This window comes from Natronoarchaeum rubrum, from assembly GCF_024494695.1.
Genome location: NZ_JANHDP010000006.1, coordinates 165963 through 219137 on the forward strand (window position 1 = coordinate 165963; position 53175 = coordinate 219137).

Annotated in this window: 60 protein-coding genes and 1 pseudogene (2 of these 61 running past the window's edge); 34 read left to right on the forward strand and 27 right to left on the reverse strand. The window is 68.2% G+C overall.

What is annotated here, in order from left to right:
- Positions 1 to 547 carry the 5' portion of a DUF6149 family protein gene (locus tag NO931_RS16080; protein WP_256393374.1) on the reverse strand. The gene continues 47 nt to the left of window position 1, outside the view, so 547 of the gene's 594 nt are visible here — the first part of the coding sequence; it begins with the start codon at positions 545 to 547; its stop codon lies off the left edge, out of view.
- 299 nt (positions 548 to 846) lie between these two features.
- Between NO931_RS16080 and NO931_RS16085 the strand changes: the two genes are divergently transcribed.
- The 3 genes from NO931_RS16085 to NO931_RS16095 all read left to right on the forward strand — a co-directional run bounded on the left by NO931_RS16085 (position 847) and on the right by NO931_RS16095 (position 4406).
- Positions 847 to 2091, forward strand: a complete 1245-nt coding sequence (locus tag NO931_RS16085) for an NAD(P)/FAD-dependent oxidoreductase (protein ID WP_256393375.1) — start codon at positions 847 to 849, stop codon at positions 2089 to 2091.
- A gap of 96 nt (positions 2092 to 2187) precedes the next feature.
- Positions 2188 to 3099 (forward strand): universal stress protein, encoded by a 912-nt coding sequence (locus NO931_RS16090; protein WP_256393376.1) that lies wholly within the window; start codon positions 2188 to 2190, stop codon positions 3097 to 3099.
- Complete coding sequence (locus NO931_RS16095; protein ID WP_256393377.1) at positions 3096 to 4406, forward strand: inorganic phosphate transporter; 1311 nt, start codon at positions 3096 to 3098, stop codon at positions 4404 to 4406. The genes NO931_RS16090 and NO931_RS16095 overlap by 4 nt, the downstream gene beginning before the upstream one ends.
- Here the strand turns inward: NO931_RS16095 and NO931_RS16100 are convergent.
- Positions 4370 to 4840 carry a universal stress protein gene (locus NO931_RS16100; protein WP_256393378.1) on the reverse strand — a complete coding sequence of 157 codons (471 nt, stop codon included), beginning with the start codon at positions 4838 to 4840 and terminating at the stop codon, positions 4370 to 4372. The genes NO931_RS16095 and NO931_RS16100 overlap by 37 nt on opposite strands.
- A gap of 95 nt (positions 4841 to 4935) precedes the next feature.
- On the opposite strand from NO931_RS16100, the gene NO931_RS16105 reads away from it, so the two are divergent.
- Positions 4936 to 5352, forward strand: a complete 417-nt coding sequence (locus NO931_RS16105) for a DUF7124 domain-containing protein (protein WP_256393379.1) — start codon at positions 4936 to 4938, stop codon at positions 5350 to 5352.
- A 106-nt stretch (positions 5353 to 5458) separates the two neighbouring features.
- Here NO931_RS16105 and NO931_RS16110 read toward each other — a convergent pair whose 3' ends face one another.
- On the reverse strand, positions 5459 to 7246 hold the full coding sequence (locus tag NO931_RS16110; RefSeq protein WP_256393380.1) for a site-2 protease family protein: 1788 nt from the start codon (positions 7244 to 7246) through the stop codon (positions 5459 to 5461).
- Positions 7247 to 7368: 122 nt separating this feature from the next.
- Positions 7369 to 8313 (reverse strand): ArsA family ATPase, encoded by a 945-nt coding sequence (locus tag NO931_RS16115; protein WP_256393381.1) that lies wholly within the window; start codon positions 8311 to 8313, stop codon positions 7369 to 7371.
- Between the two features lie 70 nt (positions 8314 to 8383).
- On the opposite strand from NO931_RS16115, the gene NO931_RS16120 reads away from it, so the two are divergent.
- Positions 8384 to 9223, forward strand: coding sequence for an MBL fold metallo-hydrolase (locus tag NO931_RS16120; protein ID WP_256393382.1), 840 nt, complete (start codon positions 8384 to 8386; stop codon positions 9221 to 9223).
- A 21-nt stretch (positions 9224 to 9244) separates the two neighbouring features.
- On the opposite strand, the gene NO931_RS16125 is transcribed toward NO931_RS16120, so the two are convergent.
- The 6 genes from NO931_RS16125 to NO931_RS16150 form a co-directional block, all read right to left on the reverse strand.
- The gene (locus NO931_RS16125) at positions 9245 to 10609 is read right to left on the reverse strand and encodes a sulfatase family protein (RefSeq protein WP_375142079.1); all 1365 of its coding nucleotides are present in this window, start codon (positions 10607 to 10609) and stop codon (positions 9245 to 9247) included.
- 26 nt (positions 10610 to 10635) lie between these two features.
- Complete coding sequence (locus NO931_RS16130) at positions 10636 to 11658, reverse strand: rhamnosyltransferase WsaF family glycosyltransferase (protein WP_256393384.1); 1023 nt, start codon at positions 11656 to 11658, stop codon at positions 10636 to 10638.
- Positions 11655 to 12575, reverse strand: coding sequence for a glucosyl-dolichyl phosphate glucuronosyltransferase (gene aglG, locus NO931_RS16135; RefSeq protein WP_256393502.1), 921 nt, complete (start codon positions 12573 to 12575; stop codon positions 11655 to 11657). Before aglG ends, NO931_RS16130 begins: the two co-directional genes overlap by 4 nt.
- A gap of 65 nt (positions 12576 to 12640) precedes the next feature.
- Positions 12641 to 13681: an NAD-dependent epimerase/dehydratase family protein gene (locus tag NO931_RS16140; RefSeq protein ID WP_256393385.1), complete on the reverse strand. Its 1041-nt coding sequence runs from the start codon at positions 13679 to 13681 to the stop codon at positions 12641 to 12643.
- Complete coding sequence (locus tag NO931_RS16145) at positions 13678 to 14637, reverse strand: NAD-dependent epimerase/dehydratase family protein (RefSeq protein ID WP_256393386.1); 960 nt, start codon at positions 14635 to 14637, stop codon at positions 13678 to 13680. Before NO931_RS16145 ends, NO931_RS16140 begins: the two co-directional genes overlap by 4 nt.
- Before the next feature lie 4 nt (positions 14638 to 14641).
- Positions 14642 to 15820 carry an NAD-dependent epimerase/dehydratase family protein gene (locus tag NO931_RS16150; RefSeq protein WP_256393387.1) on the reverse strand — a complete coding sequence of 393 codons (1179 nt, stop codon included), beginning with the start codon at positions 15818 to 15820 and terminating at the stop codon, positions 14642 to 14644.
- 117 nt (positions 15821 to 15937) lie between these two features.
- Between NO931_RS16150 and NO931_RS16155 the strand changes: the two genes are divergently transcribed.
- The 5 genes from NO931_RS16155 (at position 15938) to NO931_RS16175 (ending at position 21360) form a co-directional block, all read left to right on the forward strand.
- Positions 15938 to 16954: an alkaline phosphatase family protein gene (locus tag NO931_RS16155; RefSeq protein WP_256393388.1), complete on the forward strand. Its 1017-nt coding sequence runs from the start codon at positions 15938 to 15940 to the stop codon at positions 16952 to 16954.
- Positions 16955 to 17232: 278 nt separating this feature from the next.
- Entirely contained in the window at positions 17233 to 18141 is a 909-nt protein-coding gene (locus NO931_RS16160; RefSeq protein WP_256393389.1) for a hypothetical protein, read from the forward strand.
- A 25-nt stretch (positions 18142 to 18166) separates the two neighbouring features.
- The gene (locus NO931_RS16165; RefSeq protein ID WP_256393390.1) at positions 18167 to 19210 is read left to right on the forward strand and encodes a glycosyltransferase family 4 protein; all 1044 of its coding nucleotides are present in this window, start codon (positions 18167 to 18169) and stop codon (positions 19208 to 19210) included.
- The gene (locus NO931_RS16170) at positions 19207 to 19818 is read left to right on the forward strand and encodes a class I SAM-dependent methyltransferase (RefSeq protein ID WP_256393391.1); all 612 of its coding nucleotides are present in this window, start codon (positions 19207 to 19209) and stop codon (positions 19816 to 19818) included. The genes NO931_RS16165 and NO931_RS16170 overlap by 4 nt, the downstream gene beginning before the upstream one ends.
- 3 nt (positions 19819 to 19821) lie before the next feature.
- Positions 19822 to 21360 (forward strand): flippase, encoded by a 1539-nt coding sequence (locus NO931_RS16175; protein ID WP_256393392.1) that lies wholly within the window; start codon positions 19822 to 19824, stop codon positions 21358 to 21360.
- Positions 21361 to 21400: 40 nt separating this feature from the next.
- Here NO931_RS16175 and lysS read toward each other — a convergent pair whose 3' ends face one another.
- The gene (gene lysS / locus NO931_RS16180; protein ID WP_256393393.1) at positions 21401 to 23146 is read right to left on the reverse strand and encodes a lysine--tRNA ligase; all 1746 of its coding nucleotides are present in this window, start codon (positions 23144 to 23146) and stop codon (positions 21401 to 21403) included.
- Entirely contained in the window at positions 23143 to 23868 is a 726-nt protein-coding gene (gene pyrH, locus NO931_RS16185) for a UMP kinase (protein WP_256393394.1), read from the reverse strand. The genes lysS and pyrH overlap by 4 nt, the downstream gene beginning before the upstream one ends.
- Positions 23869 to 24358: 490 nt before the next feature.
- Between pyrH and NO931_RS16190 the strand changes: the two genes are divergently transcribed.
- From NO931_RS16190 to NO931_RS16200, 3 genes are all read left to right on the forward strand, one after another.
- On the forward strand, positions 24359 to 24619 hold the full coding sequence (locus NO931_RS16190) for a DUF7123 family protein (protein ID WP_256393395.1): 261 nt from the start codon (positions 24359 to 24361) through the stop codon (positions 24617 to 24619).
- A gap of 202 nt (positions 24620 to 24821) precedes the next feature.
- Positions 24822 to 25928, forward strand: coding sequence for a site-2 protease family protein (locus NO931_RS16195; protein WP_256393396.1), 1107 nt, complete (start codon positions 24822 to 24824; stop codon positions 25926 to 25928).
- Between the two features lie 70 nt (positions 25929 to 25998).
- Positions 25999 to 26421 (forward strand): hypothetical protein, encoded by a 423-nt coding sequence (locus NO931_RS16200; RefSeq protein WP_256393397.1) that lies wholly within the window; start codon positions 25999 to 26001, stop codon positions 26419 to 26421.
- 44 nt (positions 26422 to 26465) lie between these two features.
- Here the strand turns inward: NO931_RS16200 and thiL are convergent, their stop codons facing one another.
- Positions 26466 to 27344: a thiamine-phosphate kinase gene (gene thiL, locus NO931_RS16205; RefSeq protein WP_256393398.1), complete on the reverse strand. Its 879-nt coding sequence runs from the start codon at positions 27342 to 27344 to the stop codon at positions 26466 to 26468.
- Positions 27345 to 27459: 115 nt separating this feature from the next.
- On the opposite strand from thiL, the gene NO931_RS16210 reads away from it, so the two are divergent.
- The 4 genes from NO931_RS16210 (at position 27460) to NO931_RS16225 (ending at position 30103) form a co-directional block, all read left to right on the forward strand.
- Entirely contained in the window at positions 27460 to 28437 is a 978-nt protein-coding gene (locus NO931_RS16210) for an oxidoreductase (RefSeq protein WP_256393399.1), read from the forward strand.
- A gap of 81 nt (positions 28438 to 28518) precedes the next feature.
- The gene (locus NO931_RS16215) at positions 28519 to 28974 is read left to right on the forward strand and encodes a 30S ribosomal protein S19e (protein ID WP_256393400.1); all 456 of its coding nucleotides are present in this window, start codon (positions 28519 to 28521) and stop codon (positions 28972 to 28974) included.
- Between the two features lie 171 nt (positions 28975 to 29145).
- A complete protein-coding gene (locus NO931_RS16220) occupies positions 29146 to 29496 on the forward strand; it encodes a DNA-binding protein (RefSeq protein ID WP_256393401.1) in 351 nt (116 codons plus the stop codon).
- 1 nt (position 29497) lies between these two features.
- Complete coding sequence (locus tag NO931_RS16225) at positions 29498 to 30103, forward strand: DUF7411 family protein (protein WP_256393402.1); 606 nt, start codon at positions 29498 to 29500, stop codon at positions 30101 to 30103.
- A 123-nt stretch (positions 30104 to 30226) separates the two neighbouring features.
- Here the strand turns inward: NO931_RS16225 and NO931_RS16230 are convergent, their stop codons facing one another.
- Entirely contained in the window at positions 30227 to 31222 is a 996-nt protein-coding gene (locus NO931_RS16230; protein WP_256393403.1) for a radical SAM protein, read from the reverse strand.
- Between the two features lie 234 nt (positions 31223 to 31456).
- Between NO931_RS16230 and NO931_RS16235 the strand changes: the two genes are divergently transcribed.
- Complete coding sequence (locus tag NO931_RS16235; protein WP_256393404.1) at positions 31457 to 32119, forward strand: DUF6517 family protein; 663 nt, start codon at positions 31457 to 31459, stop codon at positions 32117 to 32119.
- 27 nt (positions 32120 to 32146) lie between these two features.
- Here NO931_RS16235 and thpR read toward each other — a convergent pair whose 3' ends face one another.
- Positions 32147 to 32707, reverse strand: coding sequence for an RNA 2',3'-cyclic phosphodiesterase (gene thpR / locus NO931_RS16240; RefSeq protein ID WP_256393405.1), 561 nt, complete (start codon positions 32705 to 32707; stop codon positions 32147 to 32149).
- Between the two features lie 343 nt (positions 32708 to 33050).
- On the opposite strand from thpR, the gene NO931_RS16245 reads away from it, so the two are divergent.
- Positions 33051 to 33791, forward strand: a complete 741-nt coding sequence (locus NO931_RS16245; RefSeq protein WP_256393406.1) for a tetratricopeptide repeat protein — start codon at positions 33051 to 33053, stop codon at positions 33789 to 33791.
- On the forward strand, positions 33788 to 34081 hold the full coding sequence (locus NO931_RS16250; protein ID WP_256393407.1) for a DUF424 domain-containing protein: 294 nt from the start codon (positions 33788 to 33790) through the stop codon (positions 34079 to 34081). The genes NO931_RS16245 and NO931_RS16250 overlap by 4 nt, the downstream gene beginning before the upstream one ends.
- A 7-nt stretch (positions 34082 to 34088) precedes the next feature.
- Here the strand turns inward: NO931_RS16250 and NO931_RS16255 are convergent, their stop codons facing one another.
- The 3 genes from NO931_RS16255 to NO931_RS16265 are packed head-to-tail and all read right to left on the reverse strand — an operon-like array spanning position 34089 to position 36272.
- Positions 34089 to 34358, reverse strand: a complete 270-nt coding sequence (locus tag NO931_RS16255) for a hypothetical protein (protein ID WP_256393408.1) — start codon at positions 34356 to 34358, stop codon at positions 34089 to 34091.
- 55 nt (positions 34359 to 34413) lie between these two features.
- The gene (locus tag NO931_RS16260) at positions 34414 to 35310 is read right to left on the reverse strand and encodes an ABC transporter permease subunit (protein WP_256393409.1); all 897 of its coding nucleotides are present in this window, start codon (positions 35308 to 35310) and stop codon (positions 34414 to 34416) included.
- Positions 35307 to 36272 carry an ABC transporter ATP-binding protein gene (locus NO931_RS16265; protein ID WP_256393503.1) on the reverse strand — a complete coding sequence of 322 codons (966 nt, stop codon included), beginning with the start codon at positions 36270 to 36272 and terminating at the stop codon, positions 35307 to 35309. The genes NO931_RS16260 and NO931_RS16265 overlap by 4 nt, the downstream gene beginning before the upstream one ends.
- A 102-nt stretch (positions 36273 to 36374) precedes the next feature.
- Between NO931_RS16265 and NO931_RS16270 the strand changes: the two genes are divergently transcribed.
- From NO931_RS16270 to NO931_RS16290, 5 genes are all read left to right on the forward strand, one after another.
- Positions 36375 to 36716 (forward strand): winged helix-turn-helix domain-containing protein, encoded by a 342-nt coding sequence (locus NO931_RS16270; protein ID WP_256393410.1) that lies wholly within the window; start codon positions 36375 to 36377, stop codon positions 36714 to 36716.
- A 5-nt stretch (positions 36717 to 36721) separates the two neighbouring features.
- Positions 36722 to 37039 carry a hypothetical protein gene (locus NO931_RS16275; protein WP_256393411.1) on the forward strand — a complete coding sequence of 106 codons (318 nt, stop codon included), beginning with the start codon at positions 36722 to 36724 and terminating at the stop codon, positions 37037 to 37039.
- Between the two features lie 43 nt (positions 37040 to 37082).
- Positions 37083 to 37412 carry a DUF7521 family protein gene (locus tag NO931_RS16280; protein ID WP_256393412.1) on the forward strand — a complete coding sequence of 110 codons (330 nt, stop codon included), beginning with the start codon at positions 37083 to 37085 and terminating at the stop codon, positions 37410 to 37412.
- A 175-nt stretch (positions 37413 to 37587) separates the two neighbouring features.
- The gene (locus NO931_RS16285; protein WP_256393413.1) at positions 37588 to 38391 is read left to right on the forward strand and encodes a sensor domain-containing protein; all 804 of its coding nucleotides are present in this window, start codon (positions 37588 to 37590) and stop codon (positions 38389 to 38391) included.
- 86 nt (positions 38392 to 38477) lie between these two features.
- On the forward strand, positions 38478 to 39728 hold the full coding sequence (locus NO931_RS16290) for a cysteine desulfurase (RefSeq protein ID WP_256393414.1): 1251 nt from the start codon (positions 38478 to 38480) through the stop codon (positions 39726 to 39728).
- A 172-nt stretch (positions 39729 to 39900) separates the two neighbouring features.
- Here the strand turns inward: NO931_RS16290 and NO931_RS16295 are convergent, their stop codons facing one another.
- Positions 39901 to 40167, reverse strand: coding sequence for a YgaP family membrane protein (locus tag NO931_RS16295; RefSeq protein WP_256393415.1), 267 nt, complete (start codon positions 40165 to 40167; stop codon positions 39901 to 39903).
- Positions 40168 to 40372: 205 nt separating this feature from the next.
- On the opposite strand from NO931_RS16295, the gene NO931_RS16300 reads away from it, so the two are divergent.
- Together NO931_RS16300 and NO931_RS16305 are read left to right on the forward strand one after the other, a co-directional pair.
- Complete coding sequence (locus NO931_RS16300; RefSeq protein ID WP_256393416.1) at positions 40373 to 40738, forward strand: hypothetical protein; 366 nt, start codon at positions 40373 to 40375, stop codon at positions 40736 to 40738.
- A 70-nt stretch (positions 40739 to 40808) separates the two neighbouring features.
- Complete coding sequence (locus NO931_RS16305) at positions 40809 to 41228, forward strand: hypothetical protein (RefSeq protein ID WP_256393417.1); 420 nt, start codon at positions 40809 to 40811, stop codon at positions 41226 to 41228.
- Here NO931_RS16305 and NO931_RS16310 read toward each other — a convergent pair.
- A complete protein-coding gene (locus NO931_RS16310) occupies positions 41225 to 42892 on the reverse strand; it encodes a long-chain fatty acid--CoA ligase (protein WP_256393418.1) in 1668 nt (555 codons plus the stop codon). The two genes, NO931_RS16305 and NO931_RS16310, sit on opposite strands and share 4 nt — an antisense overlap.
- Positions 42893 to 43127: 235 nt before the next feature.
- On the opposite strand from NO931_RS16310, the gene NO931_RS16315 reads away from it, so the two are divergent.
- Entirely contained in the window at positions 43128 to 44108 is a 981-nt protein-coding gene (locus tag NO931_RS16315) for a PrsW family intramembrane metalloprotease (RefSeq protein WP_256393419.1), read from the forward strand.
- Positions 44109 to 44546: 438 nt separating this feature from the next.
- Positions 44547 to 44966: a Fe-S cluster assembly sulfur transfer protein SufU gene (gene sufU, locus NO931_RS16320; RefSeq protein WP_256393420.1), complete on the forward strand. Its 420-nt coding sequence runs from the start codon at positions 44547 to 44549 to the stop codon at positions 44964 to 44966.
- 40 nt (positions 44967 to 45006) lie between these two features.
- On the opposite strand, the gene NO931_RS16325 is transcribed toward sufU, so the two are convergent.
- The 4 genes from NO931_RS16325 to NO931_RS16340 form a co-directional block, all read right to left on the reverse strand.
- Positions 45007 to 45822: an HVO_2248 family motility-related protein gene (locus NO931_RS16325; RefSeq protein ID WP_256393421.1), complete on the reverse strand. Its 816-nt coding sequence runs from the start codon at positions 45820 to 45822 to the stop codon at positions 45007 to 45009.
- A 107-nt stretch (positions 45823 to 45929) separates the two neighbouring features.
- Entirely contained in the window at positions 45930 to 46154 is a 225-nt protein-coding gene (locus NO931_RS16330) for a TrmB family transcriptional regulator (RefSeq protein ID WP_256393422.1), read from the reverse strand.
- 94 nt (positions 46155 to 46248) lie between these two features.
- Entirely contained in the window at positions 46249 to 47370 is a 1122-nt protein-coding gene (locus tag NO931_RS16335) for a CPBP family intramembrane glutamic endopeptidase (protein ID WP_256393423.1), read from the reverse strand.
- A gap of 120 nt (positions 47371 to 47490) precedes the next feature.
- Complete coding sequence (locus tag NO931_RS16340; RefSeq protein ID WP_256393424.1) at positions 47491 to 48786, reverse strand: phosphoglucose isomerase-related protein; 1296 nt, start codon at positions 48784 to 48786, stop codon at positions 47491 to 47493.
- Positions 48787 to 48962: 176 nt separating this feature from the next.
- Here NO931_RS16340 and NO931_RS16345 point away from each other — a divergent pair, with 176 nt between their 5' ends.
- Together NO931_RS16345 and NO931_RS16350 are read left to right on the forward strand one after the other, a co-directional pair.
- Positions 48963 to 49592: a DUF8056 family protein gene (locus tag NO931_RS16345; RefSeq protein WP_256393425.1), complete on the forward strand. Its 630-nt coding sequence runs from the start codon at positions 48963 to 48965 to the stop codon at positions 49590 to 49592.
- Positions 49593 to 49678: 86 nt separating this feature from the next.
- Complete coding sequence (locus NO931_RS16350) at positions 49679 to 50152, forward strand: DUF5812 family protein (protein WP_256393426.1); 474 nt, start codon at positions 49679 to 49681, stop codon at positions 50150 to 50152.
- On the opposite strand, the gene NO931_RS16355 is transcribed toward NO931_RS16350, so the two are convergent.
- Positions 50137 to 50511 carry a DUF7968 family protein gene (locus tag NO931_RS16355; RefSeq protein WP_256393427.1) on the reverse strand — a complete coding sequence of 125 codons (375 nt, stop codon included), beginning with the start codon at positions 50509 to 50511 and terminating at the stop codon, positions 50137 to 50139. The two genes, NO931_RS16350 and NO931_RS16355, sit on opposite strands and share 16 nt — an antisense overlap.
- Positions 50512 to 50585: 74 nt before the next feature.
- Between NO931_RS16355 and NO931_RS16360 the strand changes: the two genes are divergently transcribed.
- The 3 genes from NO931_RS16360 to NO931_RS16370 all read left to right on the forward strand — a co-directional run bounded on the left by NO931_RS16360 (position 50586) and on the right by NO931_RS16370 (position 52744).
- Entirely contained in the window at positions 50586 to 51614 is a 1029-nt protein-coding gene (locus NO931_RS16360) for a diacylglycerol/lipid kinase family protein (RefSeq protein ID WP_256393428.1), read from the forward strand.
- A gap of 63 nt (positions 51615 to 51677) precedes the next feature.
- Positions 51678 to 52241: an NUDIX hydrolase gene (locus NO931_RS16365; RefSeq protein ID WP_256393429.1), complete on the forward strand. Its 564-nt coding sequence runs from the start codon at positions 51678 to 51680 to the stop codon at positions 52239 to 52241.
- 194 nt (positions 52242 to 52435) lie between these two features.
- Positions 52436 to 52744 (forward strand): DUF7853 family protein, encoded by a 309-nt coding sequence (locus NO931_RS16370; protein WP_256393430.1) that lies wholly within the window; start codon positions 52436 to 52438, stop codon positions 52742 to 52744.
- Between the two features lie 20 nt (positions 52745 to 52764).
- Here the strand turns inward: NO931_RS16370 and NO931_RS16375 are convergent, their stop codons facing one another.
- Positions 52765 to 53088: a DUF7977 family protein gene (locus NO931_RS16375; protein WP_256393431.1), complete on the reverse strand. Its 324-nt coding sequence runs from the start codon at positions 53086 to 53088 to the stop codon at positions 52765 to 52767.
- Positions 53078 to 53175, reverse strand: a pseudogene (locus NO931_RS16380) (zinc-binding dehydrogenase) (its annotated part continues 415 nt past the right edge of the window); the annotation flags it as partial. The gene NO931_RS16375 and the pseudogene NO931_RS16380, both read right to left, overlap by 11 nt.

Consider the following 53175-nt stretch of genomic DNA (forward strand, 5'->3'; position numbering starts at 1 on the left):
CATCCACGTCCTCGGGTTCCTCGCCGCCGCCGACGCGAAGGTTCCCCTCCTCGTCCTCGACGTACACGTCGTCGGCGAATCCGCCTTCTGCGTGGGGGTGTTCGGGGTCCTCCAACATCTCCGGCGTCGAGGGCGCCTCGGGAACCTCTCCGCTTCGGAACGCGCCGAGCGGGTCGTCGATCGAGACGTCGTAACGCTCGAAGAAGTCCTCGTAGCGCTCGTAGTGGGCGTCGAGTTCGTCGCTCGGGAACTCCATCATCTCCGTCCAGCCGTGGTTGTAGAAGTCGAAGTTGGCCTGGATGTGGGTGATCTCGCGGGCCTCGGCCTCCGAGAACCCCTCGTCGAGCGCAGCGACGTAGGTGTCCATCGTGGCGTCGAAAAAGCCGTCGAGGTGATCGCGGCGCTCCTCGGCGCGGGCCTCGTCGGCCTTCCCGAGGAAAATCCGCGTGTGGAGCTTGACCAGTCCGTAGTTGACGACCGAGCCCAGCCCGGGCGTCGTCATGGCCTTCTTGGTCGCCCAGTGGCGCGGATTCTGGTGGATTTTCATGCTGCGTTCGTAGGGCCCCAGCGCCCTTGAACGTGTCCACGTCGGTCGCAGACGCCACAGCCGGGCGCACGACGACGGCGAGCGCAGCCGAGGGGCCGAGTGCGCGGCGCCCCAGTCGACTGACATTGTCCGAGAAAACGCGAAGGAATCCCTCTTCATCAATTTTGGACGGGTGTTTTGCGACCTGTTCCTTACAAACGTACGGGAGAGTCGCAAACGACTTGCAAATGCTGCGAACGACGGCAAAAAGACGCCAGAGATAGCAACCCACTTTAACCCGGACTTCGAAGCGCCGGTATATGACCGAGTCGTACGTAATCATCGGTGACGGGATCGCCGGCAGTTCCGCGGCGGAGACGCTCCGGGAGGAGTCGCCGGACGCGAAGATCACGGTCGTCACCGATGAAGGTGAGGCGCTCTACAACCGCATTCTCATCAAGGAGTTCGCCAAAGGCAAGCTCCCCGAGGCGCCGATCTCGATCCACGAGGAGAACTGGTACGCCGAGCGCGACATCGACCTCTCGCTGAACACCTACGTCACGGACGTCGACGTCGACGCCCACGAGGTCCACACCCACGAGGGCGACACCCTGGCGTACGACAAGCTGCTCGTCGCGACCGGCGGGACGCCCGCACAGCTCCCCGTCGACAACAGCGACGCCGACGGCGTCCACCACTTCTGGACGTTCCAGGACGCCCGCGCGATTCAGGAACACGCCAGCGAGGCCGACACCGGCGTCGTCATCGGCGCCGGCCTGCTGGGGATCGACCTCGCGGCGATCTGTGGCGCCCAGGATGTCGACGCCAAGTACCTGATGCGCGGCGACAGTTGGTGGCGCTACGCGCTCAACGAGGAGGGTGCCGAGATCATCCACGAGGGGCTGCGCAACAAGGGCGTCGAGCCAGTGTTCCAGAGCGGCGCCTCGGAGTTCGTCACCGACGACGACGGCCGCGTCGAGGCGACGATCGACTCCAACGGCGAGCGCTACGAGAGCGACTTCGTCGGCGCGGCGATCGGCCTGAACTTCAACGTCGAGTTCATGCAGGGCACCGGCCTCGAAACCGACGACGGCGTCGTCGTCGACGAGTACATGCAGACGAACCTCGAGGACGTGTACGCCGCGGGCGATCTCACCCAGTTCTACGACACCATCCTCGGCGAGCAGGCCCAGAACGGCTCCTGGGGCTCCGCGAAGGAGCAGGGCCAGGTCGCCGCGAAGAACATGGCGGCCGACGACGAGGTCGAGTCGTTCCGCTGGGTCTCCTCGTACTCGATCACGCACTTCGAGTTCCCCTTCCTCTCCTTTGGCCACCCGACGATCGGCGACGACTCCGTCGAGCGCAAGTACAGCGACACGGAGTGGCGCCGCGTCGTGTTCAAGGACGGCAAGGTGATCGGCGGCGTCCTGATCGGCGATCTCGCGCCCCAGAGCACGCTCAAGCAGCTCATCCGGGAGGAGCGCGACGTCTCCGGCCAGAAGGAACTGCTGCTCGAGGAAGACATCGACCTCGAGAAGCTGGACGCCCCCGCCCAGGAGCAGTAACGCGTCAGTTCGACGATCGCACGTCGGTCCGCGATCTCCGGACCCTGCCGCACGTACCCTACGTTTTTCGCCGCCGCCATCGAAGTAGTACGTAGGATGGCCTCGACAGTGGCCGGCGAGCGCCTGCGACCGACCGACGAGTACACCGTGCTCGTCGCGGTCGGCAACCCGGGCACCGCCGAACAGTTGACGCGAACGGCGGTCGACCTCGCTCGGGCCAACGACGGTCGCGTTCACGTCGTGAGCGTGATCCACAAGCACCACACGTCGCCGTTCCTGCTGTTTTCCGACGATCGCATCAAACAGGAGTTCGCCGGCGGGCGCGACGAAATCGTCGAGCGAGCCGCGCGAGTCGCCGACGACGCCGGCGTTCCGGTCGACGACAGCCTGCTGGTCGGCAGCGACGTCGCGCGAGCGATCACGACCGCGATCGGCCGGCTCGACGCCGATCTCGCGATCCTGGGCTGGCGAAGCGAACGCCGGGCGTCCGACGTGGTGCTGGGGACCACGATCGATCCGGTGGTCCGCAAAGCGCCCTGCGACGTGCTCGTCGAGAAGGTCGGGACGACAGCAGACCGCGTCGAGTCGGTGCTGGTTCCGACGGTGGGCGGCGCGCACGCCGAGCTGGCCGCCGAGGTCGCGGGGACGATCGCGGCCGCCAACGACGCCAGTGTCACCGCGCTGTCGCTGGTCGATCCCGGCGCCACCGAGCGCGAGCGCACCGACGCCGCGACGTTCGTCGACGAGACGGCCGACGCACTCGCCGGAACGGCGCCGGTGACGACGACCGTCCGCGAGGCTGCTGCCCCCTCGGCGGGGATCCTCGAAGCGGCCGCCGATCACGACCTGGTCGTTCTCGGGGCGACCCGGAAGGGGCTGTTGACCCGGCAGATCGTCGGGACGACGCCGCGCGCCGTCGGGACGCGCGCTGACTGCCCGGTGATCGTCGCGAGCCGACGCTCCCAGCTGTCGCGCGTGAGACGACTGGTCGCTCGCATCCGACGATGAGCGGCGCGGGGATCGTCGCTTCGCTCTCGCCGGCGCGGATCGCCCCTTTGCTCTCGCCGGCACGGGTCGACGTCCCACTCTCGCCGGCACAGGCCGGGCTCGAACTCTCCTTCGTCGTTCTCGTCGTGATCGCGGTCGTCGCGTCGCTCGTGACCGCGTGGACGCTCGGCGCCAACAGCAACTCGCCGCCGTTCGCGCCCGCGATCGGCGCCAACGCGATCCCGACGATGCGGGCGGCGTTCATGATCGGCGTGCTGGCGGCGCTGGGCGCGATCACCCAGGGCGGGAGCATCTCCGAAACCGTGGGCGCCGGACTGATCATCGGCGTCGATTTTACGGCGCTGGCGGCCGCCGCCGGGCTGCTCACGGCCGCGACGTTCATGGGGATCGGCATCTACTCGGGCTACCCGATCCCCGCGGCCTTCGCCACCACGGGCGCGATGATCGGCGTCGGGCTGGCGCTGGGCGGGGATCCGGCGTACGCGACCTACCGGCGGATCGGGACGTTCTGGCTGCTGGTCCCGTTCATGTCGGGCAGCGTCGCCTACGGCACCGCGACGCTGCTGCGCCGCGACGACGTGCCCGACCGCGTCGGCGTCCCGCTGCTGGCGGCGATCGTCGGCGCGATCCTCGCGAACGTCCGGATCGGCGTGATTCCCGATCCGACGGCCGCGCAGGGCACGCTCGCGCGACTGGCGGCGCGGTGGACCTGGAGCGGTCCGGAGGTCGCCGCGGGCTACGATCTGGGGATGGTGATCGCCACGCTCGGGATCGGCGTCGCGGCGTTCGTGGCGCTCCGGCGCCGGATGGAGCGGTCGGTCGAGCAGGGGATCCGCTCGTTCCTCCTGGTACTCGGCAGCGTCGTCGCCTACTCCAGCGGGGGCAGCCAGGTCGGGCTGGCGACCGGCCCGCTGGAGTTCCTGTTCAGCGAGCAGCTTGGCCTTCCGGGGATCGTTCTGCTGGTGATGGGCGGGGCGGGGATCCTCGCCGGCGCCTGGATGGGCGCGCCGCGGCTCCTGCAGGCGACCGCCCGCGAGTACGCCCAGCTCGGCGTGCGCCGGTCGATCGCCGCGCTGGTGCCGGGGTTCGTCATCGCGCAGCTGGCGATCGCGCTGGGCGTCCCGATCTCTTTTAATAACATCATCCTCTCGGGCGTCATCGGCGGCGGGCTCTCGGCCGGGTCGGCGGGCGTCTCCCGGCGGAAGATCGGCGTCACCGTGCTGTTCTGGGTGTTGACGCTCGTCAGCTCCGTCCTTCTGGGCTTCGCGCTCTACAGGATACTGTCGGCGGGTCTCGGCGTCTCCTGATCGACCTCGACGACGGTGACGGGGACCGAGGCGCGGTCGGCGATCGCGGCGCCGACGCCGTCGCCCAGCAGGTAGTCCGCCAGCCGCGAGCGGTCGCGCGCGCCGACGACGATCCGGTCGGCGTCGAGGCGATCGGCGCGGGCGGCGACGACCGGCGCGGGGCGTCCCTGCGCGACGACGATCCGGATGTCGTTCGAGGCGCCCGCCGAGGTCCCCCGAGCGCGCTCGACGAGGCCCTCGGCGCGCTGCCGCGCCTGCACGAATCGGTCGTCGGTCGGCGAGAGCAGTTGCCCCTCGCTGAACGGAGCGTCCAGCGGCGTCACGACCGCCAGCACCACGAGGTCGGCGGCGGGGAACCGCTCGGTCGCGTGGGCGAGCGCGTCGGCGTCGAACGGGCGCCCGACCAGCGCTACGAGCACCGTGTCGGCGGCCATACGGGCGATACCACGGCGCGACACAAACGCCTGTGGGGCGGCGGCGAAAACCCCAGATCGAAGCGGTTTTCCACGCCCCGAGCGGAGAGTAGGGTATGAACGGCGGCGGAGACGGCGAGATGACGCTCGCCTTCGACCTTTCGGCGCTGCAGGAGCTGGCCGACCCCGAGCACGTGTTCGACGACGCGCGCCGGTGGAGCAAGTACGTCGGCGTCGTCTCGGAGAAACCGACCTACGTCGTGACGAACTTCACCCGGAAGAACCGCATCCGGCAGGACTTCTTCTCGGGGCCGCGCGGCAAGGCCGAGAGCCTAGAGAGCGTCGGCGAGCAGTTCGACACGCCCCGGCACGTCTACGTCGGTACGACCGACGAGGACCGCGAACTCGCCGAGACGGCCGGCTGGGAGTATCTGCCGATCGAGGACGCCGCCGAGGCCGCCGAGTGGACGTTGGCCGAGGACGCCGAACCGGAGCCGGCCGAACAGGAAGAGCAGCGCGACGACTGGCCCTGAGCGCGCGACGAGACTGATTTTTCGGCGGCGTCGACCCCAATCGAAAGCGGCGGCACGGTCGAAGCCAACGCGAAACGAGGACGCCAACCGCACCCGGACGTCGGCGTCAGGCCAGCAGTTGCGGCCCGAACAGGACGACGAAGAAGCTCAACAGCATGGTGAGCCCGACGGTCGTCGTGACGGTCTTGGTGAGCTGGTAGGACCCCTCGACCGGCAGCCGGGAGACGACCGCCTCGGTGCTGGTCCGGAGGATGTGTCCGCCGTCCAGCGGGAACGCCGGGACGCAGTTGAAGAACCCGACCTGGACGTTGATCCAGCCGATCCAGAACAACGCGTTCGCGACGGCGAAGCCGAGTCCGTCGACCGCGCCCAGCGGCCCGCCGATCTCGTAGAAGTTCGCGATCGGGCCCTTGAACCCCGCGAAGTTGAAGGGGAACAGCGCGCCCAGCGAGATCGTCGCGAACGGCAGGAACAGCGTCAGGAACGTCTTCCCGAGGAACGTGTCGGTCAGCGAGTCCAGCCCGCCGGGCATCGCGCCGCCGTCGCCGCCGAGCGCGGTCAGGTACTGGCCGGCGGGGTAGAACTGGATCCCGAAGTCGCTGACCGTCACGCCCGAGATGCCAGGCGCGATCCCGACGCCGACGACCGGCGATCCGTCCGATCCCTCGGCGAGTTCGACGTCGTAGGACGTCCGCTGGCCGTCCTCGTAGAGCACGACGGACACCGTGTCACCGACGGAGTGACTGTCGACGGCAGTAGCGAGTTCGTCGCTGGAGACGACGCGCTCTCCCCCGACCGCGACAATCACCACGTTATCGCCGGGATCGGCGCCCTCCGCGGCCAGCGGCCCGTTCTCACTGATCCGGGCGAGCGAGCCGGCGGGGGCGGTCGTCTCGTACGTTTCGTCGTCGCCCTCGACGGTGAACGTCGCGACCTCACGGTCCTGTAGCGCCGACTCCAGCGCGGACTGGGTGTAGACGGCGGTGCCGTTGACTTCCGTGATCGTGTCGCCGGTCGAGACGTTCACGGGGCCGGTCTCGGTGACGCCGCTGACCAGCAGCGAGCGGTTCACCGTCCGCTCGGTCTCGCCGTCGATCGTGACCGAGACCTCGCGGTCCGAGACGTTCGCCAGCCGGTCGCGCAGGTCCTCGTTGTCCGCGATCGGCTGGCCGCCGAGCGCGGTGATCCGGTCGCCCTGACCGATGTCGGCGGCCTCGGCGCCCGAACCGGGGAGCGCCGCGCCGACCGCGGCGCCGGGCGCGACGCTGATCGCGCCGGTGACCGGGCCGAAGAGAAGCGCGAACGCGACGAGCGTGATCGCGAAGTTGTTCGTGACGCCCGCGGCGAACATCCGCGTCTTGCCGCCGCGGCTCGCTCCGCGCTGGCTCTCCTCGTCGGGTTCGACGAACGCGCCGATCGGGATGACCGAGAACGTCGCCAGCCCCATCGAGGAGATCTCGATGTCCTCGACGCGACAGAGCAGGCCGTGGCCGCCTTCGTGGACGACCAGCGCGACCAGCAGCCCGAAGAGGATCTCGGGCGCCATCGAGAGGGGCAGGAAGTCGTTGACGCCGGGGATCACCAGCACGTTCCGGGGCTGGTTGACCGCCGTCGGCTGTGGCGACATGACGGCGGTGATCCCCACGAGAATCAGCATCACGAACGAGCCGACCATCACGACGAGCGCGACGCCGACGCCGATATTCGACCAGGCGCGCCAGAAGCGCTTGTACCGGGCGAGCCGGTTCAACAGGATCTTCCCGCGCTGGGTGTGCAGCGTCGTGATCGGTCCCTGGAGCCCGACGTAGTCGGGCAGCCAGCCGCGGTCGGCGAGCAGATGGAGGAGGACCCAGTAGCCGAGGATCCCGGCGGCGATCCAGACCAGCGAAACCATTGGTGTAGGATCGGGGAGGCGCTCTGAAATGCGTTTGGTTTACCCCACCCTTCGGCCGCCGCGCCTTCAGTGACGTTTCGAGAGGGTCGGATGGCCTCAGCGACCGTCCGGACAGCGGCGTCCTACGACTCGTCGACGAGCCGGCCCGACAACGCTCTCAGCGCGGGGCGCCCGCGGGCCTCGTCGTCGAGTTCGGGGAGCTCCCGAACGTCCATCTCCTCGAAGCGAGCCCGGATCTCCGCGACCCGCTCGCGCTGGCGCTCTCTGCGGGATCGGCACCGAGAACAGTCCTCGTCGATCTCCACCAGAACCCGGTTGACCACGACCGACCGGACGGGGACGCCGATCTCGTCGAGGCGCTCGACCAGCCGGCGCGTCTCGTGAATCGCCATCGTCTCGGGGATCGTCACGACCCGGAATGCCGTCCGGTCGGGGTCGCGGACGACCTCGCCGGCACGGGCCATCCGCGCGGCGATGTCGTCGAACGTCTCGTCGCCGTCCCCACCGCTGCGACCGTAGTAGTATCCGGGGACGAAGGTGCTTCGAACCGAGTCGGACATCCGCTTGACGCGTTTCCGGACGCCGGAGGCCGTCTCGGCGCCCGCCGAGAGCACGTCGGGCAGCTCCAGCAGGCGCAGCGCGTGGCCGGTCGGCGCCGTGTCGAAGACGATCCGGTCGAAGCGGTCGTCGGACTCGTACTCCGCGAGCAGGTCCAGCGCCGCGACCTCGTCGCCGCCCGGCGCGAGTCCGGCGTCCAGCAGCGTGTCGACATCGCGGTCGTCCAGCCCCAGCCCGAGCGTCGAGAGGTCGTCGAACAGCTCCTCGAACGCGCCGCGGTACTTGTCGGCGCGCTCGTCGGGGTCGACCTCGGCGGCCCACAGTCCGGATTCGATTTCGCGAGGCTTGGCCCCGACGCGGGCTTCCAGCGAGTCGGCCAGCGAGTGGGCCGGATCGGTCGAGACGACCAGCGTCTCCGCGCTGTGGTCGGCGTACCCCAGCGCCGTGGCTGCCGCGCAGGTCGTCTTGCCGACGCCGCCCTTGCCGCCGTAGAAGACGTGTCTCGGCACGGGCGTCCGTACGACGCCCGGTACTGTATTTGTCCGTGATCTTTTTTATCCGTCCGTTCGGCGTCGAACTATGCGCGTCACGCTGCTCGGAACCGGCGACGCCGTTGGCGTCCCGGCGCCGCTGTGCGACTGCAGGTACTGCGAGGAGAGTCCGCGACGACGGCGGCCGGGGCTGCTGATCGAGACCGGCGAGGCGACCGTCGTCCTCGACGCCAGTCCCGAAATCAAGGAGCAACTTCGAACGACCGGAACGACCACCGTTGACGCCTTTTTCGTCACGCACCACCACTTCGACCACGTCGGCGGGCTGCGGGAACTGCGCCACGCCGCGATGGGGTTCGATGAGCACGTCGGCATCGAGGGCGACTACCTCCCGTCGGACGCCTTCGACGAGTCAGAGAAGCCCGAGGATCCGGAGTTCCGGGTATATCTCACCGAAACGGCCCTGGACCACCTCGAAACCGCGACTCCGCACGTCGCCGAGTCGCTGGACGTCCGCACGCTCGACCGCGGCGAGGACGTCGCCGTCGGCGACTTGTGCGTCCGACCGTTTCCGGTCGAACACGGCCGCCCGCAGTTCGACACGCTGGGGTTCGCTGTCTATCAGGAGGATAGAAAGCTCGTCTACGCGCCGGACATGTGGGAGTTCGCGGACGACGCCGAGTTCGAGCGCGCGCAAGCGTACGAGGACGCCGAGTTTCTGTTCGCAGAGGGCTCGGCCCTGTTCAGAGCGTTCGGTCACGGCAAAGAGACCGACCTCCGAGCGTCGCTCGCGGACGCCGACGCCGATAGAACTGTCCTCCTGAATCTCAACGAGCACCTCCAGCGGATGACGACCGACGAGCTCCGGGCCGTCGCCGAGGAGGCGGGGTACGAAATCGGCTCGGATTTCGCCGAGTACGAGCTTTGATCGGCCCGTGGGTGCCGGGACTCACTCCTGATACCCCAGATCTCGCAGCCGTTCCTTGACGTCCTCGTCCATCACGACGGACGCCATCTCTCCGCTCGACCCCGCAAGCAGGCGCTCGTGGTCCTCCAGCCTGTCCCGGAGCCGGGCGGCCGCGTCGGGCTCGTCCGCGACGAGGTTCGTCCGCTCGTCGGGATCGGACGAGAGGTCGAACAGTCGCTCGGTACCGTCCTCCAGCCGAACGAGCTTCCAGTCGTCCGTGCGGACCGCAAAGCGCCGGGCGTCGGCGTCGTCACTCGTGTCGGCCCACTCCGCGATCACGGCCTCGCGAGAGTGGTCGGCCATCGACGCCAGGCTCTCGCCCCGGAACGCGTCGGGCCGGTCGGCGCCGGCGTGCTCGGCGAGCGTCGGCGCGAGATCCAGCAGCCCGACGAGGTCGTCGTGATCGTCGTTTCCGGAGCCGTCGTCGATCAGGAGCGGGACCCGCAGCACCTCGTCGTAGAACGTCGCGCTGTGGCTGAACCCGCCGTGGTCGCGGAACTCCTCGCCGTGGTCGGCGGTGACCGCGACCGCGGCGTCGTCGCCCCACCGAGATTCGACGCCGTCGAGCAATCGCCCGATTTCGGCGTCGACGTAGGCGATTTCGGCGTCGTACAGGTCGATCAGCGTTTCCAGCTCGCTCTCGGTAACTTCGTCGGGCGACTCCAGCATCTTCCGGCGCAGCTGGATCGCGTCCCGCTCGGAGACGGGCTCGTCGCGGAAGCGGCGCTGGTGCTCGGCGGGCGGGACGTAGGGGTGGTGAACGTCCATGTAGTGGACCCAGAGAAATCGCGGGCTGCCGCGATCTGTGGCGGACTCCTCGACCCACTCCAGGGCGAGGTCGGTCACGTCGGCGGCGTCGACGTACGCCGAGCCGATCTCGACGCCCGCGCGCTTCTCGGTGGCGTTGAACGCGCGCTGGAGCGTCCGGTAGACCAGCCCGTCGCTGTCGAGGTGGCGCTTGACGGCGTTGCGCGCCTTCGCCGTCGGCGAGGGGTCGGTCCGCGAGTCGTAGAACGTGTCGAACCCGCGGTCGTAGCCGAAATCGGCCGAGAGATACAGGTTCGAGTGGAAGCCCGCGGTCCGGTAGCCCGCGTCCGAAAGCGCCTCGGCCAGCGTCGTCCGCTCCTCCGAGAGGCGCTCGAATCCGCCGTGTTCCAGCGCGTACGAGGAGGTCAGGATGCTCGGAAACGAGGGCCGCGTCGAGCAGGCGTGGGCGAACGCGTTCGAGAACGTCCGCGCCTCCGCGGCGCGCCGATCGAGCGTCGGCGTCGTCTCGCGGTCGTACCCGTGCCAGCCGACGTGGTCCGCCCGGAGCGAGTCGATCGTCACGAGAACGATGTCGCGCATGTGGTAGGTGTCGACCGGCCTGCCCATTAATCGGCGGTGCGGTGCGGTGCGTCCGGTTTAGTCGCCCCGGCCGCGTCTCGCAGCACCGACGCGTACGTCTCGGCGATCCGCGCCCAGTCGAACTGCCGGACGAACTCCCGAAACTCGTCGGAGGGGCCGCGCTCGCCGGCCGTCTCGATCGCCGTCGCGACGGCGTCCGGCGCGGGCTGACAGTAGGTGACCGCGTCGCCGAAGCGTTCTTCAGCGCGGCCCGCAGCCTGCACGACGGCGAGCCCGGCGGCCGCGTACTCCAGCACCTTCAGGGTGTGCGGGTCGTCGACGAGCGAGACGCCGACGTCCGCGACGTGCAGGTAGCCCGGCACCGCCTCGTGCGGGACGACGCCGAGGTGCTCGATGTCGTCGCGGCGTCGGTCGGCGCGTTCGACCTCGCCCTCCAGCGATCCGGTGCCCAGCACGACCAGCGTCCACTCCTCCAGCTTGGCGACGGCGTCGAGCAGCGTCTCGATGCCGTAGATCGGTTCGAGTCCGCCGACGTAGATGGCGACCGGCCCGTCGACGCCGCGGGCGTCGAGGGCGTCGCGCGCTCGCTCGACCGCGTCGGGATCGGGCGAGGCGAATCGGTCGTACTCCAGTCCGAGTGCCGTCTTCGTCGCGTCGGATCGGCGCCCGACGCGTTCGCGCTCTTCTTCGTAGACGTACAGCACGTGATCCGCGAGCCGGAACGCGGCGTTCTCCGCGACGCGGACGGGCGCCGACAGCCACCGCGGGTGGGTCGTCTCGAACTGACGGATCGGGTCGACGTGATCGACGACGAGCGGGAGCCCGTGGAGTTTCGCGAGGGCAGTCGCAGCGAACGCGCCGGCGCGGGTCGTCCCGACGAGCACGTCGCGGGACGCCGCCGATCGGGCGCAGCGAGCGACGGTCTCCGGCGTCGTCCCCCGAAGCTCGACCTCGAACCCCTCGGTTCGGAGGTGCCGGGCGATCATCCGTCGGCCGACGCTGATCTGTTCCGGTTTGTCCGGCGTGAACCAGAGCACCGACCGGGTCATCGATATCGCAGCAGCCCGTAGACGTAGCCCAGCCCGACGAGCCCGGTGAACGCGACGATCGAGACGATCTGGACCAGTTCCGACGCCGACGGCGAGCGGGCGAGTCGCCTCACTCGCTCGGGGAGGAACTCGGTCACCAGCCGTCCCAGGAACTCGCCCTCCTCGTCGCCCGACTCCTCAACGAGCGTCTCCATCGCCCGCTTGGAGTAGCCCTGCCAGAACGCCCGCTCGACGAGCCAGCGAGGGTCGGTGCGGTACTCGAACACCTTGTGGTCCACCTCGGCGTCGGGGACGTACCAGACGCCCTCGCCGTACTCGGACTGCAGGCGGGCACAGAGCTCCGTCTCGCCGCCCTGCAGGTTCCGGTCGCCCTTCCGGCCCCCGATCGCGCTGTCGAACCCGCCGAGGTCGAGGAACGCGTCGCGCCGGAACGAGATGTTCGAGCCGAACGTGTTGCGGACCTCGCCCTCGCCGCCGGCGAACCCGCGGTGGGTCACCCCGACGAGCCAGTAGAACTCCGCGGGCAGGTAGGCGGGCCGGTCGCCGACCCACAGCGGCGTCATCTTCCCGCCCGCCGCGACGGCGTCCTCGGACTCGTAGGCGTCGACGAGCCGTTCGAGCCAGCGCTCGTCGGCGACGGCGTCGTCGTCGATGAACGCGACCACGTCACCGCTCGCCAGCTCGGCGCCGACGTTGCGGCTCTCCAGTAGCCCGCGGTTCCGGTCGTTGCAGTGGGTGACGACCCGGTCGTCGTCGCCGTAGTCGTCGTCCACCCGGCGGTACAGATCCTCGTCGCCGTCGACGACGAGGACGGCCTCGACCGCCTCGTGGGTCTGATCGAGCACGCTCTCGACCGCCTCGGCGAAGTCGTCGTACCGGTCCTCGGAGTGAGTACAGACGACGACCGACACCGCCAGCTGGCGGGACGCCGATTCCGAGTCGGCGTCGGCAGTTACCGGGTCGCTCGTCGCGGCGGTTCCCGTCACGGCGTCGCCCGCACCTCCTCGACTTTCTTCCGGATCAGGCGTCGGACCGACTCGTCGATCGTTCGGGTCGGCTCCCACCCGAGGTCGGCGCGCGTTCGCGAGACGTCGATCGGAAACTCCTCGACCAGCGTCTCGCCGCTTCGGGGGTTCTCGACGAGTGTCACGTCGGTCTCGACGTCGGCCTCCTCGCGGGCGATCAGTTCGACGAGCCGGGCGACCATCATCACGCCCGGGTCCTCGTCGCTGGCGATCGGGTACACCGTCGCGCCGGTCCGGCCGTCGGCGCGCTCGGCCAGCAGCCGCTCGACGCTCAGGACGTACGCCCGGGCCACGTCGTCGACGTGGACGTAGTTCCGGGCCTGCGTCCCCGGTTCGTAGACCGTCAGCGGCTCGTCCGAGAACGCTCGGTTCACGAAGAAGTTGATCACCGTCGACTTGGTGACGGTCCGGCCGTCGACCTCGTGCTCGCCGTAGAGGTTGGACTTGAAGAAGAGGTGTGCGGGGAACGCACCGTCCGCGAAGTCCCGCACGATGTCCTCGCCGAGCAGCTTGGTGCGCCCGTACCAGTTCATCGGGTCACGCTCGTGGTCGGCCGGGATCGGGAACGTCTCGGGGTCGCCGACGACCGCCATGCTGAACGGAAAGATCAGCCCGGCGCCGGTCCGCCGGCAGAACCAGGCGACGTTGCTCGTCCCGGTGACGTTCACCTCGTAGGTCAGATCGGGGTGCTCGTCGCAGTCGTCGACGCCGCTGACCGCGGCGAGGTGGATCACCACGTCGGCACCCTCCAGCGCGGCGTCGAGCCGCCGGCGGTCGCGCACGTCGACGTGCTCGATCGCCAGGTCGCCGACGGCGTCGACCTTGCTGCGGAACCCGTTGTCCAGCGCGACGAGCTCCCAGTCGGGGTGGGCCTCTTGTAGCAGTCCGAGAACGCGGCTCCCGATGTAGCCCGCGGCGCCCGTCACCGCGATCGTCGGCGGGTCCGCTCCGTCGTCGCCCGCCTCGGTCGCCGACGGGGCGGTGGCATCGCCGCTCATGCTGGCGTGGTGGCGCGCTCGGTCGGTCGATCGCGGAACCGCTCCGCGAGGTCGGCGACGCCCTCCCGCAGCGTCCACTCGGGCTCGAACCCGGTGTCCGACAGGCGCTCGAAGTCGACGTGGTACGACGGGCCGGGGTGCTCGTCCTCCAGGTAGGTGATTTCCAGGTCGGTTCCCAGCTCGTCGCGGACGATCTCGGCGACGTCGGCGATGCGGTAGTTCTCCGCGTCGGCGCCGACGTTGTACGCTCGCTTCGGCCAGTCGTCGGGCTGCAGGACGGCGTGGGCGTACGCTCGCGCGGCGTCCTCGACGTGAACGAACGGGCGCCAGTTGTCGCCGTCGCCGTAGACTGTCAGGGGCCGGTCGGTCAGCGCGCGGAACACGAAGTGGTTGACGACGAGATTGAACCGGACGCCGGGCGCGAAGCCGTAGTTGGTGCTCATCCGCAGCGCCGTCGCGTCGAAGCCGTACTCCGCGGCGGCGTCGTCGAGCAGTTTCTCGCCGGCGACTTTCGACTCGGCGTAGGGGTTTAGGGGCTTTTGCTCGGTCGTCTCGTCGATCTCCGTGCTCGCCGCGCGGCCGTAGTTGTTACACGAGGAGGCGAACACGACCGTCTCGACGCCGAGCTTTCCCGCCGCCGTGAGCACGTTCTCGGTGCCGTCGCGGTTGACCGCGAACGTCTCCTCGCGCCGGCCGTGCGTGCTCGCCGCGCCGGTGATCGCCGCGAGGTGGACCACCCGATCGGTGCCCCGCATCGCGCTCTCGACGTCGCCGTACTCGCGGACGTCGCCCCGGCGAAAGGCGAGTCCGTCGCCGACACAGCCCATCAGCGCGCGGGGCGAGCCGCCGTCGAGCGAGTCGAGCACGACAACCTCGTCGACCCGCTCGTCGCCGACGAGTCGCGGGACGAGCGCGCTGCCGATGTAGCCACAGCCGCCGGTCACGAGTACGCGCACCAGCTCAATCACCTCCGTCCGTCAGCACGCCGGGGAGGAACCGGTCCTCCCGGGCGGCGATCCGGTCCTCGTACTCGAGGAGATCGGCGAGGATCGACCGGACGCCTTCCTCGAACGTCGTCGATTGCCCGCCGATCAGCTCGGCGTACCGGTCGTTCTCGATCTCCATCGCGTGGGTCTCGTCCTCGTCGCGGGGGTTCTCGAAGTGCTCGACCTGTACGTCGAGACCGAACTCTCCGGACACCTCCGCGATCGTCTCGGCGACCTCGACGATGCTGATCGGGCGCGTCACCTGGTTGTAAACGGTGTGATCGTCGGGCTGGTCGTCGGGATCGGCGAGCGCGAGCTGTGCCAGCCCCTCGACGGCGTCTTCGAGCGCGATAAAGGGTTTGCGCTGCTCGCCTTTCCCGTACACCGTCATCGGGTAGCCGGCGACCGCCTGCGCGCAGAAGCGGTGCGCGACGACGCCGAAGTAGTAGTCGAAGTCGAAACGGGTGCGCAGCCGCGGGTCGGCGTCGGTCTCGGGCGTCGCGGTGCCGTAGGTGATCGCGGTGCGGACGTCCGAGATCGGAATGTCGAACTGGTCGTGGGCCAGCCGCATGTTCGCGGCGTCGTGGCTCTTGGTGAGGTGGTACCACGATCCGGCCATCGCGGGGAACGGGACTTCGTCGCGCTCCTCCTGGTTTTCCATGACGGCGCCGCCCTCCGGAATCGGGAACTCCGGGGCGCCGTAGACGCCGGTCGTCGTCGTCTCGATGAAGTGGGTATCGGAGAGGTCGTTCTCGGCCAGCCCCCACAGCAGGTTCCGGGTCGCCTGCATGTTGTTGTGCTGGGTGTAGTTGGCCCGCTCGCCGTTGATCTGGGAGTACGGCGCCGAGGGCTGGGCGGCCGCGTGGACGACGGCGTCGGGCTCGTGGACCGAGAGGATCCGGTCGACGAACGACCGGTCGGTGAGGTCGCCCTCGACGAGCGAGAGGTTGTCCAGGCCGTGGACCTCCTCGGCGGCCGCGACGCGCTCGTCGGGGTCGGCGACCGGGACGGCGCTGACCGACCCGACCGACTCGACCCACTCCCGGCGGGCGAAGTTGTCGACGCCGACGACGCGGTCGTCGGTTCGCGAGGCGACTCGCAGCGCGGTGGGCCAGCCGACGTACCCGTCGGCACCCGTAACGAGGAGGGTCACAGTAACTCGTGTCGGGAGTGGCGAGAAATTGTCAGTAAAGTGTTGTTGCGGGGCGGTTAGGAATTGTTGCGCCGGGGCGGGTCGTACGCATTTCTGCCAGTTTCCCGTAGCCCCGGTATGGACACGCAGCTGCTCGTCGTCGGCTGGGACGCCGCCACGCGGTCGCACCTGGACTCGATGGAGTTGGAGTTTTTCGACGATCTCGACCACGGCGGCCGGCTCCTACCGGAGCCGTACTGGCAGTCCCGCGAGGTCGACAGCGGGACGGCCTGGACGACGCTGACGACCGGGCTGCCGATGCGAGAACACGGCGTCGCGACGCTCGGCGGGATGATCGAGAACGAGCGCGCGTTCGAGTGGTTCTCGAAGGTCGATCGCCTGATCCCCCGGAACCTGTCCAGACGCCCCGCGCGGATCTGGGCCCGGTCGAAGGTGCTCGGACGCCAGCCCACCAACGAGGATATTCCCTATAAGCGCGCCTGGCACTACGTCCCCGACTCGCTGGCCTTTGCGGTGCCGCTGACCTACCCGCCGAAGCCGACCAGCGGCGTCACGGTTAGCGGCTTCCCGAGCCCGGAAGTGACCGTCGAGCCGCCGTCGCTACAGGAGCGCGTGCGGGAGCGCTACGACGGCGAGCCGTCGAAGTTCGACGCGGACGGCGAGCTTCGGGACGAGTACGTCGAGGACCTCTTCGAGACCCACGAGGCCGAGCGCGACCTGGTGCTGGATCTGGCCGACGACCGGGAGTTCTCGCTGCACTTCGTCGTGTTCACCCTGCTCGATCGACTCTTGCACGTCACCGACGATCGCGAGACGATCGAGCGCGCGTACCGGACGATCGACGAGACGACCCGGACGCTCGTCGACGCGATCGATCCCGACGACACCATGATCCTCAGCGATCACGGCATGAAACACGATCCGCGGGGCAAGTGGATCCACGTCCACGACGAGACCTCGGGGATCTGGGCCGGGACGCGCGACTGGGGACTCGACACCCACCTGGACGTGACGCCGACGATCGTCGACTACTGCGGCCGGTCGATGGACGACCCGGCGTACGAGCCGCCCGGGGAGACCGTCGAGAAGGCCGACATGGAGGCGAAGCTTCGGGATCTCGGCTACCTGTCGTGACGCCGAACGTCGGCGTCCGGCGGCCCAGCGGTCGTAGGGTGCGCGACGCCGACCGTCGGCGTCCGACGGACGGTCCGGTCCGAGAGCGCGACGCCGTCGATCCGGACCGTGCCATTCCGTACCGACCCGACGTATTTGTACGGGAATCCTGAATCTACGCGTGAGAGCCGCGTCTCCGGGGGGAGGCGCTCGCGATCGAGGCGGGGAAGAGGTCGCCGGGACGCCCCGTCGGCACCGCCTCGATCGCCAGCAGATCGATCGCGGGGCGGAGTGTGGACATGCTCGACAAGGTAACCTACGCAGCGGACGAGATTCGGGAGAACGGCACGTCGAGGACGTGGTGGAAGAACAGGTTCCTGCACCGCGTCGTCGGCGACGTCTGGTTTCGGCACGTCGTCGGGAACCGGGGAGAGTACGTCGTCGAGAAGGACTGGGACAACCTGCTCGTGCTGGACGCGTGTCGGCTGGACCTGTACAGGGCGGTCGTCGACGGCGATTGCGGCGCGATGCGCTCGCGGGGCGCCGCAACGCCGGAGTGGGTCGCGGAGAACTTCGAGGGGCGATCGTTCCCCGAGATCGTGTACGTCACCGCGAACCCCTACGTCTCGATCCTCACCGACGACGAGTTCCACGCCAGGATCGACCTCTGGGAGGACGCGTGGGACGACGAGGAGGCGACGGTGCTCCCCGAGGATCTCGCCGATCGAACGCGCGAGGTCGCCGAAGAGTACCCCGACAAGCGCCTGATCGTCCACTTCATGCAGCCCCACCAGCCCTTTATCGACTGGGACCTGCCGGGGAGTTTCTGGAACGTCTCCGAGTCGCCGTGGGACGCGCTGAAAGACGGAACGGTCGAGGAGGAGACCATTCTCGAGGGGTACGCCGACAATCTCCGGATCGCCTACCCGGTCGCGCGGGAGCTCGGGGTCGAACTTCCGGGGAAGTCGGTCATCACCGCGGACCACGGAAACATGCTCGGCGAGCGAGTGCGACCGTTCCCGATCCGGGACTACGGTCACCGGAAAGGGCTGTACACCGACGAGAACGTGCTCGTTCCGTGGGACGAACTCCCCTACGACGCCCGGAAGGAGATCACGGCTGAGGGAACCGGACAGGCTGACGACGACCGGAGAGAGATCACCGCTGACGTGACTGATCGCCTCGCGGATCTGGGGTACACGGAATGACGGACCGACGATCGGGTGGTTCGAGATGACGCTCAGCCGACCGACGAAGCTCTGGTTCGACACGCACTACGACAGCCAGAGCAGCGGGCTGTACTGCATCGAGCAGATCAAAGAGCGAGTGCTGCGCGACGACAACGCGACCGAAGTCCGGGAGTGGCGGGACGCCGATCTCGTCCACCTCAACACGATCCCGTTCCGGCGGCGCGACCTCGGCGTCTGGTGGTCCTCGAAGCCGATGGTCGTCACCCAGCACGGCGGGTATCACTGGTGGCGCTCGCGGCGCGAACTGCTGGCCCGCCCCGACCACCGCATCTTCGCGCTGATGCGGGCGATCTTTCGGGTGACGTCGCGGCGCCCGCAGCGCATCGGCTTCAGCACCGAGTACACCCGAGAACTCGCCGTCGAGCGCGGCGGCGTCCCGGCCGAGCGGACGCAGGTCATCCCGCTCGGGCGCAACGAGAACTACCGCGATCGGGAGCCGACCGCCATCGAGGACCCGTTCGTGCTCGTCGTCGTCAACAACCGGAACCCGCGCAAGAACGTCCCGACGATCGTCGAGACGATGGCCGAGATGCCAGACGTGCGGTTCGTCCTCCCCGGGAAGATGTGGGGCGAGTACCCCGACGAGCTGCCGGCCAACGCCGAGGTGACCGGCTACGTCTCCGAAGAAGAGCTGATCGGGTACTACAACCGCGCCGCCGCGCTGTATCTCCCGACGCTGTACGAGGGGTTCGGACTCCCCTTCGTCGAGGCGATGGCCTGCGGGACGGCGGTCGTCACGACCGAGCGAGGGTCGCCGCTGGAAGTCTGTGGCGACGCCGCCGCGTACGTCGAGGACCCGATGGACGCCAACGAGCACGCCGCCCTGCTCCGGCGGCTGATCATGGACGGCGAGTACCGGGGAGAACTCGAAGCCCGCGGCCTCGACCGCGCCGAGGCGTTCTCGTGGCGGAAGACCGCCGACGCGTACCTCGACGCGTACGACGAGGTGCTGTACAGCGAGTCCCGAGGCGACGCCGAGGACAGCGCCGAACCGATCGCCGACCGCTCGCGGGCGCGATCCGAATGACCGGGGAGCAGACGGTCGCGGACCGGACCGACGGCCGCGCGACGACCGATCGGCGGCTGGCGGGGCGTCGGATCCTGGAACTCGGCGGCGGACGCGACCCGATCCCCGGCGCGGTGAACATGGATATCGCCGACGTGCCGGAGGTCGACCTCGTTGCGGACATCGCTGGGGGGTGGCCGATCGAACCGGAGTCGTTCGACCGCATCGAGGCCCACCACGTTCTCGAACACGTTCCGCACGACGACCTGCCGGGCGTGTTCCGCCGAGCGTGCGAGACGCTGCGTCCCGGCGGTCGGTTCCACGTCGAGGTGCCCCTGGCCCACAGCCGCAGCGCGAAGAACGACCCGACCCACAGGTCCGAGTGGTACTGGCGGACGCCGAGCTACTACGCCGGCGGGGACGAGCTGGCCTACGAAGTCGACGCCGAGCACTCGTTCGCGCTCGAACGCCGGGAGATCCGACTCTTCCTGACCTCCGGCGAGTGGTTCGCGCGGCCACCGTCCTGGCTTCTCAAGCAGCTCTCGCTCCGGAACCCCTCGCTGATCGAACTCGTGAAGCTGCCGTACGTGACCGGGTTCATGGAGTTCACGATGCGAAAGCGGGGGTGAATCGTGGGCGAGGACAGCTCGACGGACCGGTTCCGCACGGTGTTCAAGGGCGCCGGGGTCGTCTTCGCCGGCACGATCCTGGAACTGGGCATCTCCTTTGTGGCACAGCTCCTGATCGCTCGGTACCTCGGCCCGACCGGGTTCGGCGCCGTCTCGATCGGCGTGACGATCATGACCGCCAGCTCGATCATCGTGCTGGTGGGTCTCGACAGCGGCATCGGCCGGTTCCTCCCGCGGTACGAGGATGCGGCGTCGCGCCGGGGCGTGCTCGTGTCCGGCTTCCAGATCGCGGTCCCGCTCAGCCTGCTCGCGGCGAGCGGGATCTACCTCGCCGCGGATCCGATCGCCGTCCGGATCTTCAGCGACACCTCGGTCGCACCGGTGATCCGGGTGTTCGCCGTCGCGTTGCCGTTCGCCGCGCTCGTCCGGCTGACCGTCGGGAGCGTCCAGGGGATGCAACGGTCGCTCCCGAAAGTCGTCGTCCAGAACGTCGCGCTGCCGACGACGCGCTTTCTGCTGATCGCCGGCGTGCTCGCGCTGGGACTGGGCGCGGTGGCGGCCGCGTGGGCGTACGGCCTCGCGTACGTCGTCGCCGCGACGATCGGCGGGTACTACCTTGCGCGTCACACCCCGCTCCTCGACGACGTCGACCCTGTGCCGATGCGGCGGGAGTTGCTCGCCTTTTCGGCGCCGCTGGTCGTCACCGCGGCGATGTTGCAGGTGCTCTCTCACATCGACACGTTCATCGTGGGCTACTTCGCCTCGACCGGCGACGTCGGCGTCTACAACGTCGTCTACCGACTCGCACAGCTCCTGACGGTCGTGCTCTCGGCGTTCGGCTTCATCGTGATGCCGACGATCTCGTCGCTCGACGCCGACGACGCGACCGCCGAGATCCGGCGCACCTACCAGGTCGCCGCGAAGTGGATCCTGCTGGCGACGCTCCCGGTGTTTCTCGTGATCGCGCTGTTCCCCGAGATGGTGATCAAGCTCACGTTCGGCGCGGAGTACGTCCCCGGCGCCGCCGCGCTGTCGGTGCTGGCGGTCGGTTTCTTCACGCACGCGATCGTCGGGCCGAACGGTAACGCGCTGACCTCTATCGGCCGGACGCGGCTGATCATGTACGACAACGTCGCCGTCGCGATGACGAACGTCGCGCTGAATTTCGCGCTGGTGCCGGGCTACGGCATCTTCGGCGCGGCAGTGGCGACGTCGATCTCCTACGGCCTGCTGAACGGGCTGTACACCTACCAGCTCTACCGAGAGACGGGGATCCAGCCGTTCACGCGGGGAATGGTCCGGCCCTTCGGCGTCGCGCTGGCGCTGGTCGGGATGATCTACTGGGTGACGACGACGTTCTTCGCGGTGACGCTCCCGCTGCTGGTGGCGATGTTCGGCGTGTTCCTCGGGCTGTATGGCGTCGTCATCCTGCGCTTCGGCGGCATCGAGGACGAAGAGATCATGCTGCTGTGGAGCTTCGAGGAGCGCTTCGGCGTCGATCTGGGGCCTCTGAAGCAGGTCGCCGAAAAACTACACGGCTGACCGTCGCGAGGACGGTCGCGCCCCGTCGCTCGAACGCCGGTTACCGCTCCCGTCGCAGCCGCGCCAGCACGAACTCCTCGTCGAGTTTCGCGAGGAAGGGGCCGAGCTTCGGGCCGTCCTCCTGATCGAAGAAGAGTCGGTAGCCGGCGGCGAAGAAGTCGCCGACGTCGACGTCGTGCCGGCGAGCGGTCTCGAAAATCTCGCCCTGTATCTCGTCGGGGTCGTCGTGGGCCTCGACGAAGTCCGCGAGCTCGTCCAGCGCCGTCTCGACGTTCTCGTCGAAGTCGACCGCGGGCAGCTCGTCGCGCTTGAGGTCGTAGTTGTACGCGTTGTCGGTCCTGCGGGCCCACTCGCGTGCGCGCTCGACCCGTGCGAGGGCTTCCTCGACGGCCCACTCCGGCGTGTCCTCGTCGATGTGACCCTCGCGGCGGGCGATCTCCTCGCGCAGTTCGGGGTCGTCTGTCATCCCTAGCACCGCGGCGAAGGAGTAGGGGATGCGGACGCGCTCCTCGTCGACTTCCTCGACCAGGAACGGATAGACGCGCTCGGCGAACGCCGCCTCGGCGTCGTCGGCGTCGATCTCGCCGAAGTAGACGCGTTCGAGGCGGTCGAACTCGTTGACGAGCTGGTCGAGGCGCTCGATCGAGAAGTCCTGTGCCTTCGAGGGATCGGTCGCGAAGAAGTACCGCAGCACCTCGGGCTCGATCAGTTCCAGTACGTCCGAGACGAGCACGACGTTGCCCTCCGAGGAGGAGAACGGCTGGCCGTCGAGCGTGAACCACTCGTAGACCATCGGCACCGGCGGCTCGACGTCCATCACGTTCAGCGCGACGTCGACGCCGCTGGGCCAGGAGCCCTCGGCGTGGTCCTTGCCGAACGGCTCGAAGTCGACGCCCAGGTGGTCCCACTGGGCGACCCACTCGAAGCGCCAGGGGAGCTTGCCGCCGCCGAAGCCGACCTCGCCCTCGTGACCGCAGCCCTCGATGGTGCGGTCGCCAGCCTCCATGTCGGTACAGCGGTACGAGACGGTGCCGGCCTCGACGTCGACGCCGGTCACCGTCTCGGTGATCTTGCCGCAGTCCTCGCAGATCGGGTTGAACGGGTAGTAATCCTCGTCGACCTTGTCCTGATACTCCGAGAGCACCTCGCGGGCGCGATCCGCGTCCGCGAGCAGGTCGGCGACGGTGTCGTCGAGCTCGCCGCGCTCGTAGAGGTCGGTGTTCGAGACGACGTCCATCGGAACGTCGAGCTGCTCGGCGATGCCGGCGATCAGCGTCGAGAAGTGCTCGCCGTAGGAGTCACAGCAGCCGAAGGGATCTGGAATGTCGGTGTAGGGGCGCCCGAGGTTCTTCCCCAACGCGCCGGCGTTCACGTCGCCCAGATCGACGATCTCCCCGTCCAGATCCGCGAGCTTCCGGGGGAGCTTCCGGAGCGGGTCGCGGTCGTCGGTGGTGAATACCTGCTGTACCTCGCGGCCGCGCTCGCGAAGCACCTCGGCGACGAAGTAGCCAAGCACGATCTCGTTGGCGTTGCCGAGATGCGGGATGCCCGACGGCGAGATGCCGCCCTTGATGACGATCGGTTCGTCCGGTTCCCCGGTTTCGATCTCGTCGGCCACCCGATCGGCCCAGAAAACGTACCGGTCGCCGACCCCCTCGTCGGCGTCGCTCTCGCGGAGGACGTAGGGGTCGTGCTCCGGCGGGACGCCGTGGTCCGGTCGGTCATCTGCGGACTCGTCCGCGGCCGCGGTTCCCCCCGCTTCGTTCGCGTCGCCCTCGGAGCTCATAGCTCGCCGTCGGCCCAGTAGGTCGGCTCGTCGTCGGCGCCCTCCGGAATCACGTCGGTGCCCTCGTGGTCGCCGTACTTCACCGCGTCGAGGATGCGGTCGGGCTCGGTACCGTCGAGTACCACCGTGCGCATGCCCGAGCGCTGGATCACCTTTGCGGCCAGCAAGTCGACGGGCGCGGAGCTGCCGGCGTTCATCTCGATGCCGGCGATCACGTCGACGAGGTCGGTCGCCGACAGCTGGTCGTATTTCGTCGCGTCGTCGGTCTCGTTGGGGTCGTCACTGAACACGCCGGGGACGCTCGTGGCGTACACCAGCAAGTCTGCGTTGACGTACTCCGCGAGGGCCGCGCCGACGGCGTCGGTGGTCTGGGCCGGAGCGACGCCGCCCATCACGCAGACGTCGCCGCGCTTGAGCGCCGCGCCGGCTTCCTCGTAGTCTTCCGCGGGCGAGGGGTTGGCCATCTCGCCGAGCGCCGAGATCAGCAACCGGGCGTTCAGCCGGGTCACGTCGATACCGATCTCGTCGAGGTTCATCTCGTTGGCGCCCAGCTCCCGCGCCGTGCCGATATACTTCCGCGCGACGCTGCCGCCGCCGACGACGACGCCGACGGTGCAGCCGTCCGCGACGAGCTGCTCGATGACGGCCGCGTGCTCGCGGATCCGTTCGGCCCCCAGATCCGGAGCGAGCACGCTTCCGCCGATAGAAACGACGACTTTCATGCTACCCCGTCGTAACCCGGTTGCGCTCTTAAGGGTTGTCAACTCGCGGCTGCGCGCGTTCTCCGGGCGGGGCCCCGACACTGCGGTATGTCGGACCGTATCGGGTGGAGCGAAGGGGGAACGGAACCGCTCTCGTCGACCGGGTGAGAAGCTGATCTGACCGGCGGGAGAGTAACCTGCTCCTACCCCACCGACCGCGCGCCGCGGCGGGACCCTCGCTCGACGAGACAGAATGCGGCCAAAACTACCGCATTCTCGCCGTGACAGTATGTGACACGATACTGACGGCGATGGCCGACACCACTTCGATGAGAAAGATCCTACAGACGTTATAAAATTTCTAATGTCCTTAGAATCATCCGTGAAACGTCCTCGAAGGGGCGTGAAACGTCTCGAAAAACTACCACGACCGGTGAACGCAGTCGAAACCGACCGAAGCATCCTCTCTTTATAACAGATATCCCCGGATAGAACTGAACAGGTGGTTTCAATGAGCGCCACATCACAACCCTCCACGGACGCCGAGCAGCCCACGACCGAGAGCAAGGAACAGCGCCTCCGCGGCTTCCTCGCCGAGAAGGCGACCGACGGCGAACTCTACTTCAAGAGCAAGTTCATCGCCGACGAGGTCGACCTCTCCCCCAAGGAAATCGGCGCGCTGATGGTCAAGCTGAGCGAGTCCTGCACCGATCTCGAAATCGAGAAGTGGTCGTACACGAGCGCGACGACCTGGCGCGTCGAGCCCGCGTAAGCCGACGTTACCCTGAATCGGTTACCCGATACAGCGCGTACAGGCCGCGGCGATGCCGCCTCGCGCTACGGCAGGTCCCCCTCGCCGCGGCGGCGACCCGTTTTTCACGACGAACCGTCACCCGATCGACAGCGTCAGGTCCGCGTCGCCGAAATGCCGCGTGCGTGGCCTCTTTAACGATGGCCGGACTAGCGTGTCGTAGATGTCCGAGCCGGAGTGGGACGATCGGGGGCCGCCGACGGAGGCGTTCGCCGAAATCTTCTACGTCTACGAGGTGCGCGCGGACGACGATCGCATCGAGTACTACGGGACGCCGCTGGTCCCGCGCCAGCGCGTGGTCGAGGAGCTCTGGCCGGCGTTCCAGTCGGCCGGCTACGATCTCCAGTTCGTGCGCGAGAGCGGCGAGACGGTGCTCGTCGCCGAACCGTCCGACAGCGAGTCGTCGGGCGTACCGTGGACAAACGTGGCGCTGTTTCTCGCGACGGCGGTGTCGACGCTGCTGGTCGGCGCGGCGTGGTACCGGATCGACCTGACGAGCGACCCGCTCGCGGTCCTGCGGGCGTGGCCGTTCGCGGCCGCCGTGCTGGGCGTGTTCGGCGTCCACGAGATGGGTCACTACGTCATGAGCCGGTACCACGGCGTGCGCGCGTCGCTGCCCTACTTCATCCCGGTCCCGACGCTGTTCGGCACGATGGGCGCCGTGATCAAGATGAAAGGGCGGATGCCCGACCGGAAGGCGCTGTTCGACATCGGCGTCGCCGGGCCGCTCGCGGGACTGGTCGCGACGGTCGTCGTCACCGTCGTGGGGCTCCAGTTGGATCCCGTGACGACGGTCGAACCCGCTGCGCGCGGCGGCGAGTCGGTCGTACTCCGCCTGAACCACCCGCCGCTGCTGGACGCCATCGCCGCCCTGACGGGTCACGCAGGTCGCTCGTCGTTCCACCCCGTCGTCGTCGGCGGCTGGCTCGGGATGTTCATCACGTTCCTCAACATGATCCCCGTCGGCCAGTTAGACGGCGGGCACGTCTCCCGGGCGATGTTCGGCGAGTACCAAGAGACCCTCGCCGCGGCCGTCCCCGGCGCGCTGATCGCGCTCGGCGGCTACCTCCACTTCTTCGACGGCGTCTCGCTCAACAGCGTCGGCATCTGGTTCCTCTGGGGTGCGATCGCGCTGTTCATGACGCTGGTCGGCGCCGTCCGGCCGATCGACGACTCGCCGCTGGACCGCAAGCGGTTCGCCCTCGGCGTCGTCACGTTCGTCCTCGCGGGACTGTGTTTCACGCCGGTCCCGATCGAGATGATCGGCTGAGAAATCGGCCGACGCAAGCGACGTTTCTTTCGTGAGAAAGTATTTGAACGATGTCGGAAAACAAGCCCGTATGCCAGTCGACGCTCTCGCCGGCGCGCCCGTAAAAATTCAGTTGTTTATCGGCGTCTGGGTCGTGCTGATCCTCGGGCTGATTCTTGCAGCCGGGTACTGGGTGTACCGGGACGCCGCTCTCAGAGGCAGTACGAATCCGCTCGGCTGGGCGATCGCGAGCGTCGTCGGCTTTCAGTTCGTTCCGATCATTTACCTGTATTATCGGGAGCGAATCGGCCCGCGAAGCGAGCCGCCGTCGCGCTTCGATCGAACCCTGAACGCAACGGTCGTCGGGATCGTCGTGGTGTTCATCGTCGGCGCGCTCGTCACGCCGCCGGACCCGTTCTCGCAGGTCGCGTTCGCCACGCCCGCAGTTCTCGTCGCGATCCCCGCGGCCTACGCGTACGCCACCTACCGAGACCGCAACGCGAGCCCGAGCTAACGCTGTCCGAAGGCAATCACAACCGACAACGGAACACCTCTACCCTACTCCTCGCCGTGCGTGAATCCGCGATCCGGTAGCGGTTCGCCGTCTAGTTCGACGCCGCCGTCGGTGACGTGCCCGATCCGGGTCAGCGGCGTCGGACAGCGCTCGACGGCGGCGTCCAGCCGATCCTCGGGGACAGTGACGACGAGCTCGAAGTCCTCGCCGAAGAACAGCCCCAGTTCGCGGCGCTCGGTGGCGTCCGTAGCGACCTCGACGACGGCGTCGTGGATCGGCACGGCGTCGCTCTCGATCCCGACGCCGCAGTCGCTGGCTTCGGCGAGCTGGTGGAGCGATCGCGCGAGGCCGTCGCTCGAATCCATCATCGCGGTCGCGTCACCGGCCAGCGCGCGACCGGCCGCAACGCGGGGCTCGAACCGGAAGAGGTCGTTCGCGCGCTCGATCCGGCCGTTGTCGAACAGTTCGAGCGCGGCGGCGCTGCGGCCCAGCGTCCCCGTAACACAGACCGCGTCGCCGGGGTCGGCGCCCGAGCGCAGCACCGGCTCGTCGGCGTCCCCCAACGCGGTCGTCGCGACAGTGAACTCCCCGTGACCGTCCAGATCGCCGCCGACGTAGGCCGCGTCGACCGCCTCGCAGACGTCGCTCGCGCCCGCGACGAACGCTCGTATCTCCTCGCTGTCGAGGTCGGGAGCGCCGTACGCCGCGACGGCGGCGGTCGCCCGGGCCCCCATCGCGGCCACGTCCGACAGCGACGCGCCGACCGCCCGCCAGCCCGCCGTGTAGCGAGTGGTTCCCTCCGGAAAGTCCGTCGCCTCGTGGAGCATGTCGGTCGTGATCACCTGCTCCCCGATCACGGCGGCGTCGTCGCCGGCGCCGTCCAGCTCCGACGCCAGCATCGCCAGCGCCTCGCGCTCGTCCATTGTCGCGGAGTTCGGACGGGTGGGGCAAAAACCGCCCGATCGGCCGACAGTACTCTCTTGCCCGGCAATGAACGAACCCGTACGGTTTACCCGGTGGGCTACTTACCTACGATCAATGTCGGACGATACGTGGACGAGCGAGCGGATGCCCGACCTCTCGGGCGACACCGTCGTCGTGACGGGCGCCAACAGCGGGCTCGGGTTCGCGGCGACCCGCGAGTTTGCGCGCAAGGGCGCTCACGTCGTGATGGCCTGCCGGAGCGCCGACCGCGGCGAGGACGCCAGAGCCGACCTCGAAGCGTCGGTCCCGGCGGCGTCGCTGTCGGTCGTGGAGTGCGACCTCGGCGATCGATCGTCGATCCGGGCGTTCGCCGAGAAGTTCCGGGATCGACACGACGGGCTCGACGTGCTCTGTAACAACGCGGGCGTGATGGCGATTCCCTACCGGGAAACCGCCGACGGGATCGAGCGCCAGTTCGGCGTCAACCACCTCGGTCACTTCGCGCTGACGGGCTACCTGCTGCACTCGCTGCGCGACGCCGACGGCCAGTCCCGGATCGTCACCCAGAGCAGCGGGCTCCACGAGCGCGGCGAGATCGACGTCGAGCGCGTACGGCGACAGGCCCAGCAGGACGGCCCGCCCGAGGACTACGATCAGTGGGCGGCCTACGGCCGCAGCAAGCTCGCGAACGTCCTCTTCGCCTACGAGCTCGACCGCCGGCTCGACGCGACCGGCGACGACGTGGTGAGCGTGGCGTGTCACCCCGGCTACGCCGCGACGAACTTACAGACCCGCGGGGCGGAGATGTCGGGCTCGACGGTCAAGCTCTGGATCCAGAAAACCGCCAACCGACTGCTGGCCCAGAGCGCCGACGACGGCGCCCTGCCGATGCTGTACGCCGCGACCGCCGACGACGTGCAGGGCGGCGAGTACGTCGGCCCCGGCGGCTTCATGAACATGCGGGGCGCCCCCGAGCGCCAGCGCTCCAGCGAACTGTCCTACGACCGCGACCTGGCTGCCGAGTTGTGGGCGGCCTCCGAGGAGCTCACCGGCGTCACCTACGACCTCGAACGACCCGCGTCGACGTCGTGAGCGGCCGGGCACGCCGCCGGAGCGGGCCGCGGACGAACCGGATACGATGGTCTTAAATGCCGCGGCGGGGAACGGAATCCTATGACGACGCTCTACGACGTTCCCGCGGAAGCGCTCATCGACGCGCTCGCGGAGGACCTCGCCGACAGCATCGAGGAACCCGACTGGGCCGAGTTCGCCGCCACCGGCGTCGAGGCCGAACTGCCCCCCGAACAGGACGACTTCTGGGAGACCCGCGCCGCCAGCCTGCTCCGCAAGGTCGCCGTCGACGGCCCCGTCGGCGTCGAGCGCCTCTCGACGCAGTACGGCGGCTCGAAGAACGGCTCGAACCGCTACCGCGTCGCCCCCGACAAGCGCGTCGACGGCAGCAAGAAGATCATCCGGACGATCCTCCAGCAGCTCGAGGAGGAGGACCTGATCCAGACCGCCGAAGGCGAGGGCCGCCGCGTCACTCCCGAGGGCCAGAGCCTGCTCGACGAGACGGCCGAGGAGGTCCTCGAGGATCTCGACCGGCCCGAACTCGAGAAGTACGCCTGACCGGCGTCACACCGCGCCTTTCTCTCGCGTTCTCGACCAGCCCGAGCGCCGCGACCGTCGGCTAGCAACTAACCGGCGGCGTCACCCCGCCGTCACGGCGTCGATGACCGGTCAGTCGTCCCATCAGCGTCCGTAATGATTTTCCCGCCAGCGAATCAATAGACGAGTAGTATGAGCCCTAGCCCTGACGACGACGAGATCGAGGAGATCCGACAGAAGAAGATGGAACAGCTCAAAGAACAGCAGGGCGGCGAGGGTGCCCAAGAAGCCCAGCAAGCTCGCCAAGAGCAGGCCGACGCCCAAAAGAAAGCGCTCCTCCGACAGAACCTCACCGACGGCGCCCGCAAGCGGCTAAACACGGTCAAGATGTCGAAGCCCGACTTCGGCGAGCAGGTCGAGCGTCAGGTGATCGCGCTGGCCCAGAGCGGCCGCGTTCAGGGCCAGATCGACGAGGACCAAATGAAGGACCTCCTCCGGGAACTCAAGCCCGACTCCCAGAGCTTCAACATCAGCCGGCGCTGAGATGCGGCTCGGGCTGCTCTACAGCGGCGGGAAGGATTCGACGCTCGCGGCGTTGCTTCTCGACGAGTTCTACGACGTGACGCTCGTCACCGCCCATTTCGGCGTCACCGACGACTGGGAACACGCCAGAGCGACCGCCGAGCGACTGAACTACGAGTTCGAGCGCGTCGAACTCGACACCGACGTGGCCGCGGAGGCGGTCGAACAGCTGATCGAGGACGGCTACCCCCGCAACGCCATCCAGTCGGTCCACATGCACGCTCTCGAAACCGTCGCCGACATGGAGTTCGAGGCGGTCGCCGACGGCACCCGTCGTGACGACCGGGTCCCCTCGGTGTCTCGGGCGCAAGCCCAGAGCCTCGAAGACCGCCGCGGCGTCGACTACATCGCGCCGCTGTCGGGGTTCGGCCGCGGCGCCGTCGATCGGCTCGTCGACGCGACGTTCGACGTGACTGTCGGTCCGAGCGAGGAGATTCCCCGCTCGGATTACGAAGCCGAACTCCGAGCGCTACTGGCCGAGGAACAGGGTCCGGACGCGATTGGCGAGGTGTTCCCCGACCACGAACAGACGTACGTGACCGACGTGCGGACGGCGGGCGACGAGTAAAGACGACACTACGACCTTTTTCCCGCTCGGGTGCGCTCGCTTCGCTCGCCACCACTCGCGGCAAAAAGCTCGGCCAAAAAGCCGCTCGCTCACCAGGTTCGCTCGCGGTAGTACTTCTCGTTTCTACGCCAGCGGCGTCCGCTCGACCACAGTGCCGTCGACGGTCGGATACTGCTCGACGATCTCGCCCTCGGGCACGTCGCCGTCTTCGACCATCTCCTCCAAGAGCCACCAGGCCAGTTCGACGTGGTCGGACTTGACGGTGTAGAACTCCTCGGGGACGCCCAGCTCGTCGAGACGTCGCTCCGTGACCCAGGTCTTGCCGTAGACGATCGTCCCGTCGTCGGTGACGTCGTCGAACTCCCGTCGGATATTCCGGGCCATACGCTTGAGGCGGCGGCGATGCTGAGCGGCGTCCTTGAACACGCTCGTACAGAAGTATACCTTCTCGTGGTCGCCCATCACGTCGAGAATCTCGTCGCGCGAGCCCTCGACGGCGCTCATGTGGCCCTCCTTGAGCTCGAAGCCTTCCTCCTGCATCCGGCGGTAGTTACCGTCGCTCATCTCGAACTCGTTGATGTTACAGAAGTCGGCGGCGCCCTCGTCGAGGAATTCGAGGAACTCCTCCTCGGCGCGAATGCCGGGGATCTCGAAGGCAGGGGTGAGACCTTCCTCGCGGGCGATGTAGAGAATCTCTTCCCACTCGGTGCCGTGGAGGTCGCCCCACTGCTCGAACGGCGGGTGGAATCGGATCTCGTCGAGGCCGGCCTCCGAGAGGCGGCGCATGTTCTCGCGCCCGCCGGTGATGCCGGTGTAGAGGTGGGTGTGGTGGTCCTCGCCGTACTCGTCTTTCAGCAGTTCGAGATAGTGGCAGGTCCGGTCCAGCGCCTCCTGGGGTTCTCCGCCGGTGATCGAGGTGCCCAGCGCGTCCATCCGCTCGGCCTCCTGGATCACGTCCTCGTCGGATTCGACCTTGCGCTCGTTGGCGTACACGTCCGTGACGTTCTTGCGGTTCTCGCCGAGCGGGCAGTAAAAGCAGTCGCGCTGGTCGCAGTAGCCGTAGACGAACAGCACCATCTTTCCCCCGTTGGCGCACTGCTCGCAGCCCTTCGAAATCATTCGTTGAACGGTGTTGACGCCGAGGACGCAAAAAGCGTGCGAAAGCCGGTGCGATCGACCCGACGGGGCGCGGCGATCGCCCAGTACGGCACGGGCGTCGGGACGGCGCGTGTCGGCTATCCTGACCGTTCGTTCGAAAATGTAATCGGATCGATCAAATTCGGCGGCGACGCGGCGTGACTCTCGCGATTCGAAGCCACAGAATATACATACCGGCCACTACTCCTCTGGTCCATGTCACGAAATCGTCGCCGGTTCCTCGCGGCCTCCGGGACGGCGCTCGCCGGTTCGCTCGCGGGTTGTGTCGGATTCATCCTCGGAAACGACGCGCTGGAAGTGTCGGCCAGCAAGGCGACGGTCTCCCAGAGCGCGCGCGACGACACCGGGTACGAGGAGAACACGGTCGAGAAAGTCGAAATCGAGCGGACCTTCGAGGCCGGCGGCCAGGAGCGGACTGTCGTCGCATCCAACTGGCAGGCCGAGTACGACCGCGCCGTCGAGGTCGGGGGGCTCGATAGCTTCCGCGGGGCGAAGTTCGTCGCCTTCTCGACGCCGCAAGTCGAGATCGCGAACAAGACGTTCAACCCCGTCGGCGACAGGGACCATCGCGATCTCGTGACGCTAGTTCAGGATAGCTACGAGGGACTCGAAAGCGTCACCGGCGTCGGCGAGTACAGCACGAACATTCTCGGCAACCAGGAGACGGTCGGCCAGTACGAGGGCGAGGCGACGTTCGCCGGCACGGGCCAGACCGTCGACCTCTCGCTGCACGTCACGAACCCGATCGAGCACGGCGAGGATTTCGTCGTCTGCATCGGCGCCTACCCCGACTACTCGCCGCTGACCGACGGCGAAGCCGAGAACGTCGAAACGCTGTTCGGCGGCGTCGAGCACTGACGACGGCCCGTAAGGCGGGCCGACCGCTCAGAGCGGGAATCGCTCGACAGTCGAGTAGACGGGTCCGTCACTCGTCAACTCGCTCTCGGTCAATCGCACGTCCTCGACGGTCGCTTCCCCGGCGGATGCGGTCCACTCGCGGACGCCGCGCTGGACCAGTTCCTTGCCGCCCGCGTGTTCCATCCGCGCGAGCGTGACGTGGGGCGTGAACTCGTGTCCCTCGGGCTCGAACCCCATCGCCGTCGTGCGCTCCTCGATCGCTTCGTGGAGGCGCGTCAACTCGTCACCACCCTCGACGACGCCGAGCCAGAGGACGCTGATGTACTCCATCGAGGGGAAGACGCCGAGACCCTCGTACCGCGCGGTGAACGGCTCGACGTCGGCGTCCGCGACCGCCTCGCCGACGGCGTCCGCGACCGCTCCGACGCGATTGTCGGCGACGTCGCCGAGGAATTTCAGCGTGACGTGGGCCTGCTCGGGATCGGTGAAGTTCAGCCCGCTCGCGTCCTCGAAGCGCTCCTGCACAGCGGCGACCTCCTCGGCGAGATCGTCCGGTAGATCGACGCTGACGAACAGTCGTCTGCTCATAGCGGTCGGTCGGCGCCGCGACGAATAACGGTGACGCCGCGATCGATGTCCGCCGACACCCCCGCCACAGGTTCAAGTGCGATCCGGCGGCGAGCGCCGACGTGCGCTGAGTTGCGCCCGAAGCGGCTTCGACGCGGCCGCGCTACCACGCGCGGCCCCGAGCGGATTGCCGACCTCGATCCGCGACGAGCGCGACGCCCCGCTTCGGTCCTCGTTCGCGTCGCCTGTTCGCCGAAATGCGCTCCCAGCGATGGCGTCGTCGTGACGCCGCACCCGCTCCGACGGACCCCACGGCGCGGCCGCCAACGCAGGCCTTAACACTCGCGCAGTCGTATCGCTGGGCATGACTAACTCCGACGACGAGCCGCCCGAGGAGCACCAGTTCTCCGAGGGACAAGGGTTCGGCGACGCCCACGACGCCTTCGATCTCGACCCGCCCGAGCTGGAGGTCGACCCCGACCAGGTCGACCCCGTCGACTCCCGAGCGATCCCGGACATGCTGAACGAGTCCGCGATCCAGGACGACGCGATCGACGCCGACGCGCTGATCGACGTCGGGCTCAACTACATGAGCATCAACCGCTACGAACAGGCCACCGAGACGTTCGAGCGGACCGCTCGTCACGCCGACGACGAGCGTGTCGAACAGGAGGCGTGGGTGAACAAGGGCGTGGCTCACGCCGAGTTAGAGGAGTGGGACGCCGCGATCGGCGCCCACCGCGAGGCGCTGTCGATCGACGAGGACAGCGACCACGCCGCGACGGCCGAGACGAACCTCGCGTACGCGCTCTGGGAGGCGGGCCGCACCGAGCAGGCGCTGGACCACTCCGAGCGCGCCGTCGAGATCGACAGCCGCTTCGCGCAGGGCTGGTACAACCGCGGCTTCTTCCTGCTGGAGCGAGGGCTCGCCGAGGACGCGCTGAACTGCTTCGACAACGCGATCCGACTGGGGCTTCGCAACTCGAACATCCTCGAGGAGAAGGCCCGCGCGCTCGAAGAGCTCGGTAAGTACGACGAGGCCGAGGAGATCGTCGAGGAGGCCGAGGAGCTTCGCGAAGAGGCCGAACAGGAGCTGATAGAGTGATCGTCAACGAGCGCGAGACCGAGGAAGGGCTACTCGTCGCGGTCTGCGACCGGGACGCGCTCGGCGAAACCTACGAGAGCGGCGACGTGTCGCTGACCGTCTCCGAGGAGTTCTACGGCGGCGAGGAGGTCGAGGAATCGGACGTCGTCGACAGCCTCGCCCGAGCGACCGTCGCGAACATCGTCGGCACCGAATCGGTCGAACTCGCGATCGAACACGGGTTCGTCGAGGAGGCCAACGTCCTCGAAGTCGGCTCTACGCTGCACGCTCAGGTCCTCCGGATGGCCTGATCGGTTCTTACTGGAGATCTTCGTCGCCGCCGCGCCCGTTTGCGACGGGTTCGTCCGCGTCAGTCGTCGCAGCAGCCGAATTCTCCGTCTCGTCCGGCGACGACTCGTCGGCCGGGATGTTCACGAGCACGATACCCAGCAGTGACAGCGCCGCGATCACGACGCCGATGTAGAACAGCCCGCTGTCGAACGCGATCGCGAGGATCGCGTGAAAGATGCCGACGAACGCCAGCCCGAGCAACAGCAGGCTCGCGCCGATCGAGCGCTTCGTGACCATACCCGATTCAGGAGGCGGTCGCCCTTAACGGTCCGGGCGAGATCGGCCGCTCGGACTACCCGAGATCCACGCCGCGGAACCGCACGTACCCCAGCACGACGGGGACGACGAACCACGCCAGCAGCACGACCCCGGCGAACCAGTCGTTCAGGTAGAACGGGAGTTCGCCGGTCACCAGATCGGCCGTCGCGACGTCCGGGTTCATCGTCGGGTTGATCCCGATCGGGAACTGCAGCGTCAGCGGGAAGACCTGCGTGTCGACGAGGGCGCTCGCGACGATGCCGTAGGCCTCCATCGGGTTGAGTCGCTGGAGGAGTAGCGCCCACGGCTCGACGGGGTTCTGCGGGACGATCGGCGACGGCGGGAACGCGCCCGTGACGAGCCGGTAGAGCCCGCCGATCAGGACGTCCCAGAAGCCCAGAAACAGCAGGTACGTGCCGACGACGGCGGCCATCGCCCGCCCCCGAGAGGACACCGCCGCGGAGACGCCGACGGCGATGCCGACGAACGCCAGCCCGAGCAGGATCGAGGCCAGCAGCAGGCCGCCGAGCTCGGCGAGCGGGACGCCGCCGATCAACAGGCCGCTCAGGACGGTGGCGACGACGAACGCCGTCAGGACCGCCGTGGCGACGACGCCGCTGCGACCGACCAACTTCCCGAACACGACGTCGCTGCGGGTCGGTGGCAGGCCGAGCAGGACCTTGATACTGCCCGACCGGCGCTCGCCGACGATCGACATGTACCCCGCGATCAGGGCGGCGAGGGGAACGATCACTTGCATCGGCAGCGCGAGCCCCTGAACGAGTTGGACCGCACCGGGGTCGTCGGCGAAGTACCAGGCGGCGACGTAGAAGATGCCGATGAGCAGGACGAGAAGGCTCGTCAGCGACCAGAGCATCTTCGAGCGGGCGGCGTCCTCGAAGTCCTTCTGGGCGACCGCGGCGAGGTTCATGCGGGCACCTCCGTTTCGAGCGCATCGCCGTCAACTGTTTCGGACGTCGGCTCGCCGGCACCAGTCAAGTGCTCGAACAGCTCGTCGATCGACCGATCCTCGACCCGGATGTCCAGCACCGTCGCGCCGGCGGCCTCGACTCGGTTGATCGCCTCGGCCTTCGCCGTCGGGGCGGCACAGCGCACGACGACTGTACCATCGCTGCGCTCGGCGCCGGTGACGCCGTCGATCGCCGGGAGGTCATCGACCGCGCGCTGGGGCACGTCGTCGAGATCGAGTTCGAGCGTGGCGTCGCCGCCGATCCGATCGTGGAGCTCGTCGAGCGTTCCGACGGCGACGAGCGCGCCGCGGTTCATGATCCCGACGCGATCGCAGATCTCCTCGACGTGTTCGAGGATGTGGCTGGAGAAAAACACCGTCGTCCCGCGCTCGGTCTCCTCGCGGACGAGTTCCTGCATCTCGTTGATGCCGGTCGGGTCGAGACCGCTGGACGGCTCGTCCATGATCAGCAGGTCCGGGTCGCCGACCAGCGCCATCCCGAACGCGAGGCGCTGGCGCATCCCCTTCGAGTAGTCGCCGGCGGGCCGCCGGGCGTCCTCGTCGCTCAGGCCGACGCGCCGGAGGATCGCGTCGGGGTCGCCGTCGACGTCTTTCGTCTTCATCGCGAAAGCGACGTGCTTGCGTCCCGAGAGGCGCTCGTAGAGGTCGAACCCTTCGGGGAGAACGCCGACGCGACGGTGGATCTGCTCGGCTTCGTCCTGTGCATCGTACCCGAGGACGGTCGCCGAGCCCTCGGTCGGCCGCGCGAAGTCGAGCAGCATGTTGATCGTCGTCGACTTCCCGGCACCGTTCGGGCCCAGGAAGCCGAACACTTCTCCCTCCTCGACCTGCAAGTCCACGTCGTCGACGGCCACCACGTCGCCGAACCGCTTGGTGAGGCCGTCCGTCTCGATTGCAGTCATCTCGACTTCGGCTTGCACCTCGATTACATTAACTCCGGTGCGGCATTTTCTCGCTCTGAAACTGCGGGGTCTTTTATATCACGTCGTGCAACAAACGGTCGAATGACTGACGATGAGGACGCGGAGCTGCTCTCGCTGCTCGACGACGAGTACGCGCGAGCGATCCTCATCGAGACCAGCAAGGAACCGATGTCCGCAGACGCGCTCACCGAGCGCTGCGACGCCTCGCCCCCGACGGTGTACCGCCGGATCGACCGGCTCGACGAGCACGACCTGGTCGAGGCCGAGCAGGAGCTCGATCCCGACGGCCACCACTACAAGACCTACCGGGCGCGGCTCGAACGGGTCTCCGTCGAGCTCTCGGACGGCGAGATGGACGTCCGCGTCGACAGGTCCGACGAGAACGCCGCCGATCGGTTCACCCGGCTGTACGAGGAGCTCTGATACCCATGCCGGCCCTGCTACTCCAGTCGGCGACGGGCGGATCGGTGCCGGTAGCGGCGGCGGTGCTGATCGGACAGGCGATCACGTTCGCGCTGGCGTGCTGGATCGCCTACCGCGCCGCGTCAGGCTACCGCGCATCCCGAGCGCCGGCGCTGCTGTGGCTGGCCGTCGGCGTCGCGCTGCTCGGCGCCGCGCCGACCGCGGCGCGGGTCCTGCTGCCGACGTTCACGTCGGCGCCCGCCGTCACGGTCAGAGGCGTCGCGCTGATCGGCGAGGTGCTCGGGCTGACGGCGATACTGTACGCGATCTACGGGAGACCATGATAGAGACGACAGACGGCGAGACGACGGACGCGAGGGGGACGGCGTGATAGCGTCGCTGACAGCGCCGCCCCGGGCGATCGCCGTACTGGGGCTCGGCGACGCCGGCACCATCTTCCTGATGGGGCTGGTCAGCGCTGCGCTCGGCGCGTTCGTCGCGGCGCTGGCGTACCGCGGCTACGCTCGCAACGAGAGCAGCCCGATGCTGTACCTGGCGGTCGGTGTCGCGTTCGTGACGGCGATCCCGTTCGTCCTGTCCTACGGCGTCGAATGGCTGACGCCGGCGTCGGACGGGGCGGTCGTGCTGGTGATCACCGCCTGCAACCTCGTCGGACTGACGGCGATCGCGTACTCGCTGCGGAGGCCCGGCCGATGACCAACTCCCGAGCATGCGAACGATCGGCAAGCTGCGAAACCATCAACGCAACAATATTTATGGCGGATGATTTCGAAGCCGAATACGAACCGTTCCGACGACCAGCGACAGGCGACGCGCTGGACGAGCCCGGACGAACGGAGGCCACGAACATGAACGAACGGAGGGATCGACGGTGAGCGAAGCGACGAGCGACTGGACCGCCGCCCGCGCCGCGCGGTGGTTCTTCGGCGTCCCGCTGCGCGCTCGGACGTACGCGAACCTGGCCTACCTCGCGTTCGCGTTCCCGCTCGGAATCGCGTACTTCGTGTTCCTGGTCGTCGGCTTCTCGGTCGGCGCCAGTCTGCTGATCCTGCTGGTCGGGCTGCCGATCCTGCTGGTCGTCGTGTTCGTCGCGAGCCAGATCGCCGCCGTCGAGCGCACGCTCGCGGAGGTGTTGCTGGACGCCGACATCCCAGCCGACGAGGCCGAACCGACCGAGGGGCCCGTCGAGTGGGCCAAAGGATTCCTGCTGAACCTCGGCACCTGGAAGGGTATCGTATTCCTGTTCAGCAAGTTCGCGATCGGCATCGGCGCGTTCGTCGCCCTGGTCACCGGCGCGTCGTTCGCGCTGACGCTGCTGCTCGCGCCGCTGCACTACGGGAACGAGAACGTGGGGATCCACTTCGGTCGTCCGATCCACGTCGAGATACCCGACATCATCTACCAGCACGACGGCTGGACGGTCGGGCTCGCGATGCCGTTCGATGCGACGATTCAGGCCGGCGAGGTGATCTCGACGCTCGCCGACACGGTCTGGGGCGCCCTGCTGATTTCGGCGGTGGGCGTGCTCGTGGCACTGGTCGTGTTGCACCTGTTCAACGCGCTGGCGTGGCTCTGCGCCCGGTACTCCGAGCTGATGCTCCGCCGGACGCCGCCGTCGCTGCTGGCGGAGTGGCGGGCCCGGCAGGCGGACGGTCGAACCGGGCAGGATCGATAGCTCGCCTCCGATCTTCCAGGCGTGCGACGCGGTAGCGTCCCGTCGGACCGAAGGAGTGTTTTGCCTGCAGTCCCTCCCTACAGGTAATGGAAACGACACAGTCCGCGCCGCTCGACGTCGAGCGTATCCGCGAGGACTTCCCGATCCTCCAGCGGCGGGTCGGCGACGACGTCCAGGTCGTCTATCTGGACAACGCCGCGACGACCCAGACGCCGAACCAGGTCATCGACGTCTTCGGCGACTACTACCGCGGCTACAACGCCAACGTCCACCGGGGGATCCATCATCTCAGCCAGGAGGCCTCGATCGCCTACGAGGAGGCCCACGACCGACTGGCGGAGTTCGTCGGCGCCTCGGGCGGCCGCGAGGAGATGATCTTCACCAAAAACACCACCGAGAGCATCAACCTCGTCGCGTACGCCTGGGGACTCAACGAGCTCGGTCCCGGCGACACGGTCGTGCTCACGGAGATGGAGCACCACGCCTCGCTGGTCACCTGGCAGCAGATCGCCAAGCGCACCGGCGCCGACGTTGAGTACATCCGCGTCGACGAGGACGGCCGGCTTGACATGGACCACGCTGCCGAGCTGATCGACGAGGACGCGCAGATGGTCGGCGCCGTCCACGTCTCGAACACGCTGGGCACCGTGAACCCGGTCGCCGACCTCGCCGAACTGGCCCACGACAACGACGCCTACATTTTCGTCGACGGCGCCCAGGCCGTCCCGACGCGCCCGGTCGACGTCGAGGCGATCGACGCCGACTTCTACGCGTTCTCGGGCCACAAGATGGCCGGACCCACCGGGATCGGCGGCCTCTACGGCAAGAAAGAGATCCTCGAAGACATGGAGCCGTTCCTCTACGGCGGCGACATGATCACGAAAGTCACCTACGAGGACGCGACTTGGAACGAGCTCCCCTGGAAGTACGAGGCCGGCACGCCCCTGATCGCCGAAGGCATCGCGATGGCGGAAGCCGCAGACTACCTCGACGAGCTCGGGATGGAGAACGTCCGCAAACACGAGGAACAGCTCGCCGAGTACGCCTACGACCGGCTCTCCGAGTTCGACGACATCGAGATCTACGGCCCCGAACCGGGCCCCGACCGCGGCGGGCTCGTCTCGTTTAATCTCGACAGCGTCCACGCCCACGACCTGGCCTCGATCATGAACGACTCGGCGGTGGCGATCCGGGCGGGCGACCACTGCACGCAGCCGCTCCACGACAAGCTGGGCGTCGCCGCCTCCGCGCGAGCGTCGTTCTACGTCTACAACACCCGCGAGGAGATCGACGTGCTGGTCGACGCCATCGACGACGCCCGGGAGCTCTTCTCGTAGAGTTCTCTCGCGGAGGGACGTCCTCGCGACCGCAGTGAGCGAGGGCTCGAAGCGACGAAGTCGCTTCGGTGACGCCCGGGAACTCTTCTCGTAGAACTCTCTCGCTGAGATATTCTCGTAGCGCGATCGGCGCAACCACGGCTGCTCGCGATCGCGGGTCGTTTGAAAAGGGTTACTGCGGTCTCTCCGCCGACTTCTCGGCGGGAGCGTCCGACGCTTCGGACGCGCCCCCGGAGGTGTCGATCCCGAGCAGCCTGTTGATGAAGCACATCCGCAGGACGCCGGTCGCGGTAAACACGCCGCCGACGATCAGAGCGATCGCCGCGACGGTCGCGCTCAGAGAGACGAAGCCGCTGAAGGCGGCGATCCCGACCAGTACCAGAACCGGACCGAGAACCAGCCGCCACGTTCGATCGAATCCGCCAACGTTCTTTTCCATCGGCTCGTCACCGCGCATCGCTACGCAGTTCAAAATAGGCGCGCAGAGAACCTAAGCATTGCGTTGATTGTCACCAAGTGACAAACAGTGTCGGAACGTTCTCACCGCCGAGAGAGACGACGCCGGCGAGCCGCGATCCTGCGGCGGGACGCACGCCAGATCGAAAGCGGGCGGATTTTTACCCCCCACGCACCATTCCGAGAGCATGAGTCTCCCGGTCGATATCAGCTACCTGCTCGGCGGCGGTGTCGTCGTCCTCGCCCTCCTCGTCGCCGCGCTGGCGTGGCGCCTCCGCTCGGTCCGATCGGACGCTGCGTCACGGCAGGCCCACGAAGCCGCACAGGACCGAGCGCCGCCGGTCGAGAAGGGCGATGTGATCGAAGCCGGCGTCGAGGAGCTGACCGACCACCACAGCGGACGCAAAGACGCCCTCGTGAAGGTCGAGGGGTTCGTCGTGTTCGTCACGGACGTTCCCGAGACCGTCGAGCCGGCGGACATGCTGCGGGCGAAGGTGCTGTCGTTCAACCGCGAGGGCACGTCCGCGAGCGCGAAGCTGCTCGAAGAACTGTAGCGCGGAAACTTCGGGGCCACCACGGCCACAAGAGCCATGCGACCCCGGTCTGGGATTCTCCCTACATCGCATGAGCCGAACAGGGAAGTTCGCGTGCGCGGGCTGTGACAGGACGTTTCTCTCTGCGAGCGCGCGGCGGCGTCACTACGAGTGGAATCCCGAGCACGGCAAAACGGGTCCGCACGACGACGGCGAGAGCGACCCCGCGACGGACGCCGAAGCGTCGGCGCGCGAGGACGGACCAGTCGGCGATCGCTGGGTCGAGTTCGACGACCGCTTCGAGACGTTTCTGACGTTCGACGAGTGTAGAGAAGCGCGGATCACTGTGGAACACCGCCCGGACGACGGCGCCGTCATCGTCGACCAGTCGGGCGAGCGACGGATCGATCTGAGCGCCGTCCGGGGCGCCGCGACCGACCGCCTCCGATGGTCGTTCGACGGAACTCACCTCACGCTGACCGTCCCGAAGTCGGTCGGGGTGGGATCTTAGTCCTGCTCGGGCGCGGCGTCGTCGGGCGCCTGCCCCTCGACGAGCGACTCGTCGGCGTACTCGTCGCGGAGCGACTTCTTGTCGAACTTGCCGGTCGCGGTCTTGGGCACGGCGTCGATGAACACGAACTCGTCGGGCGTCCACCAGCGCGGGTACTCCTCCTCGATCATCGACGCGAGGCTGGCCGCGAGGGCGCCCTCCGCCGCGTCGTCGCCCGGGACGACGAACGCGACGGGACGCTCCTGCCAGCGCTCGTGGGGGACGCCGATTACGGTCGCCTCCGCGACGTCGTCGTGGCCCATCAGCGCGTTTTCGAGTTCGAGCGAGGAGATCCACTCACCCCCGCTCTTGATGACGTCTTTCGCCCGGTCGACGATGTGGACGTAGCCGTCCTCGTCGACCGTCACCACGTCCCCAGTCCGGAGGAACTCCTCGTCGTCGAACTCGGCCTCGGTGGCGTCGGGGCGCTGGAAGTACTCGGTGGTGACCCACGGTCCCTTGATCAGTAACTCGCCGAAGTCCTCGCCGTTCCAGGGCACTTCCTCGCCGTCGTCGTCGACAACTTTGAACTCCAGGCCGGGGACGAGCAGCCCCTGCTTGGTGCGCTTTTCGTACTGGCGATCGGCGTCCCAGTCGCCCATCCCGGGCTTGAGGTGGGCGACGGTGCCGATCGGCGACGTCTCGGTCATCCCCCAGGCGTGGAGCACGTCGACGTCGTACTCCTCGTCGAACCGCCGGACGACCGACTCGGGCGCCGCGCTGCCGCCGATAACGATCCGCTCCAAACTACCGAGGTCGGCGTCGTTCTCCTCCAAGTACTCCAGCAGACCGAGCCAGACCGTCGGGACGCCCGCGGTGAGCGTCACGCCCTCCTCTTCGATCAGCGTCGCGAGGTCAGCGGGATCGGGCGAGGGGCCGGGATAGACGTGCTTCGCACCCGCCGCGGTCGACGAGAACGGCATCCCCCAGGCGTTGACGTGGAACATCGGCACCACCGGCATCACGACGTCGTCGGCGCCGATGTCCAGACCGGCTTGCGGCAGCGTCGCCATCGTGTGAGACCACAGCATCTGCTGGGTGTACTCGACACCCTTGGGGTCGCCGGTCGTCCCCGAGGTGTAACATAGCCCGGCGGGCTGGTCCTCGGAAACGTCCGGCCAGTCGTACCCGTCGAAGGCGGCGTCGCCGTCGACGAACTCCTCGTAGGCGACGACCGGTTCGAGCGAGGTGTCAGGCACCTCCGAGCCCATCACGACGAACTGCTCGACGCTCGCGAACGCGTCGGAGTCGTAGGCCGCCTCGATCGCCTCCAGCAGTGACGGGTCGATCAGCAGGATGCGGTCCTGAGCGTCCTCGACGATGTGCTGGAGGTGGTGCTCGGGCAACAGCGGGTTGATCGTGTGCAACTGGGCGCCGACGCCGGGGATCGCGAAGTACGCCTCGAAGTGGCGGTGATGGTTCCAGCAGACGGTCCCCACGCGGTCGCCTTCCTCGACGCCGGCGTCGTCGAGCGCCGACGCGAGCGCGGCCGCGCGGTCGGCGTACTCGTCGTACGTGTAGCGCTCTACCCCCTCGTGGGTCCGCGAGACGATCTCGCGGTCGGGGTACAGGTTGCCGGCGCGCCACAGGAACGGTCGGAGCGTCTGGTCGCTTCCTCCTGGCATAGGTACCGTTTCACACCCTATACTAATGATCTTTTGTGGATATTAGGAGAGTCGAAACTGCTTTTCGGGAACAACTGCTCCACGTAGGGTCGCGCCTGGCTTCGAAAATGCGACCGCGTGACGCGAGGAGGCAAATTCGGCCTCGCGGTGACTCGACGCCGACCGTATGACGCCGCAGGCGCCCCGCAAAAGAGCCGCAAGAATCACCACGGTCAATCACAAAGAAGGGTGGCACATGGGAGAGAGACGCGACCCGTTACAGGAGCGCGACGACGGGGAACAGGACCTCTACGACGTCGCTACCTGGGAGCCGCGGTCCGCGCTCGACCGGGCGGCCGTCGGGATCCACAGGGGGCTAAAGCTCGTCTCGATCTACGTCGTGATCGCGCTCGCGTTCGCGTTGCTGGTCGCCCAACTCGCCGCCAGCGGCTACGCAATCGTGGGGAACCCGTCGCTGGGCGTGCTGACGCTGCTGTCGTCCGTGCCGGCGCTGGCGCTGGCGTGGTTCCTCTGGCGCGCCGATCCGACCGTCAAGGAACCACTGGGGCCGCTCGCGGTGACGTTTCTGCTGTCCGTGCTGTTCGCGAGCTTCGCGGCCGTCCTCAACACGATCCTCCGCATTCCGTTCGAACTGGTGCCGGTCGTCGGCATCGTGCTGTACTTCTTCCTGGTCGTCGGGCCGATCGAGGAGTCCGTCAAGCTGCTCGCGGTCCGGCTGTTCGCCTACCGAGGCGACACGTTTCAGACGGTCGTCGACGGCGCGGTATACGGCGCCGTCGCCGGGCTCGGCTTCGCGACGATCGAGAACTCGCTGTACATCACCCGCGAGTTCCTCGCGGCGGCCAGCGCCGGCGGGATGGGTCAGCAACTGGAGGTCGCCGCCGGGACCGCCACCCAGCGAGCGTTCGTCGGACCGGGGCACGTCATCTACTCGGGCTTCGCGGGCTACTACCTCGGGCTGGCGAAGTTCAACCCCGACGACAGAGGGCCGATCGTCGTCAAGGGGCTGCTGATCGCCGCCCTGATCCACGCCACGTACAACACGCTCGTCGGCCTGCTCGGGCTGTCGTTCGTCGGCCTGCTCGGCTTTATCCTCCTGTACGACGGCCTGTTCGGCTATCTGCTGTACCGGAAGCTCGCGCGCTACCGCGCCGCGTACGGGGAGGCGAGCGCCGAACAGTCGCCACAGCCCGCCGAGCCGACGTCCGAGGACTGACTGGACGCCGAGCCGTCGGTCGGGAAACGACGCTCAGTCGTCGGCCGCTATTCTCTGACGAACATCTTCCTATATCGATTATATTGCGACATTCTAGGAAAAATACTTGCGATAGAACGACGAACGTCACGTCGGAGGTGTTCGATCGAGCGAAGTGACCACGCCACGAACGACGTGCAGACGCCGCTGCGGGCCTGCTAGACCGATTCACTCGTCCGAACGACGCCCGCAGCTCGCGGTTCTTTCTGCCTCGCGCGGCCGAGCGGGCTGATCGACGCGGCGCGCCGATGGCTTCGGCCCCGATCCGCGCGATCCCCGCTCTCCGCCGCAGCTTCGGACGCCACGGGACGAAGCGTCGCCGACGGAATCCGGCGGTCAAGCGCCCGAAATCCGGCGTCGGAACCCTTTTCCGCCGTACGCGCGTACCACGAACCAGCTATGGGAATGGGATCGGACATGTACCGACAGCAGATTCTCGACCACTACAAGAACCCCCGAAACTACGGGGAACTCGAGGATCCCACCTACACGCACGTCGGCGAGAACCCGATGTGCGGCGACGAGATTCGGATGGATGTGGCGCTCGACGAGGAGACCGGCGTGATCGAGCGCGTCGCGTTCCAGGGGGACGGCTGTGCGATCAGTCAGGCCAGCGCGAGTATGCTCTCCTCGGAACTGCAGGGGACGTCGATCGAGGAGCTGATGGAGATGGGTCGGGACGACGTGACCGAGATGCTGGGCGTCGACGTCAGCCCGATGCGAGTCAAGTGCGCCGTGCTCGCCGAGAAGGTCGCCCAGGACGGCTACGAGATCTACGAGGGCGAGAAGGATCTCGACAAGACCTCGACCGAGGAGTAGCGACGCCGCTTTTTTGACTGCGATCCGCGGCTCGATCGCCTCAGAGTAACACTTCGCCGTCCCGAAGCAGTTCCTGCTCGGTCCGCTTGGCTTCCCGACCCGCTTCGACGAGCCGCGGCGTCTCGATCAGCTCCGAGAATCTGTCGGCATCCGGCTCGACGCGCCGGAGCATCGTCGAGAACGTCGCGCCGCGGCGTCCGCCCGCCGAGACGATGCCGCCGTACTTGCGCTCCTCGAACTCGCTCCGGTCGGGGTGGGGAAACTCCTCGCGGATGATCTCGGCAGTCTCGCGGACGTACCTCGCGGCCTGTCGCTGAGAGTACTGGCTCTCGGCGTAGTAGGTTTCGGTGTGGTCGGCCGACAGGTCTTCCGTGAGATGTGCCGGCGACTCGTACCGAATCGACTCGGTCGTGTCGTAGCAGTTCGCGAACCGCACGTTGATCGTGAAGCTATCGGGGTACCGGAGGATGAGGGGGAAAAACAGCATCTCGGCGACGGTGTTGCGCTGCTGGATCCGCCAGATCCCCTCGACGTAGTACGACGCCAGCCGCCCGACCCGATCGTCGCGCTCGCCGCGCTGGGTCGCCATCGCGACTTCCTCGTAATCCTCGCCCGCGAAGCGACGGAGGCGGCGCTCGAAGCTCTCGGCGACGCGTTCGAGTTCCCGCTCGTAGGCCTCCAGCAGCGGCACGTCCGGGTCGGCGAGCAGTTCGGCCTTCCGCTCCCGGCCGTCCGCGACCGCCATCATGTTCTCGTGGAACAGCCGCTCGGCATCGGCGTCGGGCAGCGGCGTCCTGACCGCCCTGTGATGGAGGACGGACGCGTCGCCGTTGAACCGCTGCCGCCGTTCACCCATACGGTCTTCTTGTAGCTGAGGCTTCAAGAATCAGACGGAGGCATGCTACCGGTGAGCAGAGTCGCTCTCACGCCGGTATCAGCGGATCGGTCCGGCAGCCGTCGCCCTCAGCCCGCCCGACAGCGGAACGCGTTCCCGCGCCGCTCGACGTACTCGCGGCCGTGGAGCGTATCGAGGATGCTCAGGAGCGTGATCTTCTTTAGCCCGAGGGCGTGTTGGATGTCCGAGACGGTGCTCCACCCTGCCGTCGAGAGGTGGAGATAGACCAGCTTCGCGCGGGGGGACTCCAGTTCCTCGGGGACGCGCGCGGCGGTGACTCCGGGCTGTTGCATGGTTCGTGTGAGAGTGCCGAGAGATCGAGCTATAAGCGTATGTGAACGTTTGGGCCGATCCGGTTTCCGGATAGTTGCGCCGGAGGCGAGTCGCTCAGACGAACGCGATGTCGCGGGTGATCGCGACGTACAGCGCCGCGTACTGGAACCCGTTGAACGCGCCGTGGATCAGCGCCGAGACGACGACGTTCTCCGTGCGGGCGAAGGCGAAGCCGAGCACGATCGACAGCGGGACGATCAACAGGAGGCTGCCGATCGTCTCGAGCAGGCCGCCGGTCGCGTACGCCGGAAAGTGGATCAGCGCGAACAGCGCGCTGGTCACCAGCACGGCGCCGGTCCGGGAGAAGGAGTCGTACAGCGACTTCTGGATCACGTTTCGGTACAGCAGCTCTTCGCCGGGCCCGACCAGCAACACCGAGGGCACGATCAGCCACAGCAGGATGGCCGGATCGTTCTCGCGGGCGGTCTGGACGATGCTGTGCTCGGCCGAGGAGAACCCCAGCACGTCGACCAGTTCCGCGCCGACCAGCAACACGAGCAACAGGACGACGAACCCGCCGACGCCGTAGACGACGTCGCGGGTGTCCGGCCAGTCGACGTCGAGGAAGTCGAGTCCGCGGTCGGTGCCGTCCAGGTAGCCGAACACGACCGTCGCGCTGCCGATCCCGGTGGCGGCCGTGCTAATGAGGATGCGCGTCCCGGCGCCGGGCGATCCGACGATCCCGCCGGCGATCGCGAGCAACAGCGTGTTCCACAGCGAGAGCACCAGCAGTCCGAGAACGCCGAGAATCGCACCGGAGACGGTCAGTTGCACCCGATCGAGCACGTCGTCGGCGTCGAACCCGAGCCCGTCGACGAGCGCGGCGAGGCCGGCGACGGTGCCCGCAGCCAGCGCCGTTGCGGGCCAGATACCCGGATCGTCGCCGGCGCCCACAGCCCGAACGACGACGCCGAGCGCGTACAGGGCGGTTGCGACGCTCGCGATTCCGGCCGCGAGGCTCCCCTCGACCTGGCCGAGCGCGTCGTACCGACGCGCGAGAAACGCGGCGAGCGAGGCGGCGGCCAGCGCCGCGGCGATCGGCGTCAGGCTGGCCGACCCGCCGGCCAGCGATATCTCGGCGGTTAGCGTCGCCGAGGCGGGCCACGGCTGGAGCGACGCCGCGAGCGCGAGCCCGGCCAGCGCGACGCCGACGCCGGGGGCGTACCGTTGGCTCATGGCCGAACCGAGAGGCGTCGCCACCAAAGAACCAGCGTTATCGGATTTGCGAGGTGACCGCCGCGCCGCGGACGGTACGAACGCGCGCCAGGACGCCGTCGCCACGTCACGATCCCAGCGTCACTCTACGATCAGCCGCTCCTTGTCTTCGACGGCGTCGGCTTCGGGGTACTCGCCGTCGGCGCCGAGCAGGCCACGGGCGGCGTTTTTGCCCCACTCGACGGCGGGCTGAACGAACGTGTCGATGCCGTGGAGTTCGCCCGCCAGCACGCAGGCGGCTTCGAGCCCGTACAGCAGTTGGCCCAGTCCGCGCTCGTCGACCCGCTCGATCTCGATGCGGACGTTCGGGCGCCCGGCGGCGGCGAGGCTGGCCTCGGTCGCCTCGAACTCGGCGTCGAGCAGCTCGCCCAGCGTGGCGTCGCCCAGATACGATAGCCCTTCGACATCCGTCTCGGGAATCGCCCGGTCGGGCCGCTCTCGTGGGCGGACGAACGAGACCATCGTGTTGCGCGGGCCCGCTCGATACAGTTGGAGCTGGGAGTGCTGGTCGGTCGCGCCCAGCGCGCGCACCGGCGTCTGACCGAGGCCGTCCTTGCCCAGACTCTCGGCCCACAGCTGGGCGTACCACTCCGCGTAGGTCTCTAACCCCTCGGCGTAGGGCAACATCGCGTTGATCGAGGCGCCGCGGTTGTCCAGCGCGTAGGTCGTCGCGCCGTAGGCGTAGGCGGGCGAGTCGAACAGGGATCCCGACAGCGAGTCGGCGACGTCGCGGCCGCCGGCCAGCAGCGCCTCGACGTCGTCGCCGCGGATCGCCGCCGCCGCCAGCCCGACGGTCGACAGCACCGAAAAGCGCCCGGGGACGCCGTCGGGGACCTTGAGAACCGGCAGATCGTGCGTGTCGGCGAGATCTCGGAGGGGTCCTGCTTCGCCGGTCGTCACGACTGTTCGGTCGGTCCAGTCGACGCCGGCGGTCTCGAACGCCTCGCGCACCACCAGGAAGTTCGCCAGCGTCTCGGCGGTGGTGCCCGAGCGCGAGACGACGTTCACGGCGGTATCGGCGAGCGAGAGGTCGTCGAGCAGTGCGGTGATGTCGACGGGGTCGACGTTGTCCAGTACGTGCGTGTCCACGTCGCTGTCGAGGGCGTCGGCGAGCGTGGCCGCGCCCAGCGCGGAGCCGCCGATGCCGACGATCACCAGCGCTTCGGCGTCCGCGACGGGCGCGACGGTTGATTTGATCGCATCGGGGTCGGCCGTCTCGGGGAGGTTCAGGGCGGCGTAGCCGTGCTCGTCGTTCGCCCGCCCGCGCTCGATGCGCTCGTGGGCCGCCGCCACGTCCTCGTCCAGCCGTTCCAGCGACTCGCGCGACACACCCGGCGATGCGACAGACGACAGCGCGTTGCCCAGATCGACGTACATACGCGAAGCCTGAGCGCGGGGAGTCAAAAACCCGCCGGGGGCGTCTGCGCGATCAGCGTCGTCCGGTGCCCTCGCCGAGCGTCGGGTGCCCTCAGAACGCCGTCTCGCGCCGGGCGCTTCCGCCGTTGCGGCCGACACCGCGGCGTTTAACCCCGTTCCGCCCCAAGGTTCGCGGAATGACCGACGGCGGCGTCACCGACGGGACGAACGAGGGAGCCGCGGCGGCCGACGGCGGACGGCCGGACGCCGAAGCGACGGACGGCGGGACGGTGGACGCCGACGCCGGGGCCGACGACAGCCGGGCTCCGGCGTCGTACAGCGCGCTGCGACGGGCGCTCGGGCAGTCGCGGCGCGAGAGCGCGTCGCACGTCCTGCGATCGTACGTCTGGGTCAGCGCGCTCGTCGGCCTGCTGTTGGTGCTGACGGTTGTGCTGGCGCTGCCGGTCTGGATCGCCGAGACGGTCGGCCACACCGCGCTCAACAAGATCGCGCGCGGCGTGTTGCCCGTGATCGTGCTGGCCCTGCTCGTGCCGCTGTTCGCGCCGGTCGCCTACGTCGCCCGGAACCACCGCCGCGAGACCGCGACGCGGCGGAGCGACGCCGCGCTGGGGCTGGCGGGATACCTCTACGTGTTCTCGCTCTACCTCGCGCTGGTCGTCTCGGCGCCCGCCGAGTTCCGAAGCGAACCCACGGGCGTCCTCGCGCCGGCGATCGAGGCCGCTTACGCGCTTCCGGCGCTGTACAGCCTGGCCGTGCCGGTGCTGGGCGCGCTGACGATCGTCGTCGTCCAGCGGATCGTCCGGTAGCCGGAAGCGGTGCAAAACGGCGCCGACGCCGAGCGAGCCGCGGCGCCTCGAAAGCCCGAAGTGTGCGCCGGCGCCTACACGGTCGTATGACCGAGAAGACCGGAACCTTCCTCGTCACGCACGCCGACGAGGGGTCGGCGGTGTTTCGCGACGTGAGCGACGGGCAGGTCCACACGATGGCGTCGAATCCCGACGTGACCGAACAGGACGTTCTGGAGGCGACGATCCAGCCACAGCCGCCGATGGAGGTCGCCTGGGAGGTCGTGGAGGTCGAGGAGCGCCGCGGCGTCGAACTGGTCGACACCGACCTCGCCCCGACGACGCAGGCGATGGAGATCGCAGACGACCAGGCCGTCGGCGAGGTCGAGCGCGTCGAGCGCGCCGGCGAGGGGGAGATCCACGTGCTGTCGGTGCCGCCCGAGCGCACCGCCGACGCCGCGGCAGACGTGCTCGACGACACCGCGACGCTCGAACGGGCCGCCCGGGTCGGCGCGGTCCGCGTCGAGGTCCGAGCGGATAGCGACGAGGGCGTCGTGAACGTGCGCTACCTGCCCGACTGAGTCGGTCGATCCGAACGCGACGGGTCCCTCGCTCTCGACGGGCCGCCGGCGCTCTGAACGCGCCAGCTCCCTTCGATCCCGCAGGCCTCGCGGACCTCGAAGTCGAACTCGGTGTCGGCGTCGATGACCGAGCCGCCCACCACGCCTTCGACCCGGAGCGGAACGTCCAACGAGTTGCCACAGCAGCCCACGCCGACGAACTCCTCCCAGACGTCGCCCTCGCGGGCCGTCTCGCGGGTGCGCCGGAGGAACGCCCGGAACGACGAGCGGTCGACCTGCCGGCGGCCCCAGTCGCTGAGATCGGCGGGGTAGGAGACGACCACGCGCGTCGCGGCGTCCGTACTGCGCTCGGTGCTCATAGCTAATCGTACGCGCTCGAACGCCAAAGCGACGACGCCCGACGCCTTTTGCCCCGTCTCTCGAACTGGTGACCATGGGGAGAGAGGGGAGACGGCGGCGATCCGGACCGATCGAGCAGGCGACGCGGGCAGCGACCGACGGCGGCGGCGATCGCGTGCTCGTGTTGAACCCGGTCGCCGGAACCGGCGATCACGTCGCCGAGGTCCGATCGCGCGCCGCCGAGCACGGGTTCGAGGTCCGCGAGACCGAGAGCGAGGGCGACGCCGTCGAGTTCGCGCGCGACGCCGCGGCGGCGGGCGCCTCGATCGTCGCGGCGGCGGGCGGCGACGGGACGCTCAACGAGGTCGTCCGCGGCATCCGCGAGGCCGGGAAGCTCGGCGACGTCACGTTCGCGGTCGTCCCCGCGGGGACGGGGAACAACTTCGCGTCGAACGTCGGGATCAGCGGGATCGCCGACGCGTTCCGGGCGATCGAACGGAGCGAGGTTCGGGAAATCGACGTGGGATTAGCTAACGACGATCTCTTCGTGAACTCCTGCGTGGCCGGGCTGACCGCCGACGCGAGCGCGGCGACCGACAGCGAAATGAAGGCCAGACTCGGCGTGCTCGCGTACGTGGCGGCGACGATCCGCCACCTTCCGGACTACGACGGGCTGCCGCTGCGCGTCCAGACCGACGAGGTGGTCGACGAGGCGGTCGAACCGGCCGACGCCGAACCCGGCGCCGACGCCACGGAGCGCGACACCGATTGGGAGGGTCGGGCGCTGATGGTACTGATCGGCAACGCGCGGCGGTTCCCCGGCCAGGGGTGGCCCGCGCCGGGCGACGCCGAGGACGGGCTGCTTGACGTGACAGTCGTCGCGGGCCAGCCCTCCGGCGATCTGCTCGGCGAGGGCGCGCTCGGGCGACTGCTGGCCGGCGAAGAGACGGCGATGCATCGGCTTCGCGCGCCCGCGATCTCGATCGAATCGCTCGACGACGAGCCGATCGAGTTCAGCCTCGACGGCGAGATGGTGTCGACGCCGTCGCTCGACGTGTCGATCGAGCGGCGGCGGCTCCCGCTGTTCGTCGGCGAGGCGTACGAGCCGAGCCCGACCTCGTGAACGCACCCGGAAAGCCGCGCGGAACCGAAGGGAGTTTCAATCCCGTCGGAGATTATAGCCGTAATGAGCACGCAGAACGCCGACGAGCCGGCACACGAGAACGCCGAGCAGGACGTGATCGCCGTCGACGCCGACGACAACCCCGAAGGACTGGTCAACCGACTGGACGCCCACACCGGCGACGGCATCCGCCACCGCGCCTTCACCTCGCTGGTGTTCGACGGCGAGGGCAACATCCTGCTGGCCCAGCGGGCCCCGAACAAGCGCCTCTGGGACACCCACTGGGACGGTACGGTCGCCTCCCACCCCGTCGAGGGCCAGACCCAGAAGGAGGCTACCCGCCAGCGCCTCGACGAGGAACTCGGCATCTCGCCCGACCAGTACGACGATCTACGGGTGACCGACCGCTTCGAGTACAAGCGCTACTACGAGAACGCGGGCATCGAGCACGAGGTCTGTGCGGTGCTCCAGCTCACCCTCGACGACACCACGCTCGACCCCGACGAGGAGGAGGTCGCGGGCCTGATGTGGGTTCCCTACGAGCGCCTCCACGAGCACCCCGAGTGGTACCGCCAGCTGCGCCTCTGTCCCTGGTTCGAGATCGCGATGCGCCGCGACGTCCGGTAGCCGACGCGCCTGACGACCGCTTTCTCCCGACGATCCTCCCGAACTGGACAGCCGGCCGTAACGCCAATATAGTGTGTTAACACGTGGCAAGGATTTATATCCCGTCGGACTAACTCGTGCGTAGGGGCAGGTGAACGGCCCCGCGACAGACCATGAGTACCACCGCACGACGACGTGACGCGACCCGAGTCGACATGAGCCGCACGGAACAGTGGGTCGTCCATCACGTCACGCTGCAGCAGGTCGAATCCCACAGAGAAGACGGCGAAGCGCCGCCCTGGTGGGCGATCAACGCGATCGAAAAGCTCGAAGACCGGCCGGTCGAGGACGGAACGGCCGGCACCGACCGACCGTTCACCTGCTATGAAGCCTGGCGCCTGCGCCGGGCGCTCTCGGAGTACGCCGAACAGCCCGAGACGCCCGAGGGCGATGTCGCCGCCGCCGTGAGCCTCGTCCGGCGGCTCGACGAGACGTTCGTCGAACCGCCGACGGCGCTGGGGTGACGGCGGCGCCGGACTCTTTTTTAAGGCCGCGTCGTCGCCCAGACTGCCACGACCCCCAGCCCGAGCGCCGGCAGCAGCGGAAACGCGATCAGCGCGGGGAAGTACGGCAACTGCGGCGGGCGCAGGTAGGTGACGATCGGCGCGATCACGAACGCGAAGAAGATGACGCCGACCAGCGTCCAGCCCCGCCAGTCGAACTCGCGGTCGGCGTCGGCGGGGTCGCCGGAGCGATCCGCGTCTCCGTCGACCCGCTCGCCGTCGGCGCCGAACGCCGCCGGGTCGTGGGTGTACCCGTCACTCGACGATCCGGCGTCGCCGCCCGCGTCGTCGGTCTCAGAACTCACTATCGGGTTTTACGACTACCTTGCCAAAGCCCTCACGGTTCTCCAGTCGCTCGTGAGCGCGGGCCGTCTCGCTCATCGGCAGCACCT

Excerpts from the sequence above, each read along its gene's own strand:
- NO931_RS16085 (WP_256393375.1), top strand. The coding sequence starts at position 847 with ATGACCGAGTCGTACGTAATCATCGGTGACGGGATCGCCGGCAGTTCC.
- NO931_RS16090 (WP_256393376.1), top strand. The coding sequence starts at position 2,188 with ATGGCCTCGACAGTGGCCGGCGAGCGCCTGCGACCGACCGACGAGTAC.
- NO931_RS16095 (WP_256393377.1), top strand. The coding sequence starts at position 3,096 with ATGAGCGGCGCGGGGATCGTCGCTTCGCTCTCGCCGGCGCGGATCGCC.
- NO931_RS16100 (WP_256393378.1), bottom strand. The coding sequence starts at position 4,840 with ATGGCCGCCGACACGGTGCTCGTAGCGCTGGTCGGGCGCCCGTTCGAC.
- NO931_RS16105 (WP_256393379.1), top strand. The coding sequence starts at position 4,936 with ATGAACGGCGGCGGAGACGGCGAGATGACGCTCGCCTTCGACCTTTCG.
- NO931_RS16110 (WP_256393380.1), bottom strand. The coding sequence starts at position 7,246 with ATGGTTTCGCTGGTCTGGATCGCCGCCGGGATCCTCGGCTACTGGGTC.
- NO931_RS16120 (WP_256393382.1), top strand. The coding sequence starts at position 8,384 with ATGCGCGTCACGCTGCTCGGAACCGGCGACGCCGTTGGCGTCCCGGCG.
- NO931_RS16125 (WP_375142079.1), bottom strand. The coding sequence starts at position 10,609 with ATGCGCGACATCGTTCTCGTGACGATCGACTCGCTCCGGGCGGACCAC.
- NO931_RS16130 (WP_256393384.1), bottom strand. The coding sequence starts at position 11,658 with ATGACCCGGTCGGTGCTCTGGTTCACGCCGGACAAACCGGAACAGATC.
- NO931_RS16140 (WP_256393385.1), bottom strand. The coding sequence starts at position 13,681 with ATGAGCGGCGATGCCACCGCCCCGTCGGCGACCGAGGCGGGCGACGAC.
- NO931_RS16155 (WP_256393388.1), top strand. The coding sequence starts at position 15,938 with ATGGACACGCAGCTGCTCGTCGTCGGCTGGGACGCCGCCACGCGGTCG.
- NO931_RS16160 (WP_256393389.1), top strand. The coding sequence starts at position 17,233 with ATGCTCGACAAGGTAACCTACGCAGCGGACGAGATTCGGGAGAACGGC.
- NO931_RS16165 (WP_256393390.1), top strand. The coding sequence starts at position 18,167 with ATGACGCTCAGCCGACCGACGAAGCTCTGGTTCGACACGCACTACGAC.
- NO931_RS16170 (WP_256393391.1), top strand. The coding sequence starts at position 19,207 with ATGACCGGGGAGCAGACGGTCGCGGACCGGACCGACGGCCGCGCGACG.
- lysS (WP_256393393.1), bottom strand. The coding sequence starts at position 23,146 with ATGAGCTCCGAGGGCGACGCGAACGAAGCGGGGGGAACCGCGGCCGCG.
- pyrH (WP_256393394.1), bottom strand. The coding sequence starts at position 23,868 with ATGAAAGTCGTCGTTTCTATCGGCGGAAGCGTGCTCGCTCCGGATCTG.
- NO931_RS16190 (WP_256393395.1), top strand. The coding sequence starts at position 24,359 with ATGAGCGCCACATCACAACCCTCCACGGACGCCGAGCAGCCCACGACC.
- NO931_RS16195 (WP_256393396.1), top strand. The coding sequence starts at position 24,822 with ATGTCCGAGCCGGAGTGGGACGATCGGGGGCCGCCGACGGAGGCGTTC.
- NO931_RS16200 (WP_256393397.1), top strand. The coding sequence starts at position 25,999 with ATGCCAGTCGACGCTCTCGCCGGCGCGCCCGTAAAAATTCAGTTGTTT.
- thiL (WP_256393398.1), bottom strand. The coding sequence starts at position 27,344 with ATGGACGAGCGCGAGGCGCTGGCGATGCTGGCGTCGGAGCTGGACGGC.
- NO931_RS16210 (WP_256393399.1), top strand. The coding sequence starts at position 27,460 with ATGTCGGACGATACGTGGACGAGCGAGCGGATGCCCGACCTCTCGGGC.
- NO931_RS16215 (WP_256393400.1), top strand. The coding sequence starts at position 28,519 with ATGACGACGCTCTACGACGTTCCCGCGGAAGCGCTCATCGACGCGCTC.
- NO931_RS16220 (WP_256393401.1), top strand. The coding sequence starts at position 29,146 with ATGAGCCCTAGCCCTGACGACGACGAGATCGAGGAGATCCGACAGAAG.
- NO931_RS16225 (WP_256393402.1), top strand. The coding sequence starts at position 29,498 with ATGCGGCTCGGGCTGCTCTACAGCGGCGGGAAGGATTCGACGCTCGCG.
- NO931_RS16230 (WP_256393403.1), bottom strand. The coding sequence starts at position 31,222 with ATGATTTCGAAGGGCTGCGAGCAGTGCGCCAACGGGGGAAAGATGGTG.
- NO931_RS16235 (WP_256393404.1), top strand. The coding sequence starts at position 31,457 with ATGTCACGAAATCGTCGCCGGTTCCTCGCGGCCTCCGGGACGGCGCTC.
- thpR (WP_256393405.1), bottom strand. The coding sequence starts at position 32,707 with ATGAGCAGACGACTGTTCGTCAGCGTCGATCTACCGGACGATCTCGCC.
- NO931_RS16245 (WP_256393406.1), top strand. The coding sequence starts at position 33,051 with ATGACTAACTCCGACGACGAGCCGCCCGAGGAGCACCAGTTCTCCGAG.
- NO931_RS16255 (WP_256393408.1), bottom strand. The coding sequence starts at position 34,358 with ATGGTCACGAAGCGCTCGATCGGCGCGAGCCTGCTGTTGCTCGGGCTG.
- NO931_RS16260 (WP_256393409.1), bottom strand. The coding sequence starts at position 35,310 with ATGAACCTCGCCGCGGTCGCCCAGAAGGACTTCGAGGACGCCGCCCGC.
- NO931_RS16265 (WP_256393503.1), bottom strand. The coding sequence starts at position 36,272 with ATGACTGCAATCGAGACGGACGGCCTCACCAAGCGGTTCGGCGACGTG.
- NO931_RS16270 (WP_256393410.1), top strand. The coding sequence starts at position 36,375 with ATGACTGACGATGAGGACGCGGAGCTGCTCTCGCTGCTCGACGACGAG.
- NO931_RS16275 (WP_256393411.1), top strand. The coding sequence starts at position 36,722 with ATGCCGGCCCTGCTACTCCAGTCGGCGACGGGCGGATCGGTGCCGGTA.
- NO931_RS16290 (WP_256393414.1), top strand. The coding sequence starts at position 38,478 with ATGGAAACGACACAGTCCGCGCCGCTCGACGTCGAGCGTATCCGCGAG.
- NO931_RS16295 (WP_256393415.1), bottom strand. The coding sequence starts at position 40,167 with ATGGAAAAGAACGTTGGCGGATTCGATCGAACGTGGCGGCTGGTTCTC.
- NO931_RS16300 (WP_256393416.1), top strand. The coding sequence starts at position 40,373 with ATGAGTCTCCCGGTCGATATCAGCTACCTGCTCGGCGGCGGTGTCGTC.
- NO931_RS16305 (WP_256393417.1), top strand. The coding sequence starts at position 40,809 with ATGAGCCGAACAGGGAAGTTCGCGTGCGCGGGCTGTGACAGGACGTTT.
- NO931_RS16310 (WP_256393418.1), bottom strand. The coding sequence starts at position 42,892 with ATGCCAGGAGGAAGCGACCAGACGCTCCGACCGTTCCTGTGGCGCGCC.
- NO931_RS16315 (WP_256393419.1), top strand. The coding sequence starts at position 43,128 with ATGGGAGAGAGACGCGACCCGTTACAGGAGCGCGACGACGGGGAACAG.
- sufU (WP_256393420.1), top strand. The coding sequence starts at position 44,547 with ATGGGAATGGGATCGGACATGTACCGACAGCAGATTCTCGACCACTAC.
- NO931_RS16325 (WP_256393421.1), bottom strand. The coding sequence starts at position 45,822 with ATGGGTGAACGGCGGCAGCGGTTCAACGGCGACGCGTCCGTCCTCCAT.
- NO931_RS16330 (WP_256393422.1), bottom strand. The coding sequence starts at position 46,154 with ATGCAACAGCCCGGAGTCACCGCCGCGCGCGTCCCCGAGGAACTGGAG.
- NO931_RS16335 (WP_256393423.1), bottom strand. The coding sequence starts at position 47,370 with ATGAGCCAACGGTACGCCCCCGGCGTCGGCGTCGCGCTGGCCGGGCTC.
- NO931_RS16340 (WP_256393424.1), bottom strand. The coding sequence starts at position 48,786 with ATGTACGTCGATCTGGGCAACGCGCTGTCGTCTGTCGCATCGCCGGGT.
- NO931_RS16345 (WP_256393425.1), top strand. The coding sequence starts at position 48,963 with ATGACCGACGGCGGCGTCACCGACGGGACGAACGAGGGAGCCGCGGCG.
- NO931_RS16350 (WP_256393426.1), top strand. The coding sequence starts at position 49,679 with ATGACCGAGAAGACCGGAACCTTCCTCGTCACGCACGCCGACGAGGGG.
- NO931_RS16355 (WP_256393427.1), bottom strand. The coding sequence starts at position 50,511 with ATGAGCACCGAGCGCAGTACGGACGCCGCGACGCGCGTGGTCGTCTCC.
- NO931_RS16360 (WP_256393428.1), top strand. The coding sequence starts at position 50,586 with ATGGGGAGAGAGGGGAGACGGCGGCGATCCGGACCGATCGAGCAGGCG.
- NO931_RS16365 (WP_256393429.1), top strand. The coding sequence starts at position 51,678 with ATGAGCACGCAGAACGCCGACGAGCCGGCACACGAGAACGCCGAGCAG.
- NO931_RS16370 (WP_256393430.1), top strand. The coding sequence starts at position 52,436 with ATGAGCCGCACGGAACAGTGGGTCGTCCATCACGTCACGCTGCAGCAG.